The organism is Rhizobium sophorae, from assembly GCF_013087515.1.
Taxonomy (GTDB): Bacteria; Pseudomonadota; Alphaproteobacteria; order Rhizobiales; family Rhizobiaceae; genus Rhizobium; species Rhizobium sophorae.
Genome location: NZ_JABFCN010000016.1, coordinates 57,672 through 113,059 on the forward strand (window position 1 = coordinate 57,672; position 55,388 = coordinate 113,059).

Annotated in this window: 58 protein-coding genes, 1 tRNA gene and 1 pseudogene (2 of these 60 cut by a window edge); 27 read left to right on the plus strand and 33 right to left on the minus strand. The window is 60.9% G+C overall.

The window, feature by feature from the left end; all coding sequences use genetic code 11:
• The 3 genes from G9X64_RS09725 to G9X64_RS09735 all read right to left on the minus strand — a co-directional run.
• On the minus strand, positions 1-672 hold the 5' portion of the coding sequence (locus tag G9X64_RS09725) for a pyridoxal phosphate-dependent aminotransferase (protein ID WP_171376501.1). It extends 444 nt beyond the left edge of the window; 672 of the gene's 1,116 nt are visible here — the first part of the coding sequence; it begins with the start codon at positions 670-672; its stop codon lies off the left edge, out of view.
• 113 nt (positions 673-785) lie between these two features.
• Positions 786-1,187, minus strand: a complete 402-nt coding sequence (locus G9X64_RS09730; protein WP_129418568.1) for a PilZ domain-containing protein — start codon at positions 1,185-1,187, stop codon at positions 786-788.
• A gap of 242 nt (positions 1,188-1,429) precedes the next feature.
• A complete protein-coding gene (locus tag G9X64_RS09735; protein WP_168309731.1) occupies positions 1,430-1,831 on the minus strand; it encodes a DUF2177 family protein in 402 nt (133 codons plus the stop codon).
• 162 nt (positions 1,832-1,993) lie between these two features.
• Between G9X64_RS09735 and G9X64_RS09740 the strand changes: the two genes are divergently transcribed.
• Positions 1,994-2,440 (plus strand): baeRF12 domain-containing protein, encoded by a 447-nt coding sequence (locus G9X64_RS09740; RefSeq protein WP_168316700.1) that lies wholly within the window; start codon positions 1,994-1,996, stop codon positions 2,438-2,440.
• Positions 2,441-2,501: 61 nt separating this feature from the next.
• On the opposite strand, the gene G9X64_RS09745 is transcribed toward G9X64_RS09740, so the two are convergent.
• Positions 2,502-3,368 (minus strand): LysR family transcriptional regulator, encoded by an 867-nt coding sequence (locus G9X64_RS09745; RefSeq protein WP_168309733.1) that lies wholly within the window; start codon positions 3,366-3,368, stop codon positions 2,502-2,504.
• 91 nt (positions 3,369-3,459) lie between these two features.
• On the opposite strand from G9X64_RS09745, the gene G9X64_RS36490 reads away from it, so the two are divergent.
• The gene (locus G9X64_RS36490) at positions 3,460-3,711 is read left to right on the plus strand and encodes a hypothetical protein (RefSeq protein WP_168309734.1); all 252 of its coding nucleotides are present in this window, start codon (positions 3,460-3,462) and stop codon (positions 3,709-3,711) included.
• Here G9X64_RS36490 and G9X64_RS09750 read toward each other — a convergent pair.
• Positions 3,662-3,994 carry a hypothetical protein gene (locus G9X64_RS09750; protein WP_003558042.1) on the minus strand — a complete coding sequence of 111 codons (333 nt, stop codon included), beginning with the start codon at positions 3,992-3,994 and terminating at the stop codon, positions 3,662-3,664. The genes G9X64_RS36490 and G9X64_RS09750 overlap by 50 nt on opposite strands.
• Positions 3,995-4,348: 354 nt before the next feature.
• On the opposite strand from G9X64_RS09750, the gene G9X64_RS09755 reads away from it, so the two are divergent.
• Together G9X64_RS09755 and G9X64_RS09760 are read left to right on the plus strand one after the other, a co-directional pair.
• Entirely contained in the window at positions 4,349-4,789 is a 441-nt protein-coding gene (locus G9X64_RS09755; RefSeq protein WP_168309735.1) for a glyoxalase superfamily protein, read from the plus strand.
• Positions 4,790-4,864: 75 nt separating this feature from the next.
• Positions 4,865-6,232, plus strand: a complete 1,368-nt coding sequence (locus G9X64_RS09760; RefSeq protein ID WP_171376502.1) for an MATE family efflux transporter — start codon at positions 4,865-4,867, stop codon at positions 6,230-6,232.
• A gap of 44 nt (positions 6,233-6,276) precedes the next feature.
• Here G9X64_RS09760 and G9X64_RS09765 read toward each other — a convergent pair whose 3' ends face one another.
• The 8 genes and pseudogenes from G9X64_RS09765 to G9X64_RS09800 all read right to left on the minus strand — a co-directional run bounded on the left by G9X64_RS09765 (position 6,277) and on the right by G9X64_RS09800 (position 14,662).
• Positions 6,277-6,438, minus strand: a complete 162-nt coding sequence (locus G9X64_RS09765; protein WP_168309737.1) for a hypothetical protein — start codon at positions 6,436-6,438, stop codon at positions 6,277-6,279.
• Between the two features lie 101 nt (positions 6,439-6,539).
• Positions 6,540-7,376 carry a helix-turn-helix transcriptional regulator gene (locus G9X64_RS09770; RefSeq protein ID WP_168309738.1) on the minus strand — a complete coding sequence of 279 codons (837 nt, stop codon included), beginning with the start codon at positions 7,374-7,376 and terminating at the stop codon, positions 6,540-6,542.
• Positions 7,377-7,424: 48 nt separating this feature from the next.
• A pseudogene (locus tag G9X64_RS09775) lies at positions 7,425-7,651 on the minus strand (DUF1127 domain-containing protein).
• 89 nt (positions 7,652-7,740) lie between these two features.
• Complete coding sequence (gene iolB, locus G9X64_RS09780) at positions 7,741-8,538, minus strand: 5-deoxy-glucuronate isomerase (RefSeq protein WP_168309740.1); 798 nt, start codon at positions 8,536-8,538, stop codon at positions 7,741-7,743.
• A gap of 200 nt (positions 8,539-8,738) precedes the next feature.
• Entirely contained in the window at positions 8,739-9,656 is a 918-nt protein-coding gene (gene iolE / locus G9X64_RS09785; RefSeq protein WP_026158607.1) for a myo-inosose-2 dehydratase, read from the minus strand.
• A gap of 55 nt (positions 9,657-9,711) precedes the next feature.
• Entirely contained in the window at positions 9,712-11,562 is a 1,851-nt protein-coding gene (gene iolD, locus G9X64_RS09790; RefSeq protein WP_168309882.1) for a 3D-(3,5/4)-trihydroxycyclohexane-1,2-dione acylhydrolase (decyclizing), read from the minus strand.
• A 197-nt stretch (positions 11,563-11,759) separates the two neighbouring features.
• Positions 11,760-13,694: a bifunctional 5-dehydro-2-deoxygluconokinase/5-dehydro-2-deoxyphosphogluconate aldolase gene (locus G9X64_RS09795; RefSeq protein WP_168309741.1), complete on the minus strand. Its 1,935-nt coding sequence runs from the start codon at positions 13,692-13,694 to the stop codon at positions 11,760-11,762.
• A 92-nt stretch (positions 13,695-13,786) separates the two neighbouring features.
• Positions 13,787-14,662: a MurR/RpiR family transcriptional regulator gene (locus G9X64_RS09800; protein ID WP_168309742.1), complete on the minus strand. Its 876-nt coding sequence runs from the start codon at positions 14,660-14,662 to the stop codon at positions 13,787-13,789.
• Positions 14,663-14,871: 209 nt separating this feature from the next.
• Between G9X64_RS09800 and G9X64_RS09805 the strand changes: the two genes are divergently transcribed.
• The 4 genes from G9X64_RS09805 (at position 14,872) to G9X64_RS09820 (ending at position 19,196) form a co-directional block, all read left to right on the plus strand.
• Positions 14,872-15,987 carry a Gfo/Idh/MocA family protein gene (locus G9X64_RS09805; RefSeq protein WP_168309743.1) on the plus strand — a complete coding sequence of 372 codons (1,116 nt, stop codon included), beginning with the start codon at positions 14,872-14,874 and terminating at the stop codon, positions 15,985-15,987.
• A gap of 74 nt (positions 15,988-16,061) precedes the next feature.
• Positions 16,062-17,279, plus strand: coding sequence for an NAD(P)/FAD-dependent oxidoreductase (locus G9X64_RS09810; RefSeq protein ID WP_168309744.1), 1,218 nt, complete (start codon positions 16,062-16,064; stop codon positions 17,277-17,279).
• Between the two features lie 239 nt (positions 17,280-17,518).
• Positions 17,519-17,609: transfer RNA gene (locus G9X64_RS09815), tRNA-Ser, on the plus strand.
• A 564-nt stretch (positions 17,610-18,173) separates the two neighbouring features.
• The gene (locus G9X64_RS09820) at positions 18,174-19,196 is read left to right on the plus strand and encodes a porin (RefSeq protein WP_168309745.1); all 1,023 of its coding nucleotides are present in this window, start codon (positions 18,174-18,176) and stop codon (positions 19,194-19,196) included.
• A 100-nt stretch (positions 19,197-19,296) separates the two neighbouring features.
• On the opposite strand, the gene G9X64_RS09825 is transcribed toward G9X64_RS09820, so the two are convergent.
• Together G9X64_RS09825 and G9X64_RS09830 are read right to left on the minus strand one after the other, a co-directional pair.
• Positions 19,297-20,193 (minus strand): alpha/beta fold hydrolase, encoded by an 897-nt coding sequence (locus G9X64_RS09825; protein WP_171376503.1) that lies wholly within the window; start codon positions 20,191-20,193, stop codon positions 19,297-19,299.
• Between the two features lie 65 nt (positions 20,194-20,258).
• Positions 20,259-22,334, minus strand: coding sequence for a lytic transglycosylase domain-containing protein (locus G9X64_RS09830; RefSeq protein ID WP_168309747.1), 2,076 nt, complete (start codon positions 22,332-22,334; stop codon positions 20,259-20,261).
• A gap of 214 nt (positions 22,335-22,548) precedes the next feature.
• On the opposite strand from G9X64_RS09830, the gene dapA reads away from it, so the two are divergent.
• Both dapA and smpB read left to right on the plus strand, forming a co-directional pair.
• Entirely contained in the window at positions 22,549-23,433 is an 885-nt protein-coding gene (gene dapA / locus G9X64_RS09835; protein WP_168309748.1) for a 4-hydroxy-tetrahydrodipicolinate synthase, read from the plus strand.
• Between the two features lie 101 nt (positions 23,434-23,534).
• Positions 23,535-24,014, plus strand: a complete 480-nt coding sequence (smpB, locus tag G9X64_RS09840) for an SsrA-binding protein SmpB (protein ID WP_003546925.1) — start codon at positions 23,535-23,537, stop codon at positions 24,012-24,014.
• 144 nt (positions 24,015-24,158) lie between these two features.
• Here smpB and G9X64_RS09845 read toward each other — a convergent pair whose 3' ends face one another.
• Positions 24,159-24,740: a LabA-like NYN domain-containing protein gene (locus G9X64_RS09845; RefSeq protein ID WP_003546927.1), complete on the minus strand. Its 582-nt coding sequence runs from the start codon at positions 24,738-24,740 to the stop codon at positions 24,159-24,161.
• Between the two features lie 297 nt (positions 24,741-25,037).
• Here G9X64_RS09845 and rpoZ point away from each other — a divergent pair, with 297 nt between their 5' ends.
• From rpoZ to G9X64_RS09905, 12 genes are all read left to right on the plus strand, one after another.
• Entirely contained in the window at positions 25,038-25,442 is a 405-nt protein-coding gene (rpoZ, locus tag G9X64_RS09850) for a DNA-directed RNA polymerase subunit omega (protein ID WP_168309749.1), read from the plus strand.
• A 182-nt stretch (positions 25,443-25,624) separates the two neighbouring features.
• Positions 25,625-27,859 carry a RelA/SpoT family protein gene (locus G9X64_RS09855; RefSeq protein WP_168309750.1) on the plus strand — a complete coding sequence of 745 codons (2,235 nt, stop codon included), beginning with the start codon at positions 25,625-25,627 and terminating at the stop codon, positions 27,857-27,859.
• Between the two features lie 194 nt (positions 27,860-28,053).
• The gene (locus G9X64_RS09860; protein WP_003558084.1) at positions 28,054-28,203 is read left to right on the plus strand and encodes a DUF3563 family protein; all 150 of its coding nucleotides are present in this window, start codon (positions 28,054-28,056) and stop codon (positions 28,201-28,203) included.
• A gap of 160 nt (positions 28,204-28,363) precedes the next feature.
• On the plus strand, positions 28,364-28,951 hold the full coding sequence (locus G9X64_RS09865; protein WP_168309751.1) for a DUF2062 domain-containing protein: 588 nt from the start codon (positions 28,364-28,366) through the stop codon (positions 28,949-28,951).
• Between the two features lie 38 nt (positions 28,952-28,989).
• The gene (acpS, locus tag G9X64_RS09870) at positions 28,990-29,394 is read left to right on the plus strand and encodes a holo-ACP synthase (protein ID WP_168309752.1); all 405 of its coding nucleotides are present in this window, start codon (positions 28,990-28,992) and stop codon (positions 29,392-29,394) included.
• Positions 29,395-29,644: 250 nt separating this feature from the next.
• The gene (gene lepB / locus G9X64_RS09875) at positions 29,645-30,388 is read left to right on the plus strand and encodes a signal peptidase I (protein WP_017959761.1); all 744 of its coding nucleotides are present in this window, start codon (positions 29,645-29,647) and stop codon (positions 30,386-30,388) included.
• Positions 30,385-31,104 (plus strand): ribonuclease III, encoded by a 720-nt coding sequence (gene rnc / locus G9X64_RS09880; protein ID WP_168309753.1) that lies wholly within the window; start codon positions 30,385-30,387, stop codon positions 31,102-31,104. The genes lepB and rnc overlap by 4 nt, the downstream gene beginning before the upstream one ends.
• A 7-nt stretch (positions 31,105-31,111) precedes the next feature.
• A complete protein-coding gene (era, locus tag G9X64_RS09885) occupies positions 31,112-32,053 on the plus strand; it encodes a GTPase Era (protein ID WP_168309754.1) in 942 nt (313 codons plus the stop codon).
• Between the two features lie 150 nt (positions 32,054-32,203).
• On the plus strand, positions 32,204-32,956 hold the full coding sequence (locus G9X64_RS09890; protein ID WP_168309755.1) for a Crp/Fnr family transcriptional regulator: 753 nt from the start codon (positions 32,204-32,206) through the stop codon (positions 32,954-32,956).
• A 209-nt stretch (positions 32,957-33,165) separates the two neighbouring features.
• The gene (locus tag G9X64_RS09895; protein ID WP_168309756.1) at positions 33,166-33,651 is read left to right on the plus strand and encodes a response regulator; all 486 of its coding nucleotides are present in this window, start codon (positions 33,166-33,168) and stop codon (positions 33,649-33,651) included.
• Positions 33,652-33,772: 121 nt separating this feature from the next.
• Entirely contained in the window at positions 33,773-34,543 is a 771-nt protein-coding gene (gene recO, locus G9X64_RS09900) for a DNA repair protein RecO (RefSeq protein ID WP_168309757.1), read from the plus strand.
• A 101-nt stretch (positions 34,544-34,644) separates the two neighbouring features.
• A complete protein-coding gene (locus G9X64_RS09905; protein WP_168309758.1) occupies positions 34,645-35,640 on the plus strand; it encodes an aldo/keto reductase in 996 nt (331 codons plus the stop codon).
• A gap of 5 nt (positions 35,641-35,645) precedes the next feature.
• Here G9X64_RS09905 and G9X64_RS09910 read toward each other — a convergent pair whose 3' ends face one another.
• From G9X64_RS09910 to G9X64_RS09920, 3 genes are all read right to left on the minus strand, one after another.
• On the minus strand, positions 35,646-36,503 hold the full coding sequence (locus G9X64_RS09910) for an MOSC domain-containing protein (RefSeq protein WP_168309759.1): 858 nt from the start codon (positions 36,501-36,503) through the stop codon (positions 35,646-35,648).
• A gap of 9 nt (positions 36,504-36,512) precedes the next feature.
• A complete protein-coding gene (locus tag G9X64_RS09915; RefSeq protein ID WP_171376504.1) occupies positions 36,513-37,172 on the minus strand; it encodes an HD domain-containing protein in 660 nt (219 codons plus the stop codon).
• 248 nt (positions 37,173-37,420) lie between these two features.
• The gene (locus tag G9X64_RS09920; RefSeq protein WP_168309760.1) at positions 37,421-39,325 is read right to left on the minus strand and encodes a putative bifunctional diguanylate cyclase/phosphodiesterase; all 1,905 of its coding nucleotides are present in this window, start codon (positions 39,323-39,325) and stop codon (positions 37,421-37,423) included.
• A gap of 426 nt (positions 39,326-39,751) precedes the next feature.
• Here G9X64_RS09920 and G9X64_RS09925 point away from each other — a divergent pair, with 426 nt between their 5' ends.
• Both G9X64_RS09925 and G9X64_RS09930 read left to right on the plus strand, forming a co-directional pair.
• Positions 39,752-40,105 carry a hypothetical protein gene (locus G9X64_RS09925; protein WP_171376505.1) on the plus strand — a complete coding sequence of 118 codons (354 nt, stop codon included), beginning with the start codon at positions 39,752-39,754 and terminating at the stop codon, positions 40,103-40,105.
• A gap of 233 nt (positions 40,106-40,338) precedes the next feature.
• Positions 40,339-40,854: a superoxide dismutase family protein gene (locus G9X64_RS09930; protein WP_168309762.1), complete on the plus strand. Its 516-nt coding sequence runs from the start codon at positions 40,339-40,341 to the stop codon at positions 40,852-40,854.
• Between the two features lie 109 nt (positions 40,855-40,963).
• Here G9X64_RS09930 and G9X64_RS09935 read toward each other — a convergent pair whose 3' ends face one another.
• From G9X64_RS09935 to G9X64_RS09970, 8 genes are all read right to left on the minus strand, one after another.
• Complete coding sequence (locus G9X64_RS09935) at positions 40,964-41,848, minus strand: mechanosensitive ion channel family protein (protein ID WP_168309763.1); 885 nt, start codon at positions 41,846-41,848, stop codon at positions 40,964-40,966.
• Between the two features lie 58 nt (positions 41,849-41,906).
• A complete protein-coding gene (locus G9X64_RS09940; protein ID WP_168309764.1) occupies positions 41,907-42,437 on the minus strand; it encodes a tyrosine phosphatase family protein in 531 nt (176 codons plus the stop codon).
• Entirely contained in the window at positions 42,434-43,042 is a 609-nt protein-coding gene (locus G9X64_RS09945; protein WP_168309765.1) for a YfbR-like 5'-deoxynucleotidase, read from the minus strand. Before G9X64_RS09945 ends, G9X64_RS09940 begins: the two co-directional genes overlap by 4 nt.
• A complete protein-coding gene (gene ygfZ, locus G9X64_RS09950) occupies positions 43,039-43,893 on the minus strand; it encodes a CAF17-like 4Fe-4S cluster assembly/insertion protein YgfZ (protein ID WP_168309766.1) in 855 nt (284 codons plus the stop codon). The genes G9X64_RS09945 and ygfZ overlap by 4 nt, the downstream gene beginning before the upstream one ends.
• 98 nt (positions 43,894-43,991) lie before the next feature.
• Positions 43,992-44,744 (minus strand): hypothetical protein, encoded by a 753-nt coding sequence (locus tag G9X64_RS09955; RefSeq protein ID WP_168309767.1) that lies wholly within the window; start codon positions 44,742-44,744, stop codon positions 43,992-43,994.
• Positions 44,745-44,760: 16 nt separating this feature from the next.
• Complete coding sequence (locus G9X64_RS09960; RefSeq protein WP_003546972.1) at positions 44,761-45,018, minus strand: hypothetical protein; 258 nt, start codon at positions 45,016-45,018, stop codon at positions 44,761-44,763.
• Between the two features lie 103 nt (positions 45,019-45,121).
• Positions 45,122-45,565 carry a TIGR02301 family protein gene (locus G9X64_RS09965; protein ID WP_168309768.1) on the minus strand — a complete coding sequence of 148 codons (444 nt, stop codon included), beginning with the start codon at positions 45,563-45,565 and terminating at the stop codon, positions 45,122-45,124.
• A gap of 34 nt (positions 45,566-45,599) precedes the next feature.
• Positions 45,600-46,016, minus strand: a complete 417-nt coding sequence (locus G9X64_RS09970) for an NUDIX hydrolase (RefSeq protein ID WP_168309769.1) — start codon at positions 46,014-46,016, stop codon at positions 45,600-45,602.
• Between the two features lie 72 nt (positions 46,017-46,088).
• On the opposite strand from G9X64_RS09970, the gene G9X64_RS09975 reads away from it, so the two are divergent.
• Both G9X64_RS09975 and G9X64_RS09980 read left to right on the plus strand, forming a co-directional pair.
• Complete coding sequence (locus G9X64_RS09975; protein WP_168309770.1) at positions 46,089-46,409, plus strand: YnfA family protein; 321 nt, start codon at positions 46,089-46,091, stop codon at positions 46,407-46,409.
• Positions 46,410-46,450: 41 nt separating this feature from the next.
• Positions 46,451-47,215 (plus strand): SOS response-associated peptidase, encoded by a 765-nt coding sequence (locus G9X64_RS09980; protein WP_168309771.1) that lies wholly within the window; start codon positions 46,451-46,453, stop codon positions 47,213-47,215.
• A gap of 225 nt (positions 47,216-47,440) precedes the next feature.
• Here the strand turns inward: G9X64_RS09980 and G9X64_RS09985 are convergent, their stop codons facing one another.
• From G9X64_RS09985 to G9X64_RS10005, 5 genes are all read right to left on the minus strand, one after another.
• Positions 47,441-47,587 carry a hypothetical protein gene (locus G9X64_RS09985; RefSeq protein WP_168309772.1) on the minus strand — a complete coding sequence of 49 codons (147 nt, stop codon included), beginning with the start codon at positions 47,585-47,587 and terminating at the stop codon, positions 47,441-47,443.
• Positions 47,588-47,920: 333 nt separating this feature from the next.
• Positions 47,921-48,766 (minus strand): CDP-diacylglycerol--serine O-phosphatidyltransferase, encoded by an 846-nt coding sequence (pssA, locus tag G9X64_RS09990; RefSeq protein ID WP_171376506.1) that lies wholly within the window; start codon positions 48,764-48,766, stop codon positions 47,921-47,923.
• Positions 48,767-48,776: 10 nt separating this feature from the next.
• Entirely contained in the window at positions 48,777-49,583 is an 807-nt protein-coding gene (locus tag G9X64_RS09995) for a phosphatidylserine decarboxylase (RefSeq protein ID WP_312864034.1), read from the minus strand.
• A 26-nt stretch (positions 49,584-49,609) separates the two neighbouring features.
• Entirely contained in the window at positions 49,610-51,487 is a 1,878-nt protein-coding gene (locus G9X64_RS10000) for an ABCB family ABC transporter ATP-binding protein/permease (RefSeq protein WP_168309775.1), read from the minus strand.
• A gap of 212 nt (positions 51,488-51,699) precedes the next feature.
• Positions 51,700-53,727, minus strand: coding sequence for a LysM peptidoglycan-binding domain-containing protein (locus G9X64_RS10005; RefSeq protein WP_171376507.1), 2,028 nt, complete (start codon positions 53,725-53,727; stop codon positions 51,700-51,702).
• A 155-nt stretch (positions 53,728-53,882) separates the two neighbouring features.
• Between G9X64_RS10005 and G9X64_RS10010 the strand changes: the two genes are divergently transcribed.
• Positions 53,883-54,506, plus strand: coding sequence for an LOG family protein (locus tag G9X64_RS10010; RefSeq protein WP_168309777.1), 624 nt, complete (start codon positions 53,883-53,885; stop codon positions 54,504-54,506).
• 30 nt (positions 54,507-54,536) lie between these two features.
• Here G9X64_RS10010 and rarD read toward each other — a convergent pair whose 3' ends face one another.
• Positions 54,537-55,388: the 3' portion of an EamA family transporter RarD gene (gene rarD / locus G9X64_RS10015; protein WP_168309778.1), read on the minus strand. 60 nt of this gene lie beyond the right edge of the window; the window shows 852 of its 912 coding nt (coding positions 61-912); its start codon lies off the right edge, out of view; the stop codon is at positions 54,537-54,539.

Consider the following 55,388-nt stretch of genomic DNA (forward strand, 5'->3'; position numbering starts at 1 on the left):
GAAGGTGCGGGTGCGAACGACGTTCGGCAGCTCGATGAGCGAGGAGATCGACGGCAGCGAACCTGCCGGCCCCGTCTCGCTATAGGCCTCGTCGAGCACCATCAGCGTCGTCTCGGGCAGCGCACGGGCGAAAGCGACGATGCTGTCGGCATCCCACCAGCTTCCCATCGGATTGTCGGGATTGGCGAAATAGACGAGCGGCGCATTCTCGCGTTTCACCGCATCGAGCAGCCCCTTGAGGTCCTCGCGGTCGTTTGCGTAGGGAACGGTCACCAGCCGGCCGCCGAAACCGGCGACATGGAAATTGAAGGTCGGATAGGCGCCGAGCGAGGTAACGACGGGCGCGCCCGGTTCGATCACCAGCCGGACGATCTGGCCGAGCAATTCGTCGATGCCGCTGCCGATGGCGATATTGGCGGCCGAGACGCCGAGATGGGCGGCAAGCGCTTCCCTGAATGCAAAATTCTCCGGATCATTGTATTTCCAGATATTGCCGGCCTCCTCGCGCATCGCTGCAAAGACAGAAGCGGCTGGGCCGAAGCCGTTCTCATTGGCGCCGATGCGCGCCGAAACGGCAAGTCCGCGCTGGCGCTCGATCGCCTCGGGACCGACGAAGGGAACTGTGGAGGGCAGGGCGCTGGCAAGAGGTGTGAAGCGCGAAAAGGCGGACATGCGAAGGCAGTTTCCCGGACATATTGACAATCGGCGCAACAATAGGCCCGGGCACGGCCAACGCAAGCAAGATTATTCCCGCAACGGCAGCGCCGCGCGTGTCGTCGGCCTGTTCACGCGCGGAAGATCGGCGCACGTCGGGCGTCGATTGCTTCCATATTACCGATCATGAAATCGGTGCGGACGACGCGGCGCAGAACCTCGGGGTCCATGATGTTGATGAACCGCACGCCGATGCGTTCTTTATGGCGATAGACCTCGGCGCAGCCGATCCGGTAGGCGAGGCCGAGAATGTTGAGATAATAATGTTTCGGCAGACCGGCGGTGGTCGATACGACGAAGGTGGCGCCGCCCTGCGAGATATCGATGATCTCGGCGCTTCGCATCGAGACGCCTGTGAGGCACGGGCGGACAGCGACGATGCGGGCGGGTCGCTTGACGTTAAACTCTTCCCAGCGCAGGTCGTAGACAGCGGATTTGACCGTGGCAAGGTGTGTAGCGCGGAGCATAGTCATTCACATTCTCCGTCAGACAGGGCACATTTGGGGTCTTGATCACGAGCAAGCTGGTCTTGATCGCGAGCAAGCTGGTCTTGATCTCATTCAAGCAGGGGTCTTGCTCCAACCAAGGTCACATGAATGTTTTGCACATTCGTCAAATATAAAATTACAATTTTAACGAGTTTAAACTTTGTTCCCAAGCGGGACGCCCTGATGTCCATTATCGGGACGCGGGCTTTCATCTCTAGGCTCCCGTTTCAGCCAAAAAATCTGACGGCGAAATATCCGCCGGCGGCAGTCAGCGCCGTCATAGCCGTGCCCCAGGCCATGTCGACCAGGCTCATGGCGAGCGGCCAGTTGCGAAGCGTGGCGAGATTGGTGATGTCATAAGTGCCATAGGCCGCCAGTCCCAGAATGGCACCGTGGAGAAACGCCGTGGCGATCGAGCCCGCCGACAGTGCCGGCAGCACGGCAAGTACAACCACCGCGGCGGCGAAAAACAGGTAGAACAGTGCGCCGACCGCCAGATTGGGCGAGGGCAGCATCAGCGCTCCCAGCTGGTCGCGATAGAAATTGCGGGCGATGAAGCCGAGCCATATCCCGTCGCAGATGAGAAGAGTGAGAAAGGTGCCGGCATAGGCGAGCAGTGATGTCTTCATCGTCAATCTCCCGAGCTTGGCCTTTCTACGCAGCAAAGGCCGACCGGATCGCCGCCCGTTCGATTTCGGTGCAATTTTCCCGAACTCTTTCAATGGCCGAGCGTTGTGTCTTGATCGATGAAGCACGGCGCGCTTCGAATGACGACAGCGAGGAGTTGAAAGATGACCGACGTCAAAATCCCTTGGAAATCATGGGTCGTGGTCTGCAACGGAGCCAAGGCTCTGATCATGCAGAATGCCGGCGATGCTCAGCTGATGAACCTGAAGGTGCTGGAAACTCTGACGCAGCCGAGCGAGCCCGACCGCGAGATCGGCGCCGACAAGCCCGGCCGCAGCCATGCCGCCGATGGCTTCAGCCGCAGTGCTGTCGAGGAGACCAACTGGCAGGATCAGGCCGAAGCTCAATTCCTGAAACAGGTCGCGGAAAGGCTGGGTGAGCTGGCGCAGGAAAAGGATGTCCGCCGCATTGTCCTCGTTGCGCCGCCGAAAGCACTCGGCGCGCTGCGGCCGGCCCTCAGCGCCGATACGCAGGCAGCGATCTCCTTAGAATTGGCGAAGGACTATACCAATATGCCGGTCGACGAGATTGAGCGGCATCTCGCCGCCTGAGCCGGCAAAACCTGTTTATTAGTGAACGCGGGTCGATGGCCCGCGTTTTCATGCCGTTGCGTCAAGCGGACGGTCTCTGCCCGGCAAACAGATCTTCATGGTCGGCAAAGAGCGCCGCCAGGCGGTCGATGACGATCCTGACTTCCGGCCGTTGCCGCTCGTCGTCATGCGCAACGATCCACATCTCATAGGTCAGTTCGTCGATGACAGGCCCGGCGCGGACAAGCCTGCGCTCCTGATCGCCGATGAAACAGGGGAGCACGCCGCGGCCGGCACCGCCGCGGATGAGGTAAAAGAGCATATGCTGCGTGTTCGTCCAACTGGTGATCCAGGAATCCGGCTGTTCGAACGTCCATTTGTCCGCCGGCGTGATGGCGGTATCGGTGCCGAGTGAGATCCAGTTGCAGTTTTTCTCGTCATAGCCGGCCGCCTGATAAGCCGCATGCGCCACCGTGACCGAACGGCGGATCGCGACGTTGCCGCTCTCCGGCCGGCTGTGGCGAATGGCGATATGCGCCTCGCGATAGGTGAAATCGACGCTCGTGTCGCAGGTCTTGTAGCACATGCGGAAGCTGTCCTTCGGCGTCCAGACGCTTGCCAGATGGTCGGCGACGAAACGCGAGGTCCAGCTGTCGGCCGCCGTCGAGACGATCGGCAGCGTCAGCACTTCGCCGCGCCAGTCGGAGATCGCACGCGCCGCATCCTGCATCAGCCGGACGCGATCGAGCAGCTCCTGCCCGTCCTTGGCCAGTAGATAGCCGGTGGGGCCGCGGCTGAACAGCGATCGGCCCGTCACCCGTTCGAGTGCCAGCATGCGCCGGCCGATCGTCGGTGCGCTGAGCCCGGTGCGCTGAGCCGCCGCCGAAAGCCCGCCGCCGGTCGCAACGTGGAAGAAAAGTTGCAGGTCGTCCCAGCTCGCATCTTTCATGGATGAAAACCCCCTTTCTCCAACGCCTCTACATCGGAGGGGCGCGAAGGCTTAGCTCAATGCCTGAGCCAAATAGATGGAGGATGCAGCAATGGATCTCAACTGGGTTGTTCTCTTTAGGGAAATCGAAATCGGCAATCGCCGGATCCGCCATGATCCCTTGAGCGATCCGCTCGATCGTCCGGAATGGCGCGGATTTCTCTGGGCCGTTTCGATCATCGCGCGCCTTGTCGCAAGACGGAGCGGCGAAACAAGGGCGACGTGCCGCGATGGTTCGCGGATCGGAAAAAGCCTCAGGTTTCGAAGTTCAATCGCAACACGTGGTGCAGGAATTCCGGATTGATCAGCATGTTGAAGCTGATCGTCACCAATTCGCCTTCGCGCTTGACCACGGTCGCACCGATCTCGTCATGGATGCCGAGGATTTCGAGAAAGAAATGGCTCGGCATTTCCAGGTTCGGGCTGACTTCGAGCAATGCGCCGGCAAGCGTGATCGTGCGGATCAGGCAGCGCACCTGCGTTCCGGTGCTGAGGTGATGGCCGACGAAGATGATGTTGCCGGGCCTGTCGAGATTGAATTCCCTGTAAGCACGTTCCGGCTTGGGGTGTTCTGTGTCGAGGTGCATCTGAAAGGCCCTTTTAGCCTCCGCTTGTAATACGACAGGATATTAGCTGAAGAATGCTGACATTTGCTGAAGAACACCGTTAAGATTGAATGCTTATGTGAAGCCCGCGGGAAAATCGCATCGATTTCGTGCAGATTTGCCCCAAAGTTGCGCATTCCCGGCGCAGATGCGCCATTCTTGACATGTCGGCGGCGTTCGCGCATACAAGGGCCGGTTCGAGGCACCGGCCGCTCGCGGATGAAAATCCATGGTGAAGTCCTCACGATCATGGTCACGGCCCTTTGTGCATGCTGACTGACGGCAATGCGAGCTCCCATCCGCAGTCGAAGAGCATGCCTTGCGAAGGCTCACGCCATGACGACGACCTATCCTGCTATTGACGAATTGAAGGCCCAGGCCAAGCGCCTGCGCCAGGCGATGAATGATTGCGGCACCAGACTGACCCACAGTGCGGCCCTGGAAATGATTGCCCGCCAGCACGGCGTGCGTGATTGGAATACACTTGCGGCTCTTGCGGCAAAGCCCAATGCCGCTCCAAAGACGCCGCTCTTCGTCGGCGCGCATATTCGCGGCCGTTATCTCAATCAGCCGTTCACCGGCGAAGTCCTGGCGCTTTCGGCCCTGCCGGGCGGCGACCTCCACAGGATCACCATCCATTTCGACGAGCCGGTGGATGTCGTTACCTTCGAGAGCTTTTCCGCCTTTCGCCAGCGTGTGAACGCGCAGATCGATGCCGACGGTGTGTCGCCGCGGAAGACCTCGAACGGCGTGCCGCATCTGGTGCTCGATCTCTAGTTTGCTTTCATTCTTTTGAGGCTGTCCGATACGTAAGCCGGATCGGGCCTCGCTCGCTATCGCACGGATTTCTCCATGACCGATCTTTCTGAAGGCAATGCTTTTCTCACCGGCTGGCTGCCGGGCGTCTTCATCAAAACGGCGGCACCAATCGTCGCGATCACCACCGTCAACGGCCTGTTCACCGTCGTCGACGCCTATTTCCTCGGCGCCTATGTCGGTCCGGACGCACTCTCTGCCGTCAGCCTGATTTTCCCCGGGCTGATGCTGCTGGTCGCCCTGCAATCGCTGGTCTCGAACGGCATGGCGAGCATCCTCGCCCGCCGGCTCGGCGCCGGCGATCGCGAGGGCGCTCGTCGCGTGTTTGCCGGCGCGCATGCGCTGGCACTCGCCGTTACCCTCGTCCTCAATCTGGTCTACTGGACTGTCGGCCGGCAGATCATCGATGCCGGTGCCGCCGGCAATGCTGCCGTGGCCGACAGCGCCATGCTGTTCATGGGCGCGATGATCGCCTGTGCGCCAGTCGGCTTCTTCCTGTCGCTGCATCTCGACGGATTGCGCTGCGAAGGCAAGATCGGTTTCATGATGCTGGTGACGCTGTCGGCCTCGCTGCTCAACATCTTCGCCAACTGGCTGTTCATGGCGGTCATGCATTGGGGCGTGCTCGGTTCGGCAGCCGGCTCCATCGCCTCGCAATTCGCCTGTCTCGCGGCCGTGCTCGCCTATCGCTGGCCTCGGCCGACGGCACTGAGGCCTTCCCCGGGGTTGGCTCTTGCCGAATGGCGCGGCATCGCCGCCTTCGGCGCGCCGATGAGCCTCGGCTTCATCGGCATATCGCTGGCCTCGGCCGCCATTTTGATCAACGTCTCGCTCTGGAGCGTGGCAGACTACGTCGCAACGGTGGCTGCCTACGGCATCATCACCCGGATCATGACTTTCACCTATCTGCCGCTGCTTGGCCTCAGCATCGCGCTGCAGACGGTCGCCGGCAATAATCACGGTGCCGGCCTCGGGCTCCGCGTCGGCCGCAGCCTGCAGATCGCCATGCTCGTAGCACTCGTCTATTGCACCCTGGTGGAGATCGCCGTCGAATTGCTGGCCGGTCGCATTGGCGCCGTCTTCGTCGCCGATCCCGACATTATCGCCGAGGTCAGACGAATTCTGCCCTGGACAATCGGCGCCTATTTTCTCTTTGGGCAGATGCTGATCCTGTCGTCCTATTTCCAGTCGATCGGCGATGCCCCGCGCGCGGCGATCTTCGGCCTGTCGCGGCCCTATCTGTTCACCCTGCCGCTCACCTTCCTGTTGCCCTTCGTCTTCGGCGAACAGGGAATCTGGATGGTGCCGGTCTTTGCCGAGGCAGGCATGTTCATCCTTGCCTTCCTGGTGCTGTCGCGGAACGCAAAGCGCCGCGGTTGGCGCTACGGGCTTTTACCAACCTGAGACGGAAAAGCCGCACTCGCCAGCGCGGCTTTTCCTGCCGTCTTCTATTCCTTGCCGCTCGAAACGGCCGTTGTCGCGGCTTCCGCCTCGTTCAACGCCTCGGCGCATTCCTGGCAGCAGACCTCGACAGTCTTGCCGCCGAGCTTGACGGCAATGGTCTCCGCGCCGAGTTCACAGTCGCAGGCAGCGCATGTGGTCTTCTTCATCTGATGATCCTCCTGACGGTCGTCCCCGGATCGGGACAGGATCATAAGATCATCGAAGACCGCATTGCCGCTGTCGAATTCTTTAGCGATCAATGGAATTTTCACCTGCGCAGCAGTTGCGCCGCCCGTTGGAATTCGGCCGGAGTCTGCCCGAAGGACTGCTTGAAGGAAGCGCTGAAATGGCTGTGGCTGGAAAAGCCGAGATCGAGACCGAGCGCGGTCAGATCCTCATACTGGCCAAGCAGATCGAGAGCACGGGCAAGCCGCAGCCGCAGCTGGTAGCGATAGAGCGGCGTCGCCTCGACCTGTTGGAAGACCTGGGTCAGATAAACGGGCGAGACGCCCACTTCGGTGGCGATTTCCGAAAGTGTCCAGCGCCGCGCGAGATCGGAGGACAGCACCAGCTTTGCCCGGTCGACGAGTTTCTGCCGACCGGCGCTGCCGCCCGCCGCATGCGATGTGCGCTCGCCGAGCGAACGGCGCACGAGCGTCAGCGCCAATATTTCCGCTTCCAGCGTTTCGGCGACGCTGCGGCGTAAACCATGACGCAGGAGCGCAACCAGCGCCTGCGCGCGCGGATCGATCCGCCGGCGCTGGCGGCGGAAGGAAAAGGGCGGGCCGGGCTGCGCCTGTTCCTTCGGCGTCAGCTCTTCGAGCATGGATTCGGCGATCGCCAGATCGATGCAGGCGTCGCCACCCTCGATAGGGTGGCTGATCCGATATCCCTGACCGGCATTGAAGAACAAGACCTGATTGGCTTCGGCCACCGTATCATTGCGGCCGACATGGCGCATGAAGACGCCGCGATAGGGATAGACGAGGCTCGTCCTGTGGGCGCATTCCTCGTCGCTCTTATGACGGCACTCGCCATTGCAGACAATGTCACGAATAGTGACCATCTTCGTTTTCAGAAGCGGTGCCTTTGAGAACTGCGACATTGCATATTCCGTATCAGACAGGCCAGAACCGACGGTACTTATATCAGTTTAGTAACGGCTGTAGACATGAACATCGCTTTCTGTCTGCCCCCTGGAAGGCCGATATCCTTCAGCTGTTCGTCGGAAAGCTCCATCAACGCGTTCCGGTTGCGTCGTTCGTTTATTTTGCGGGCCAGCCAGCGCGCCGCCGTGATTGCGGCAAGGAACAGGCCGGGTCGCGTACGGCGTGAAGAGCGAATATTTCGGGCCGGTATCGTGACATTCGAGCTGTGCATGGTGATCCTCCATCCGTATTTGGATGGAGGCAGTGAACCATCAGCGGCGATTTCGCGCTGTCAGATTATTTAGCGATCGAACGCGACGCCTACGCCTTCAGCAGCCACTCGTGTTCGGCGGCATTGTGGAATTTCCAGATGCGCTGCGGCCCGGCCATTACGTTGAGGTAGTAGAGGTCGTAGCCATGGCAGGCGGCGCAGGGGTGATAGCCCTTCGGCACAAGCGTCACATCGCCGTCCTCGAGCGCCATTGCCTCGTCAAGCGAGCGATCGTCGGTGTAGACGCGCTGGAAAGCGAAGCCCTGCGGCGGGTTGAGGCGATGGTAATAAGTCTCTTCCAGGAAGCTCTCGTTCGGCAGGTCGTCCTGATCGTGCTTGTGCGGCGGATAGGAGGAGGTGTGGCCGCCCGGTGTAATCACCTCGACGACCAGCAGCGAATGCGCCGAGCTGTCGTCTTCAGGCATGATATTGTTGACGTAGCGCACGTTTGTGCCCCTGCCGCGAGTCACCTGTGGATGCGTGCCGGGCGGGATTGCCTTTGCCTGATAGGTTCCGCCGCCGGGCGCCGAGCAGACCGCGAGCTCCAGATCGGTCTCCGCGGTCACCGACCACGTCGATTCCATCGGGATGTAGAGCGCATGCGGCGCGCCTTCGAATGGGTTCATCCGGCGGCCGAGCGTGCCGAAATCCTTGGTGCCGGCAGACGCCTTGCCCTTGCCGGTCACCCAGACGAGGCAGACTTCCCGATCGCCCGTCTCTCCCGAAACGGTCTCGCCCGGCTTCATCCGATGCAGATCGAAGCCGACATAGGTCCAGCCGGCATTTTCCGGGGTGACATGCGTGACGCGGCCATGCGTGCCGGACGGTTTCACCTTGAGATTTGGCATTGGTGTTTTTCCTCGTAAGTTGGCGGGTGCGGCCCCCCTCATCCGGCTGCCGCCACCTTCTCCCCGAGGGGAGAAGGGACATGTTGCGCCGTATTTTTTCCCTCTCCCCACCGGGGAGAAGGTGCCCGGAGGGCGGATGAGGGGCTTCTTGCTCCTGCGCTCCCGGTCTGCCCCTTGTGGGGAGGGGTCTTTTGCTCCCGCTATCCCTTGGGGAAGCCTTCCGTTTCCACGGTATAGCCGGCAGCCGTCATGACACGCATCAATTCGGCGTGGCCGATCTCGGCCATTTTCTGCGGCGGGGCCTTGCGCGGATCCTGTTCGGCCTCGACGACGAACCAGCCTTCATAGCCGTGATCGGCCAGCCGCTGGACAATGGCGCCGAAATCGAGCGAGCCGTCGCCCGGCACCGTGAAGGCGCCAAGTGCCACCGCATCGAGGAAGGACTGCCGGCTACGGTCCAGCCCATCCACCACGGGCTTGCGGATATCCTTGACGTGAACATGGTTGATTCGGGCGTGGTGGTTCCCGATGGCGCGCAGCACGTCGCCGCCGGCAAAGGCCAAATGCCCGGCATCGAGCAGCAGCGGAATGCCTTCGCCCGAATGGCGCATGAAAGCGTCGAGTTCCGGCTCGGTTTCAACCACGGCGGCCATGTGATGGTGGTAGGAAAGCGGCATGCCCTGCTCGGCGCACCATTCCCCGAATTCCGTGACGCGACGCGCATAGGCCTTCATCTCGTCATCGGAGAGGCGCGGCTTAGTCGCGAGCGGCTTGGAGCGGTCGCCCTGGATCGAGCGACCGACTTCGCCATAAACGATGCAAGGTGCATTGACCGCCTTGAACAGCGCGATCATCGGCGCGATGCGGTCCTTGTTGGCGGCAAGCTCCTCATTGACCAGCGTACCGGAGAACCAGCCACCGCACAGCGTCACGTCGGCGGCGCGCAGGATCGGGAGCATCTCTTCCGGATTGCTAGGAAAACGGCGGCCTTGCTCCATGCCGGTGAAACCGGCACTGCGTGATTGCCGCAGGCATTCCTCCAGGGACACGTCATCGCTGAGCTCAGGAAGATCGTCGTTCCACCAGGCGATGGGCGACATGCCAAGTTTGGCCTTCATCAACATTCTCCTTAAAACATTACGGAGAGCCGGGACGCTCTTCCGAGAAATCATATTAGCCGATGCGCTGGGCGGCACGTGCTTCGACATAGCCCTTGCGCGCCTCGTTGACCTGTTCGCGGGGGCTGACCTCAGGCACCGCGACATCCCACCAGTGCCCGCCGGCCTCCGTGGTAACAAGCGGATCGGTGTCGATGACGAAGACCGAGGTGCGGTCGTTCTTCTTCGAGTCGGTGATCGCCTGCTCCAGCTCGGCGATCGAGGCGACCTTGACGGCGACGGCGCCCATGCTTTCGGCATGCGCCCGGAAATCGATTTCCGGCATCACCTCGTGGTAGGAGTCCTTCAGCAGATTGTTAAAGTTGGCGCCGCCGGTTCCCATCTGCAATCGGTTGATGCACCCGTAACCGCGATTGTCGAGCACGACGATGTTGAGCTTGAGGCCGAGCATGACCGAGGTGGCGAGCTCGGAATTCATCATCATGTAGGAACCGTCGCCGACCATGACGACGACATCCCGTTCCGGATGCGCCATCTTGGCGCCGAGCCCGCCGGCGATCTCATAGCCCATGCAGGAAAAGCCGTATTCCATGTGATAGCTGCCCGGCGCCGTCGCCGGCCAGAGCTTGTGCAATTCGCCGGGAAGGCCGCCCGCAGCGCAAAGCACCGTCGTATTCTCGCCGCCGAGCGTGCGCGCCACTGCGCCGATCACTTGAGCATCGGAGGGCAGGGCGGCATTGGTCGTCGCCATTGCCTTGGCCGCGGCCCCCGTCCAGACCTTCTTCTCCGCAGCCGCCTTCTCGGCGAGTGCTGCCGGCGCCTTCCAGCCCGAAAGCCCTGCCGACAGCGCCTTCAACCCTTCGCGGGCGTCAGTGACCAGCGGATGGCTGTCGTGCTTCACTGCGTCATAGGCGGCGATGTTGAGGCCGATCATCTTCAGGCCGTCATTCTTGAACAGCGCCCAGGAGCCGGTGGTGAAATCCTGGCAGCGTGTGCCGACGGCGATGACGAGATCCGAATCTTCGGCGATCGCATTGGCCGCCGACGTGCCGGTGACGCCGACCGAGCCGAGCGCCAGCGGATGGGTCTCGTTGATCGCAGACTTGCCGGCCTGGGTGACGACGACGGGAAGGCCGTGGGCCTCGGCAAAGGCGGCAAGCTCCTTCGTCGCCTGCGAATAAAGCACGCCGCCGCCGGCAACGATGACCGGCTTCTGCGACGCCTTGATCAGCGCAACGGCATTCGCCAGCTCGTCCGCATCCGGCTGCGGCCGGCGTGTCGCCCAGACTTTTTCAGCAAACAGGCTTTCCGGATAATCATAGGCTTCGGCCTGGACATCCTGGCAGAGCGACAATGTCACCGGACCGCAATCGAGCGGGTCGGTCAGGACCTGCATGGCGCGCTTCAGCGCCGTGATGATCTGCTCGGGCCGGGTGATGCGGTCGAAATAGCGGGAAACCGGACGGAAGGCATCATTGGCCGAAACCGTGCCGTCGCCGAAATCCTCGATCTGCTGCAGCACCGGATCGGGCGCACGGTTGGCGAAGACGTCGCCCGGCAGGAAGAGAACGGGAATACGATTGACATGCGCCACGCCGGCGGCCGTCACCATGTTCAGCGCGCCCGGACCGATCGAGCTCGTGCAGGCCATGAAACGTGTGCGGAAATTCGCCTTGGCATAGGCGATCGCCGCATGCGCCATGCCCTGTTCGTTGTGGGCGCGATAGGTCGTCAATTCCTCGCGCACCTGATAGAGCGCCTCGCCGATGCCGGCGACGTTCCCGTGACCGAAGATCGCCCAGACGCCGCCGAAGATCGGCACTTTTTTGCCGTCGACGATCGTCATCTGTACTTTCAGGAAATGCGCGACAGCCTGCGCCATCGTCAACCGTATCGTCTTGCCCATCGGGTCCTCCCGCAATCTTTCTTTTCGCATTTTCCCCTCCCCAACCCTCCTCACAAGGGGGAGGGACTTAACTTGGGGCACCGCCTCACACCATGAGCCAGCGTCCTTTTGGACGAGACGCTGCGGTGAGAATGCAGAGAGCCCGGCAGGTTAACCCCTCTCCCTTGTGGGGAGGGGTTGGGGAGGGGTCTTAATTCTCAGTGGAGGTCGCGGGTTTTCAGCCACGCCTCTGTCAGTTGCCGGAAGCGGCCGGCCATATCGGCGATCGCTTCCTCGTCGTTCATTCCGCCCGAAAGCCAGGCGCGCGCCGCATCGGCAAAGATCGTCCGACCGACGGCGAAGCCCTTCACGGAGGGAGCTGCCAGCGTCGCCTCGAAGCAGGAGATCAGCTCGTCGGCGGGCGCCTCGAGCCCGAGGAGCACGATACCGCGGCACCATGGATCATTTTTGGCGATCACCGCATCAATCTTCTTCCAGGCTTCACTGGATGCCTGCGGCTCCAGCTTCCACCAGTCCGGCTTGATGCCGAGCGCATAGAGTTCCTCCAGTGCGTTCGCGACGGTGTCGTCGGTCAGCGGCCCGTTCTTGCCAGCGATGATCTCCACCAGCAGCTCGCGGCCGACCTTGCGGGCGGCCTCGAACAGCGTCCGCAGCTTCTCCTGCTGCTCCGTCTTCAATCCAGCCGGATCATCAGGATGATAGAAGCACAGGCACTTGATGCAATGGCCGAGCGGCCATTCGACCAGTTGCGAGCCGATATCCTGACTGAATTCGAAGCGTAGCGGCTTCGAGCCCGGCAATTCCACCGGCCGGCCGATCCACGAGAAATTCTTCGTCGCCGCATCGAAGAAGGCGTCGCGGCCGAAGCGCTCGTCGATCAGCATGCCGTAGCCGTCGCGGCCATTCGAAACCCGCGCCGCTGCCGCGACCGCCAGCCGCTTGAAGGCGACGATCTTCTCATGGCCGACGCCGAGCTCATCGGCGACGCTGACGAGCTGCGAACGGTGGTCGATCGCCAGCGCCATCAAGAGCGGGATTTCGCCGCGCCGGGTCGATGCCCAGTGAATATGGTTGATCGCCTCGTCCTTGCGCAGCGCCCGGTGTTTGCTGCCGGTCGTCAGAAAGAAGTCGAGTTCCGCCCAGGTCGGATATTCCGGCGAGCAGAGCAGGCGGGAGACGGCGAAGGCGCCGCAGGCATTGGCCCATGTGGCGCAGGTCTTCAGCGGCTCGTCGCGCAGGAAGCCGCGCAGAAAACCGGACATGAAGGCATCGCCGGCGCCCAGCACGTTGAAGACTTCGATCGGGAAACCCTGGCCGATGATGCCGGCTTCGAGATCGTCGGCGATTGGCCCGTCATAGACGATGCAGCCCATGGCGCCGCGCTTGAGCACGATCGTCGCCGGCGACAGGCGGCGGATTTCCTTCAGCGCACCGAGCACGTCATCGGCGCCGGAAGCGATCAGGATTTCCTCTTCGGTGCCGACGATGAGATCGCAGTCCGGCAGCGTCTCTTTCATCTTCGAGGAGACCCGGTCGGATTTCACGTAGCGTTCGAAGCCTTCCGCGTGGCCGGCAAGGCCCCAGAGGTTCGGTCGGTAATCGATGTCGAAGATCACCTTGCGGCCGTTCGCCTTGGCGATGCGGATCGCCTTGCGCTGCGCGGCCTCGGTATTCGGCCGCGAGAAATGCGTGCCGGAAACGAGAACGGCGCGCGACGATCTGATGAAATCCTCGTCGATATCGCCTTCATCGAGCGCCATGTCGGCGCAGTCCGACCGATAGAAGATCATCGGTGACACGCCCTCGGCCTCGACCGCAAGCAGCACCAGCGCCGTCAGCCGTTCCTTGTCGGTGACGATGCCATTTGTCGCAACACCTTCGCGCGCCGACTGCTCGCGGATGAAGCGTCCCATCTGTTCGTCGCCAACGCGGGTGATAAGGCCGGATTTGAGGCCGAGCCGCGCCGTGCCGATGGCGATATTGGCCGGGCAGCCGCCGACGGACTTGGCGAAGGAGGCGATATCCTCCAGCCGTGAACCGATCTGCTGGCCGTAAAGATCGACCGAGGAACGGCCGATGGTGATCACATCAAGCGCCGGCTCCGGCTGTGAACCCGGATTCGATTGTACCATGATGTCCTCCCGCTAGATTTTGCGCGGCTTCCAGTGCCTGCGAATTTTCAATAATGAAACATTGGTTCCGATATTTTGTCAATTCGGAATGTTTATTCCATTTTGCCTTTTACAGGTTTTGACTGTTGACGCTTGCGGCGCCGCTCGGCGATGGCGACCGGCAGTGCCATGGTGAGTGCCATCGAGGCCGAAAGCGACCGGAAGCCGGCGAAATCGGCCTCCGCCACCTCGAACCAATGCGTGGCGCAGGCGGCAAGCGGCGAGAAGGCCGAATCGGTGATCGCGATGACCGGGACGCCACGGTCGGCAAGCTCCTGGCTCTGGTTGAGGCTGTCGGCCGCATAAGGCGAGAAGCTCGCCGCGATCGCTGCGTCCTTCGGCGTTGCGAACTGCACCATTTCAGGGTCGACGCCGTTTGGCGAGGCGACGATCTGGTGGCGGATGTTGAGCTTGGAAAAAGCGTAGGTCATGTGCGCCGTCAGCGGGTAGGAGCGCCGTTTGGCGATCAGATAGATTGTCTCGGCGCTGGCAAGGATATTCACCGCTTTGGTGAAGGTATCGCTCTGCACCGTCGCCGCCAGCCGGTTGACAGACTGGTTTGCCGCAGCGATGAAGCCGGAGAGCAGATTGGCGTCCTCATCGTCGCCGCTCGATTTCTCCAGCGTAACGAGGCGCTCTTCGTAGCTCAGCGTCCGGTCCCGCAATCTTTCGCGAAAGATGCTCTGCAGGTCGGAAAACCCTCCATAACCCAGATGATGCGCCAGGCGCACCAGCGTCGATGGCTGGACGTCGGAGGCGGCCGCGATGCTCGCCGTCGTTCCGAAGGCGATTTCGTCGGGATTGCCGAGCGCGAAGGCGGCGACCTGCGCCAGCCGCTTCGGCATGCTCGCCTTGCGCTCGATGATTGTGCTGCGCAGGCTTTCGAAATCGCGCGGCACGCGTGCGTGCCTCTGGGGACCGTTATCCATGCTTGCGGCTCACGAGATGAAACAAATATTCCATATTATCGAGCATAAACGATTTCAAACGGCACGCCTAATTGTTTTTAATCCTCTGTAATTGAAGGATTTTAGACAATTTTTCCAGGGAAAAGGCGCAGAAATGCCTGTGAGCAGGTCCCTTGTCAAAATGATCCAAATATTCCAAAAATCCGCGCGCAGCTCTGGAGGAGACGGAAATGAAGCCACTCGGCATCGGTTTGATCGGCACTGGCTATATGGGCAAGTGTCATGCGCTGGCGTGGAATGCGGTGAAGACGGTGTTCGGCGATGTCGAGCGTCCGCGTCTCGTGCATCTGGCCGAAGCCAATGCCGGACTTGCTAAGGCTCGTGCCGGTGAATTCGGCTTCGAGAAGGCAACGGCCGATTGGCGGGCGCTGATCGCCGACCCCGAGGTCGACGTCGTCTCCGTCACCACGCCTAATCAGTTCCACCCCGAGATGGCGATTGCAGCTCTTGAGGCCGGCAAGCATGTCTGGTGCGAAAAGCCGATGGCGCCGGCCTATGCCGATGCCGAGCGCATGCTGGAAACGGCGAAGCGATCCGGCAAGGTTGCCGCCCTTGGTTATAATTACATCCAGAATCCTGTCATGCGGCATATCAGGACGCTGATTGGCGAGGGCGCTATCGGCACGGTGAACCACATCCGCGTCGAGATGGACGAGGATTTCATGGCCGATCCCGATGTCTTCTTTTATTGGAAGAGCGAGCTTTCCGCCGGCTACGGCGCGCTTGACGATTTCGCAGTGCACCCGCTGTCGCTGCTCTGGTACCTCTTCGGCCATGTCGAGGCCGTCATAACGGATATGGTCAAACCCTATGCCGACCGCCCGCTGAGCGAGGGGGGGCGCCGTGCCGTCGAAAACCACGATGGCGCCAATGTGCTGATGCGGCTTGGCGGAGGCATCTCTGCCGTTTTGATGGCGAATCGCGCCGCCTGGGGTCGCAAGGGCCGCATCGCCCTGCAGATTTTCGGTTTGAAAGGCTCGATCGTCTACGACCAGGAGCGCATGAACGAATTCGAACTCTATCAGGCCGACGGCCGTGGCTCCGAACAGGGTTTCCGCAAGATACTGGCGGCACCCGCCCATCGGCCTTATGATCGATTTATCCCGGCGCCAGGCCATGGCCTCGGCTTCAACGATCTGAAGATCATTGAATGCCGTGAGCTGATCCGGGCAATATCAGGCGAGCCGTCGTCGATCGTGACATTCGAAGACGGTCTCAGGATAGAAAAGTCGGTGCATGCCATGGCACAGTCCTTCCACGAGCGTCGCTGGATCGAGATCGGCTGAATGTAAGAGGCCGCTTTCCGTTGACGGGAATAGGCCTTGGCGTGGTTGTCGGGCGCAGCTTCAGGAGTGAGATCGTGACGGATAGACTGGTGATCATCGGCGCGGGACAGGCCGGTTTCGCATTGGCGGCCAAGCTGCGTGCGTTGAAGGATACGCGCCCGATCACCTTGATCGGTGCGGAGGATGTCGCCCCCTATCAGCGGCCGCCGCTGTCGAAGAAATACCTGCTTGGCGAAATGACCTTCGACCGCCTGCTGTTCCGCGCCGAGCACTGGTATGCCGACAATGACGTCGATCTTCGCCTTTCGACCTGGGCCGAGCAGATCAAACCGGACAGCAAGCAGGTTCTGCTGCAGGACGGCTCCGTTCTCGATTACGGCACGCTGGCGCTGGCCACCGGCTCGACGCCGCGCCGGCTGCCGGCCGCGATCGGCGGCGATCTCGACGGCGTCTATGTCGCCCGCGACAAGCGCGATGCCGACCTGCTCGCCGAAGAAATGCGCCCCGGTCGCCGCGTCCTCATCATCGGCGGCGGTTACATCGGCCTTGAGGCGGCAGCCGTTGCCCGGCACCGCGGCCTTGAGGTCACCGTCATCGAGATGGCCGACCGTATCCTCCAGCGCGTCGCGGCGAAGGAAACCGCCGACATCATGCGCGGGATCCATGAAAGCCATGACGTGGTGATCCGCGAAAAGACCGGGCTCAAGCATCTGGTTGGCAAGGATGGCCGTGTTACCGGCGCCGCGCTTTCCGACGGATCGGTCATCGACATCGATTTCGCCGTCGTCGGCATCGGCGTCGCGCCGAACGATCAGCTTGCCAAGGAAGCCGGTCTCGAAGTCACCAACGGCATTGTCGTCGACGAATTCGCCCGCACCTCCGATCCGGCGATCTTTGCGGCTGGCGATTGCGCCGCACTTCCCTGGCAGGGCGGCCGCATCAGGCTCGAATCGGTGCAGAACGCCGTCGACCAGGCCGAAGCGGCGGCAGCCGTCATCGCCGGCGGCAGCGAGCCTTATGACCCGAAGCCGTGGTTCTGGTCCGACCAGTATGATGTCAAGCTGCAGATCGCCGGCTTCAATCTCGGTTATGACGAGACGCTGCTGCGTCCCGGCGCCCGCGAAGGCGCCCATTCGGTCTGGTACTTCAGGGAAGGCCGGCTGATCGCCGTCGATGCGATCAACGACGCCAAGGCCTATGTGACCGGCAAAAAACTGCTGGAATCCGGGACCAATCCCGACAAATCGATTCTCGCCAACCCTTCTGCTGACCTCAAGAGCCTGCTCGGCTGAGATCAGGACCGATCGTGGCAAGGGAACGCCGTCCCCAGCGCGCCATCCTACCGGACGCCGGGCGGCAAAAGCTCGCCTTCCTTGTCGAAGAGAACGAAGCGCGATCAAATTCGGCGGATCTTGGCAGGAGTGAGGTCTGTTTTCGCAACTAGCCGAAATGCTGTCTCGCTGCATTTCTTCTGGTGAAAACTCAAAAAACCCTTGCATTCACAGACCGGTCACCATAGTTAGGCCGCACCGGAGAGGTGGCCGAGTGGTCGAAGGCGCTCCCCTGCTAAGGGAGTATACGTCAAAAGCGTATCGTGGGTTCGAATCCCATCTTCTCCGCCATCCCGATTTACCTGAGCACGCGTCCGTCGATCGTTAGTATCTGGCAGGGAATCATGTTCGTTTAGTCGGCTAGGCCGGGCGACGAAGCGATCGCTCTGCCTCAAGCGAGAGAATCGCCTGCGGGAATCACCTCCCGCGCTGAAGCCACCAGCAGGGGGCGAAAGCGGATCGGTGCACGTCGGGTTACGCTTCCGGCAATCATGAAATCCCCTGCAAGAGCGCATTTTGACGAAAAAGCGTCACGAATGTGTCGCAAAGCGCATGTCCAATTCTTTGCTGGTCTCCCCTAAGCCTCCGCAAAATCAGGGTTTTCTTAACAAAGCATAAAGGAAATCGAGGCCGGTTGCCCGACTTGTGTCCTTTCAGCAACAGAATGTCGGGAAGGCTCCCTCAAATCACCCATCCGAGTAAGTTGGTGATTGCGTGACGGCTTCCGTCTTGTATTTTCAATGTCGGAAGCAAGGGCGACTGATCGTCCACTTCTTGAAACACGGGGATGGGGCAGGGAACGCTGCTCAGCGAAAGATCCCAAACCCGATCGAAACTTTGAATTGGAGGTCATTTATGAACATCAAGAGCCTTCTTCTCGGCTCCGCTGCTGCTCTCGCAGTAGTTTCCGGTGCTCAGGCTGCCGACGCTATCGTTGCTGCCGAGCCGGAACCGGTTGAATATGTTCGCGTCTGCGACGCTTACGGCACCGGCTACTTCTACATCCCGGGCACCGAAACCTGCCTCAAGATCGAAGGCTACATCCGTTTCCAGGTTGATATTGGCGATCAGCCGCTCAACCTTTCGGAAGACAACGACTCCGATTGGGATGCAAGAACTCGCGGCCAGGTTCAGTTCACGGCCAAGAGCGATACCGAGTATGGTCCGCTGACCGGCGTCATCGTCATGCAGTTCAATGCTGACAACTCCTCTGAGCAGGAAGCCATCCTCGACTCCGCTTACCTCGACATCGCCGGCTTCCGCGCCGGTCTGTTCTACAGCTGGTGGGACGATGGCCTCTCTGGCGAAACCGACGACATCGGCTCGCCGGTCACGCTGCATAACTCCATCCGTTATCAGTACGAAACCGACGCCTTCTACGCTGGCATCAGCGTCGATGAACTCGAAGACGGCTTCTACAAGGCTGGCGAAGAACCCAACAACGTTGGTGTTGCAGTCGGTCTCGGCGGCAAGGCTGGTGCGTTCAGCTACCAGATCACTGCTGGCTACGACGTCGACAACGAAGAAGGCGCTGTCCGTGCAATGGGTACGGTTGACATCGGTCCCGGTACGCTCGGCCTCGCTGCCGTATACGCTACCGGCCCGAGCTCCTACTACACCGCAGCTGAGTGGGCTGTCGCTGCTGAATACGCCATCAAGGCAACCGACAAGCTCAAGATCACCCCTGGTGTTCAGTACTACAGCAACTACGGCATTGACGGCGACGACTTTGCTGATGGCGATGCTTGGAAGGCCGGTCTGACGGTCGACTACCAGATCGTCGACAACTTCTACGCCAAGGCTTCGGTTCAGTACCTCGATCCGGAAGATGACGACGACAGCACTTCGGGCTATTTCCGCCTGCAGCGCTCGTTCTAATCTGATCTGACTTCGGTCAATCAGGAAAGCCCGGCTCTCGAGCCGGGCTTTTTGTATTTGGACGAATGGCCGATTGTGCCAGCTGACCAATTTCGTGAGGTTATCGGCAGGTGTCGAGAAAAGCTCGAATTGTCGTAGGGATATCGCCGAGATGCAGGAGCGGGGCGTGTCCTTGTCCTTCGGCAGCATGAAGGATCAGCCGCGGATGCCGCCGTGCCATTTCGCCGGCGGTTTCCTGTGACAGCAGCGACGTATTTTCACCGCGGATCAGCATGAGCGGCAACCGGCTCAGGCTTTCGAATTGCTCCCAGAGATCAGGCAACGGCTGGCTGAAATCGATCGATTTCAGTGCCTCTACGATCGCCGGGTCGAAGTCGGCGACCGGCCTTCCATTAATATCGCGATAAAGGGCAAGCGCCATCTCGCGCCAGTCTTGTTCTGCAAGCACGGCAAACGACGCGCCATGATTTTCCTTCAATATATCGGCCGCCTCGTTCCAGTCCGCCGGCTTCCTGCCGCCATTGAGGTAGTCGCGGATCAGCATTAGCCCCTCAGCCTCGAGCACGGGTCCGATATCGTTGAGGATGACGGCTTCGAGAAGATCCGGCCGTGTCGCTGCGATCAGATGCAGGATCAGCCCGCCGCGTGACGTGCCGATGAAAATTGCCCGCTCGATGCCGAACGCCGCGCAGGCGCCAATAACGTCGCCGGCCTCGACGGCGAGATTGTAGTTCGCCTTGTTCTCATCCCATGCTGAGTTTCCCCGTCCGCGCGAATCAAGCGCAATCACCCTGCGAGGCATTGTTGTGTCCCGGGAGAGAAGCAGCGCAAGCGGATGAAAATCCCGTGTATTGCGGGTCAGGCCGGGCAGGCAGATCACCGGCAGCCGTCCGGTGGTTGCCGCCTGGTCGGGTTGGTAGTCGCGGGCATAAAGCCTCAACCCATCAGAGGAAGTGTAAAATCGTTCCTGGAAACCGCCTGCATCCGTATCCGGCATCGCATCCCTCAAGACCTGTTTGATCCCGAAGATGTAGCTTGCTTTTCAAGCGGCGCCAAATGGCTTCACGAGGCGCTGCGTCCGCCGATCAGATCGCGCTCGATATCGGTGGGCTGGCCGAGACGGGCTTTATAAACCTCGTAATTCTCCATCACCCGCTGCACATAGTTGCGCGTTTCGGGGAAGGGGATGCGCTCGATCCAGTCGACGATCTCGTCGATCGGCCTGCCGCGGGGATCGCCGTAGCGGCCGATCCATTCCGGCACTCGCTTCGGTCCGGCATTATAGGCAATGAAGGTGAGGATATAGGAACCGCCGAAGGCATCGATCTGCTCGCCGAGATAATGGGCGCCGAGTGTCGCGTTATAGCCGGCATCGGCCGTCAGCTTGTCCTTGGAAAAGGCGATGTTGTGGCGCTTGGCCACCGCCTGGGCTGTCCCCGGCAGAAGCTGCAGCAGGCCGCGCGCGTTCGCCGCCGATACCGCGGCCGGGTTGAAGGCGCTTTCCTGCCGCGCGATGGCATAGGCAAGCGCCTTGCCGGAGCCTGTTATATTGGCGTTCGCCGGGATTACACCGACCGGAAAGGCAAGCGCTGCGACATCGATGCCGCGTCCATAGGCGATCTTGCCGATCTGCAGCGAGAGATGATGATCGCCGGATTGCTCGGCCCGTGCCGCAAGAACAGCCAATTCACCGGGGCTTTGCAGCTGATCGGCGAGAGCGAGATAAAGAATGGAGGCCCGCCATCCATGGCCGGCGGCCTCCAGCCGGGCGATCGCCTGCACGGCTTCGCGTGCCTGGAAGCGCTGCCGGTCGGCGGTGCTCGGTGCGGGATAGGTGACATTAAGCGTCTTTCGCCCCAGCCTTTCGGCCGCGAGCTGTCCATAGAAGGTGCCGGGAAAATTCGCGGCCTTCGAATAGAATTCGCTGGATTTGCCGGGGCCTCCAGCTTCCGCTGCCCGTCCCAGCCAATACCAGGCGCGTGAAACCGAGATCGGTCCGTTTGATGTCTGGAGGATCTTGCGGAAATGTCTTTCCGCCGTTGCCGGGTCCTGCAGGCCGCGAAGCGCGTACCATCCGGCATGGAATTCAGCCTCGACGATATCTGTCGGGCTCGTTGCGGCGTAGTTTGCGACGATGCGATAGGCAGGCTTGAACTGTCCCTGGTCGACGAGACCACGGCTGATGATGCGCTGCTCGTTCCACCATTCGCCGGAATTGATGAGTTCGCTACGCTCGGGCGGCATCTGCTCCAGAAGTGCTGCCGCCTCGGCATATTTGTCCTGCTTGCGCAGATATTCGATCCGCGCAAACAGTAGACCGGCATCGCCGCGCCATTTCGCATCGACGGCGTTGAGCAGCGCGCCGGCATTACCGGCTTTGGCGTCGACGGCAGCCCAGGCCGTGTAGAGCGACTGCGCCTGGCCCATGTCTCCGAAACGCTTGGCCTGCGCCACCCGGCCGCGATACATCAGATAGTCCATCCGTGCCTTATGGTCGGCAGGCGTCAACAGCGCGGAAAATTCGATGAGGATCTTGTCCTCGGTCGCCTTGTCGAGAGCCTCTCCGCGCCAGACCTTGCGGATATATTTTGCCGCCTGCGGCTGCTTGCCTGACGCTACCAGCGCCCGGCCGAGAATGACGGCGCCCTGCATCGTCTCAGGCGCGGTATCGCCGAACGCGGCGAGGACGGCGGGAGGGGCGGGATTTTCGTCATAGATCGCACGTTCGGAATAGGCGCGCAGCCGCGAAAGACCCGGCCAGCCCTTGAGCTCTTGCGCGGCGCTGGCGATTTCATAAGAAGGAACACCCTTCAATCCGGAAACGGCGATCGCCCAGGTGAGGATATGACGGTCGAGCGTCCCGTCGCGCATGCCGTTGCGGATCGAAAGTGCCAGCTGCGGGTCCTTATCGGAAAGCGCGTCGAGGCCGGCTTTCAGGTCGCCGTTGACGGGCGCGATGGCCGGATTGCGCGGAATGGCGCCTGTCGTGATCGATTCCGGTATGGCTGTCTCAGGAATGAAGCCGAGCGGCTTGGCGGCAGGCGTGGCAGTGCTCTCGCCGGGAAGCGGCGACGCAACACTGCTCCACGCGGCGGCAATGAAGCCGAAGGCGGACAGAATCAAGACAGCTTTCTTCATCCGGGATCTCGCAACGAAAACACGCCCTGCCATTTGGCTAGAGGCATCTTAACGAAACCTTACCGTACCAGGTAAAATTCATTCACATCTGCTATCGGAATTTGCCCCAAACCGAACTCTGCGCGCTTGTCGCGATGATTTCGGCGCTTTATGGTGCGCAACTCATATTCATGGAATGCGGCCGAAGCAAGGATTTGGTCGTGAGGAGCTTTGCATGTTCAATGGGTCCATTCCCGCCCTCGTCACCCCCTTCACGGATGCCGGACTGATCGACGAAGACAGCTTCGCCACTCATGTCGACTGGCAGATCAAGGAAGGCAGCGGCGGTCTCGTTCCAGTCGGCACGACCGGCGAATCCCCGACGCTGTCACATGCCGAGCATAAGCGGGTGGTGGAACTCTGCATCGAAGTTGCCGCAAAACGCGTTCCCGTCATGGCCGGCGCCGGTTCGAACAATACGCGTGAGGCGATCGAGCTTGCCCAGCACGCCGAAAAGGTCGGTGCGAACGCCGTGCTGGTCGTCACCCCCTATTACAACAAGCCGACGCAGAAGGGCTTGATCGCGCATTTTTCGGCGATCGCCGAGGCCGTCGATCTGCCGATCTATATCTATAACATTCCCGGCCGCTCGGTCGTCGACATGACACCGGAAACGATGGGTGCGCTCGCCAAGGCGCATAGGAATATCGTCGGCGTCAAGGATGCGACGGGCAAGATCGAGCGCGTCTCCGAACAGCGCATCAGCTGCGGCGCCAATTTCAGGCAATTGTCCGGCGAGGATGCGACGGCGCTCGGCTTCAACGCCCATGGCGGCGTCGGCTGTATTTCGGTAACGGCCAATGTCGCCCCGCGCCTTTGCGCCGACTTCCAGGCGGCAACGCTGGCAGGCGACTATGCCCGCGCCCTGGAATATCAGGATCGGCTGATGCCGCTGCACAAGGCAATCTTCCTTGAGCCGGGTCTTTGCGGCGCCAAATACGGTCTCTCCAGACTTGGCCGGATGAGCCGCAACGTTCGTTCGCCGCTGCTTTCGACGCTGGAGCCGGCAACGGAATCGGCGATCGACGCCGCCATGCGCCATGCAGGCCTGCTGAACTGACGAGACAGGCCTTCTTCACAAGACGGGGTCTCTCCCTTACATAAAGGGCAAGAAATGAGGGCGCGGCTTTTCGCGCCCCAAAAAGAAATTGGAATGTCGTCATGGCCCCCAAAGGCAGCCAACGCGTGGTGAACAAGGTCGTGGCCGAAAACCGCAAGGCCCGCTTCAACTACGAGATCATCGATACTTACGAGGCCGGCATCGTGCTGATGGGCACGGAGGTCAAGTCGCTGCGTGAAGGCAAGGCCAACATCGCCGAATCCTACGCCTCGGATGAGGGCGGCGAGATCTGGCTGATCAATTCCTACCTGCCGGAATATTTGCAGGCCAACCGCTTCAATCACGAACCGCGCCGGCGCCGCAAGCTGCTGTTGTCGGGCCGTGAAATCCATCGCCTGCGCTCTGCCATCAACCGCGAAGGCATGACGCTGATCCCGCTGAAGATCTATTTCAACGATCGCGGTCGGGCAAAGATGGAACTGGCGCTCGCCAAGGGTAAGAAATTGCACGACAAGCGTGAATCCGAGAAGGAGCGCGATTGGAACCGGCAGAAGAGCCGCCTGCTGAAGGCTCATGGTTGACCACGCTGGGGCCGATCACATTGCAATCGGCCGCTGTCGCGTATCCTCCATGTAAAGGCATGGCCGCGCGAGGGGTTCGCCGCCGCGCCCCTGTATAATTCAAAGTGCAGCCTCGTGGCCGCTACGTTCGGGATGATGGAGAGATCAGTCCTCGAAATCGCTGGCCGGGGCGACTTCGGCCGGGCGCGGCGCGCGCTCGGAGGGGTCACGACCGATTTCAGCCTTCAGAGACAAAAGATCGATGAAATGATCGGCCTGCCGGCGCAGGTCGTCGGCGATCATCGGCGGCTGGGTCGCCATGGTCGAGATTACCGAGACCTTGCGGCCCCTGCGCTGCAACGCCTCGACCAGGTTCGTGAAATCGCCGTCGCCCGAGAAGATGACGAGATGATCGACCGTTTCGGACTGTTCCATGGCGTCGATGGCAAGCTCGATGTCCATGTTGCCTTTGATCTTTCGGCGGCCCATGGAATCTGTGAATTCCTTGGCGGGCTTAGTGACGACTTTGTAGCCGTTGTAGTCGAGCCAGTCGATCAGCGGCCGGATCGACGAATATTCCTGATCCTCGATCAGAGCGGTATAATAATATGCGCGCAGCAGATATCCGCGTTTCTGGAATGCTTTCAACAGCTTGCGGTAATCAATGTCAAAGCCGAGGCTCTTGGATGCAGCGTAGAGGTTGGCGCCGTCAATGAAGAGTGCAATTTTTTCGCGTGGGTCAAACATCGCTTACCAATCCAATGAGAGCAATCGAAATCCGCATGGGTCAAACTTCAATAAAAACAATAACTTGTGTTTCGATTTCGATCTGATCCTTACTTTATGAATTATTCATATATGAAAGATTTAGGGCACGATTCGACATATTCCAAGCAACCTTCGGTGGAATTATGACATTCTCCATGGAAATCTAGCTCAGCCGCGGATAAAGACGAGGGGAGCCGGAATGAAAAACTTGTATTTGCCCGGTTTTAATTGTATCGGGCGTGTTAATCCCGAAATGACGACCGTAAAGGACAGGCAATGGCCCGTGTCACAGTTGAAGATTGCATCGACAAGGTGGAGAACCGCTTCGAGCTGGTTCTGCTCGCCAGCCACCGCGCCCGGCTGATTTCCCAGGGTGCCTCGATCACCATCGATCGCGACAATGACAAGAATCCTGTGGTGGCGCTCCGCGAAATTGCCGATGAGACGCTTTCGCCCGATGACCTCAAGGAAGATCTGATCCATTCGCTGCAGAAGCATGTCGAAGTCGACGAGCCCGAGCCCGATCCGGCAAGCATGATCGCCGCCGGCAGTGTCGCCGCAGCCGACAGCGAAGAGCAGGACGACGTGCCGGAGACGATCACTTTCGACCAGATGTCGGAAGAAGAGCTGCTTGCCGGCATCGAAGGCCTCGTGCCGCCGGAAAAGAGCGACGACTACTAAGCGCGCTGGCCGGATCCCCTGTCGCATCGGTCAGATGCGATCCGGAAAAACCTGCATGCGATGCAAAAGAGCGACGATTACCAATCGTCAATCTTGCACCTTTATTGCTTAGGCATATTATTGCCCATGTGTGCGCCAATCGTTGATTGGCGCGCTTTTATTTTTATCGGAGTGGCTTTGGAATGATGCGGCAGTACGAGCTCGTGGAGCGGGTTCAGCAATACAAGCCCGATGCCAATGAAGCACTGCTGAACAAAGCCTATGTCTACGCCATGCAGAAGCATGGCCAGCAAAAGCGCGCGAGCGGCGATCCCTATATTTCCCATCCGCTCGAGGTTGCCGCCATTCTCACCGACATGCACCTCGATGAATCGACGATCGCGGTTGCCCTTCTGCACGATACGATCGAGGATACCACGGCGACACGCGCCGAGATCGACGAACTGTTCGGCGAGGATATCGGCCGCCTGGTCGAGGGTCTGACCAAGATCAAGAAGCTCGACCTCGTCACCAAGAAGGCCAAGCAGGCGGAAAACCTGCGCAAGCTGCTGTTGGCCATTTCCGACGATGTGCGCGTGCTGCTCGTCAAGCTTGCCGATCGCCTGCACAATATGCGCACCCTCGATCACATGTCGGCCGACAAGCGTGCCCGCATTTCCGAGGAGACGATGGAAATCTATGCGCCGCTCGCCGGCCGCATGGGCATGCAGGACATGCGCGAGGAACTAGAGGAACTCTCCTTCCGGCATATGAACCCGGAAGCCTACGAGACCGTCACCAAAAGGCTGGAAGAGCTTTCGAAGCGCAATGAGGGCATCGTCAAGAAGATCGAGGCCGAACTGCGCGATCTTTTGGTCGCAAGCGGCCTGACGAGCGCCTACGTCAAGGGCCGGCAGAAGAAGCCCTATTCGGTCTTCCGCAAGATGCAGTCGAAGTCGCTTTCCTTCGAGCAGCTTTCCGATGTCTACGGCTTCCGCCTGATCGTCGAGGACATCCCCTCCTGTTACAGGGCGCTCGGCATCGTCCACACGCGCTGGCGCGTCGTGCCCGGTCGCTTCAAGGACTATATCTCGACGCCGAAGCAGAACGATTACCGTTCGCTGCACACCACCATCGTCGGCCCCTCCAGCCAGCGCATCGAACTGCAGATCCGCACCAAGCGCATGCACGAAATCGCCGAATTCGGCATCGCCGCCCACACGCTCTATAAGGACGGCGCCACCAATGCCGATGGCGACATCCTTTCTCGCGAATCCAATGCCTATTCCTGGCTGCGTCATACGATCGAGGCGCTCGCCGAGGGCGACAGCCCGGAAGAATTCCTCGAACACACCAAGCTCGAGCTCTTCCAGGACCAGGTCTTCTGCTTCACGCCGAAGGGCAAGCTGATCGCCCTGCCGCGCGGCGCCACCCCGATCGATTTCGCCTATGCGGTGCACACCAATATCGGCGACACCACGGTGGGCGCCAAGATCAACGGCCGCATCATGCCGCTGGTGACGCGGCTTGCAAATGGCGACGAGGTCGAGATCATCCGCTCCGGCGTGCAGGTTCCGCCCGCCGCCTGGGAGGAGATCGTCGTGACCGGCAAGGCGCGCGCCGCCATCCGCCGCGCCACCCGCATGGCGATCCGCAAGCAATATGCCGGTCTCGGCCACCGCATTCTCGAGCGCACCTTCAACAGGGCCGGCAAGATCTTCTCGCGCGAAGCGATGAAGCCGGCGCTGCACCGTCTCGGCCAGAAGGATGTCGAGGATGCGATCGCCGCCGTCGGCCGCGGCGAGATGTCCTCGCTCGACGTGCTGCGCGCCGTCTATCCCGATCATCAGGACGAGCGGGTCACCGTGAAGCCTTCCGGCGATGACGGTTGGTTCAACGTCCGCAGCGCCGCCGGCATGATCTTCAAGATCCCGGGCAAGACCAAGGCAGGGCACGAGGGAGGCCATTCGGAAATCGACACTGAGGCCGATATCGGCCCGATCCGCGGCCTGTCCGGCAATGTCGACGTCAAGTTCGCGCCGACCGGCGCCGTGCCCGGCGATCGTATCGTCGGCATCATGGACCAGGGCAACGGCATCACCATCTATCCGATCCAGTCGCCGAGCCTGCAGCGCTTCGACGATCAGCCCGATCGTTGGATCGACGTGCGCTGGGATCTCGACGAAGCCAACAAGTCGCGTTTCATGGCGCGTATCATGGTGAATGGGTTGAATGAACCCGGCACGCTCGCCAAGGTCGCCCAGACGGTCGCAGGCCTCGACGTCAATATTCGCTTGCTGAACACGGTGCGGGTCGCGGCCGATTTCACCGAAATGATGCTCGAGGTCGAGGTTTGGGACCTGCGTCAGCTCAACCAGCTGCTCGCCCAGATGAAGGAACTGGATTGCATCGCTACGATCCGACGCCTCTACGAGTAAGCTTTTGTTAAGCCGCTCAGGAATTCGAGCGAGAGATTGCACATTTTATGATCGTTTTAGGATCGAACCGGCGCATTAAAAGGGCGAGCGATGCGTTGAGCGCATGGCTGTATCCATGTTGCGGCGGTGGTAATTGACCTTTGCAAGGCCTATCTTCTGGTCATCGAAACATAAACAGAAGATGAGACAAGGTAATGTTTGACCCTATCAAGAAATTCGCTCGCGCCTTTCGCGCTCCGACCACGCAGGAACGTGAAATGGCATATTTGAATGGCTCGCTCGATCGTATCGATCTCGAGTTTCGTCAGCGCCAGGTCGACCGCGGTCTGTTCCGCAATCGCTGATACTGGACTTTATACTTGAGGTAAGTGAGGGACGTTATGCATAACGGACGCCCCTCGGCATGACGACGCTCCTCGTCGCACAGAGGACTGAGGAGCTGTTTTTCGGCGGTATCATTTGCCGCTCTTGTCATGGTGGTGTGCGCTGCACTAAATACCGGCCATGTTGTTTCGCCGTCGCAAGCCTGCGGGATTCAAGGAAAAGATGCGGGAGCTTTTGTGGCCTCGCAAAGGTTTCCTTCGCCCGATCCGTTACCTGACAATGCGCGTCCTGCGCCTGAGCGCTTCGCCGCATGCGGTTGCCGCCGGCGTCGCTGCAGGTGTCTTCGTTTCGTGGACGCCTTTCATCGGCGTGCATTTCGTCATGGCGTTCGTCATCACCTATTTCCTTTCCGGCAGCATGGTGGCCGCCGCCCTCGGCTGCGCGGCTTTCGGCAATCCGCTGACCTATCCCTTCATCTGGGGCATCACCTGGGAGATCGGCCATCTGCTGTTGAGCCGCGAGGATCATCTGGCCGGTCAGTCGGTGGATCTCGCCGCCCTTTTTCACAAGCTGAACTTCGCTGAGCTGTGGAAGCCGGTGCTGGAGCCGATGCTGGTCGGCGCCATTCCGCCGGCGGTCGTCACCTCCGTTGCGCTCTACGCGCTGACGTTCTACACCGTCAGAGGTTTTCAGACGCGCCGCCATATACGGCTGATGGAGCGGGCCCGCCTGCGTGCCGTTCCGGCCGGGGACATGCCGAGCATATGAACCCGATCAAGAATTCTTAAGCGACGGAAGGTTCCGGCATGATCATCGGCATTGGCAGCGATCTGATCGACATTCGCCGTGTCGAGAAATCCATCGATCGTTTCGGCGAGCGCTTCACCCATCGCTGCTTCACCGAGATCGAGCGCGCGCGTTCCGACAAGCGCGCAAACCGTGCCGCATCCTATGCCAAGCGTTTCGCCGCCAAGGAGGCCTGTTCCAAGGCGCTCGGCACCGGCATAGCGCAGGGCGTCTTCTGGAAGGACATGGGCGTCGTCAACCTGCCGAGCGGCAAGCCGACCATGCTTTTATCAGGCAGCGCCGCCCTGATCCTCGAATCGCTGCTGCCTGCGGGCCACAGGCCCGCCATTCATTTGACAATAACGGATGATTATCCCTTGGCGCAGGCCTTCGTCATTATCGAGGCGTTGCCCTTGAGCCTCTGATCGCGCGACATCAGGAGCTGTTGATCGCGACCTCTCGTCGCTTTTGATGTTGTCGCCATTGCCGCAACCGGCCGAAGCCGATAGAACAGGATGATTTCAGGCCGACCCGGCCTAAAATCTGAATCCTGTTCTAGATTAAGATTTAGAGCATGATGTCGTCCGAAAACCGCTCACACTTTTCGGCATCATGCTCTAGAGAGAACGACAGAAAGAATTGCGCCGCCGCGGCGTCTTGAAGGAATAAGACTGCGTGTCCGAAAAAGTCGAAGCCAAGCCGAATGCCCTCTGGGAAAATATCAAAGTCATCATCCAGGCGCTGATTTTGGCGATGGTGATCCGAACGGTGCTGTTCCAGCCCTTTACCATTCCGTCCGGTTCGATGATGCCGACCCTGCTGGTCGGCGACTACATCTTCGTCAACAAGTTCGCTTACGGCTATTCGAAATATTCGCTGCCCTTCTCGCCGGATGTCTTCAGCGGCCGCCTGTTCGGCGCCGATCCGAAGCGTGGCGACATCGTCGTCTTCCGTTTCCCGCCGAACCCCGACATCGATTATATCAAGCGCTGCATCGGCCTGCCGGGTGACCGCATCCAGGTTACCGACGGCGTGCTCTACGTCAACGGCAAGCCGGTTCCGAAGGTGGCGGACGGTGCGTTCACTTCGGATTACAAGCTCGACCCGGGCGAGGACGTGCCGGTATTCCGCGAAACGCTCGACGACGGCAAGTCCTACGACACGCTCGATCAGTCTCCGGTGTCGCGTGGCGATAACACCCGCGAATTCATAGTGCCGGAAGGCCATTATTTCATGATGGGCGACAATCGCGACAACTCGCTCGACAGCCGCTTTGACGTCGGCTTCGTGCCCGCCGAAAATCTTGTCGGCCGTGCCAGCGTCATCTTCTTCTCGCTCGGCAACGACACCTCCTTCCGCGAGATCTGGAAGTGGCCGACAAACATGCGTTGGGACCGCCTCTTCAAGGTTGTTGAATGAGTAAGGCGCAGACGCTTTCTGCGACGGACCGCGCAAAGCTTGAAAGCCTGATCGGTCATGACTTTGCTGAAAAGGAACGCCTGGATCGCGCGCTGACCCATGCCAGCGCCCGCACCGAAAAGGGCGGAAATTACGAACGGCTGGAGTTCCTCGGCGACAGGGTTCTCGGGCTCTGCATCGCCGAGCTTCTGTTCCGCACCTTCGGCGCGGCGGCTGAAGGAGAACTTTCGGTTCGCCTCAACCAGCTCGTCAGCGCCGAAACCTGTGCTGCGGTCGCCGACGAACTCAATCTTCACCTCTATATCCGCACCGGCGCCGATGTGAAGAAACTGACCGGCAAGCGCATGATGAATGTGCGCGCTGATGTCGTCGAAAGCCTGATCGCCGCGATTTATCTCGACGGCGGCCTCGAAGTCGCCCGCCGGTTCATTCTGCGTTACTGGCAAGGCAGGGCCGTGCGGGCCGATGGCGCCAAGCGCGACGCCAAGACCGAGCTGCAGGAATGGTCGCATGCGAAATTCGGCGTCACGCCGATCTACCGGGTTGATGAACGCAGCGGACCGGATCATGATCCGCGCTTCAAGGTGACGGTGGAAGTTGCTGGCATTAAGCCTGAAACCGGCGTAGAGCGGTCGAAGCGTGCCGCCGAACAGGTGGCGGCAACGAAGATGCTTGAGCGCGAAGGCATTTGGCAGCAATCGTCTGCCGGAAACTGACGGGACAATGACACAAGAAGAAGAGATCGCGGCCGAAGCTGCCGCAGAAACCAATGGTCCGACGCATTCTGGCTTTGTCGCGCTGATCGGGCCGACCAATGCCGGCAAGTCGACGCTGGTGAACCGCCTCGTCGGCGCCAAGGTCTCGATCGTCAGCCATAAGGTGCAGACGACGCGGGCTATCGTCCGCGGCATCGCGATCCACGACAATGCCCAGATCGTCTTCATGGATACGCCGGGTATCTTCAAGCCGCGCCGCCGGCTTGACCGCGCCATGGTGACCTCGGCCTGGGGCGGTGCGAGGGATGCCGATCTGATCGTGCTGCTGATCGACAGCGAGCGCGGCCTGCGCGGCGATGCCGAAGCCATCCTCGAAGGTCTCAAGGAAGTCCGGCAGCCGAAGATCCTGCTGCTCAACAAGATCGACCGCGTCAACCGTGAGGATCTGCTGGCGCTGGCCGCGAGCGCCAACGAGAAGATCGCCTTCGACCGCACCTTCATGATCTCCGCCGAAAACGGCTCCGGTTGCGACGACCTCATGGACTATCTGGCGAAAACGCTCCCGGAGGGGCCGTGGTACTATCCGGAAGACCAGATCTCCGATCTGCCGATGCGCCAGCTCGCCGCCGAGATTACCCGTGAAAAGCTGTTTCTGCGCCTGCACCAGGAGCTTCCCTATGCATCGCATGTCGAAACGGAGAAGTGGGAAGAGCGCAAGGACGGCTCGGTGCGAATCGAGCAGGTGATCTATCTCGAGCGCGACAGCCAAAAGAAGATCGCGCTCGGCAAGGGCGGTGAAACCATCAAGGCGATCTCGACTGCTTCCCGTAAGGAATTGTCGGAGATCCTCGAACAGCCGGTCCATCTCTTCCTGTTCGTCAAGGTTCGCGAGAATTGGGGTGATGATCCCGAGCGGTTCCGCGAGATGGGTCTCGATTTCCCGAAATAAGCATGGCAAGGATTTCATAGGGCTGGCGCCAGCCCTTTGTTTTCGCATAAAAAACTCGCATCGCTCACGGAACAAATCCGTGGCTCGCGCATTCATTGATGAACGGCGCGCCAACGTTGGCGCGCCGATTTTGCGACGGCAAGGGCAAGTATGGCGACGTCGAGATCCATCAATTCTTTCAAGACCCCTTGCGAGCAATGTCCTTTGCGGCCCTTGCCGCATTTCAGGGAATTCAGTCGTGACGAGCTGGAATTCGTCTCGAGCTTCAAGAGGGGTGAGCTTGCCGTCGATGCCGGCTCCACCATCCTCGTCGAGGGCGCACACAGCGCTCATCTCTTCACGGTGCTTGCCGGCTGGGGCTTCCGCTACAAGATGCTGGAGGACGGACGCCGCCAGATTCTGAATTATATCATGCCGGGCGACCTGGTCGGACTGCAGGGAACGATTGCCGGTGAGATGCAACATTCCGTCGAAGCGCTTTCGCCCGTGTCCCTTTGTGTCTTCGAGCGTGACAGGCTGATGACGCTCTACAACAAGCACGCCTCGCTCGCCTTCGACATCACTTGGATCGCCGCGCGCGAGGAGCGCATCCTGGATGAGCATCTCTTGAGCATAGGCCGCCGCACGGCGCTGGAAAGAGCAGCCTACCTGATCGCTTTCCTGTTCGAGCGCGGTCGGAAGCTCAGTATCTTCAACGGCCGCAAATTCATCCCCATCACCCAGCAGCACATCGCCGACACGCTCGGTCTTTCCATCGTTCACACCAACAAGACGTTGAAAAAGCTCAGCGAACGCGGGTTGATCCGCTGGCAGGAGCGCGGCTGCGAGGTGCTGAATGGCGAGGAATTGATGGCGATATCAGGCTGGGAAGGGCTCGGAGAGGGCAAACGCCCGTTCATCTAAAGCGCCTCGCGATCTTTCAGATTCACTCCTCGCGCTTTGGGTGTTTGTTCTACGCATGTCGTTAGCGCAAAACCACTGCGCACTTTTGCGCGACATGCTTTAGCCAAGCAGCTTCGTTATGTCTTTTTTAAATGCAGATTAGCAGCAAGGAAAATAAGGTCGGCCGTCATCCTTCCTCCGATTTTGATTCTTATCGACCGGGCAGAAAAATGGTTTATTCAGAAAAGGTGGCGGAATTCACCGATAGCGTGCCATGCGGGGCACCGGAGGGCAATGATGTTGGCGAAACGGCCGGGGCGCTGCGACAGGCGCCCGACGAGAGGCATCGAATCATGAGCGCAATCCGTGTTCTGGTTCTTGAAGACAGTCTGATCATCGCGATGGAGGCGGAGGATATTCTCCGCCTGGCCGGCGTCGGGAGCATCGATATTGTCGGCAGCGTCGAACAGGCGAGGGCTGCCATTGCTGCGGAGACATATGATTTCGCCCTTCTCGACGTCAATCTCGGCGAGGGCATGAGCTTCGGATTTGCCCGCCATCTTCTCGATATCGGCATTCCCTTCGGCTTCGTCAGCGGCTATTCCGATACCGGCGATTTCCCGCCCGATCTGCAGAACATACCGCTTCTGGTGAAGCCTTTCGACGAAACGGCGATGCGGGAGTTCCTGCAGAGGCTTTTCCCGGCTGTCGCCTGACGCGGTCCATGACAGAATCCAGACCTTGCATTGGAGCGCGTCTTTTCAGACGCGCAAAGGACGCTGTAACGCATTGAATTATGCAGTAGAATGGATTCGTCAGCCGTAAGGACTTCTTTCGATGCAGTGGCAGGACCATGCGATCATCCTGGGCGTCAAGCGCCACGGCGAGACGAGCGTCATCGCTGAGGTAATGACGCGTGATCGCGGCCGCCATCTCGGCCTGGTGCGCTCCGGCCGCTCGCGCGCCATGCAGCCGGTGCTGCAGGCGGGCAATGCCGTGGAGGTCATCTGGCGTGCCCGGCTTGACGAGCATCTGGGCGAATTCCGCGTCGAGCCGGTGACGCTGCGCGCTGCCCGGCTGATGGAAACGGCAACCGCCGTCTACGGTGTCCAGGCGATGGGCGCGCTGCTGCGGCTGCTGCCGGAGCGTGACCCGCATCCGCACCTCTTCGATGCGCTGGAGGTCATCCTCGATCACCTGCACAATCCGGCCGATGCCGGCGAACTCTTCGTGCGCTTCGAGCTTGCGGTGCTGAACGACCTCGGCTTCGGCCTCGATCTTGCCGAATGCGCCGCCACCGGCGCCCGTTCCGATCTCGTCTATGTCTCGCCGAAATCCGGCCGCGCGGTCAGCCGCGCCGCTGGTGCCCCCTGGGCGGACAAGATGCTGCTCCTGCCACCGTTCCTCAGCATCGAGGGCAATCACGCGGCCGACTTCGATAGTCTCGCAGCCGCATTCCGTCTGACAGGGTTCTTTCTGCATCGTCATGTCTACGAGCCGCGCGGCATCGAGGCGGCAACTGCCCGCGAGGGCTTCGTTCAGGCGGCGCTCAAGGCGCTTAATCCAGCCTTGCGGACGCTTTCCGGCCCGAATGGTATTTCCGCCTGATCGCGTTTTTTACGGGTGCAAAACATCCTCCGGATTTGACGGTTTACCCGCCGATGAGCGCTTCCTATGTCTCCAGAGGATTGCCAATCAAGGAGGACCTCATGCTGACCAAGACCGCATCACCGACGACGATCACGCTCTGGACCGGCCGCGAAATTCTGCGCCTCGGTATGGGATGCTGGGCGATTGGCGGTCCCTTCTTCGCCGGCGACACGCCGCTCGGCTGGGGCGATGTCGACGACGATGAATCCGTGCGGGCGATCAACTGCGCCATCGATCTCGGCATCCGCTTCTTCGACACGGCCTCGAATTACGGCGCCGGCCACTCGGAGGAGGTGCTTGGCCGGGCGATCGGCAATCGCGACGATATCGTCGTCGCCACCAAGTTCGGCTTCGCCACCGATTCGCAAACCAAGCAGGCAACCGGCGCCTTTGCCGATGAGGCCTTCATCCGCCGTTCGGTCGAGACTTCGCTGCGCCGTCTCAAGCGCGATCGCCTCGATCTCCTGCAGTTCCATCTCAATGATTTTCCGCTGGAACAGTCGGATGCCGTCTTCGATATGCTGGAAGCGCTGCGCGCCGAAGGCAAGATCGATGCGTTCGGCTGGAGCACCGATTTTCCCGATCGTGCCGCCCGTCATGTCGGCCGCCAGGGCTACGTCTCGATCCAGCATACGATGAACGTTTTCGAACCGGTGCCGGAGATGATTGCGATGATCGAGGGGAAGGGGCTGATCTCCATCAATCGTGGTCCGCTGGCCATGGGGCTGCTGACCGGCAAGTTCACCGCCGACAAGGCGGTGGGCGCCAAGGATGTCCGTGGGACGGCCCTTGACTGGATGGTCTATTTCAAGGACGGGCGCATGGCCCCGGAATTCGCCGCACGGCTCGATGCCGTCCGCGATCTCCTGACATCAGGCGGCCGCACGCTGACGCAGGGCGCGCTTGCCTGGCTCTGGGCACGCTCGCCGCGCACCCTTCCCATTCCGGGGTTCCGCACCGTTGCCCAGGTGGAGGAAAATGCCGGTGCGCTGGAGAAGGGACCACTGCCGGCCGATGTCATGGCGGAGATCGATGCCGCACTTGATCGCGTCTGAAAAGGCTACGCTGCGGCGCGACGCTTGAGCGCCCAGCCTTCCGGCCTCTCTTCAACGATGCGAACGATGTCACCGATCGTGATGCTGCCGCTGCCGCGCGGCGTGACGTTCCAGCCGAAGAGCGGGCCGGGCACACGCCGGTCGGCCGACATGCGGATGCGGCCCATGGCCGGCATCGGGTTTGGTCCCTCGCGGGACCCGGTCAGTTGGTCCTGCGTCGTCATGATGCAGCGGGAGCAGGGTTTGACGAGATCGAAGCGGATGCCGGCGATCTCGATCGCCGCCCAGCGGTCCTCCGCCCAGGCCTCGTCTGTATCGATGACGATGTTCGGACGGAAGCGTTCCATGCCGACGCTGCCCTCGCCATGGGCGGCGAGATCGGCATTCAATGCTTTCAGCGAGCCGGTCGTCGTCACCAGGATCTGGTAGCCGTCGGTAAAGGTCACGGGCGTGGCTTCGCCGGCCCATTCGGCATTCGCCGTCCGCCGCGCCTGCCCGTCGAAGAACACTAGGCCGACCTCGCGGCCAAGCCATTCCGAAAGCTGCCGGTTGCTCTCCGGATCGGCGATGGCGGCGCTGACGGCAGATTTCCACACGATCACATCCATGCGGGCTTCAGGCTGAGGCGATGGTACCGATATGTCCGTTTTCCCCTGCATCAGCAGCCGAAAGGCACTCGCTTCCGGCCGCACCTCGATGCGTGCGAGGTCGGGCAGCTCGCGCTGGGTGATGAAGTGCCCCTGCGCATCGGTGACCATCGCCCGCCGGTCGCCGGGAAGCCCGTAGGCGTCGATGTCGGCGGTCGGCAGCGCAATGCCGCGTGCGCTTTTGAGCGGGTAGATGAAGAGGTCGCTGACACGCATGCCGTTCTCCTAGATTTCGTCCATGAATTCCGAGAGAAAATCGCGCAGGCTTTTGTCACGCGCGGCCGCCAGCCTGCGGCCGGTCTCGGTCTGGAATCCGTCCGCCAGTTTGAACAGCTTCGTCTGGAAATGGTCAATGGCATAACGCTTGTCATCGAGCGGGCGGTCTGCCGCCGCCGGGTCGAACGGATCATAGAGCCCGGATCCCAGTCGCCCGGCGATATAGAAGCATCGTGCGGCGCCGATCATGCCGATCGCGTCCAGCCGGTCGGCATCCTGCAGGATCTTCGCCTCCAGCGTCTGCGGCGCCACCCCGGCCGAGAAGCTGTGCGCGGTGATTGCGTGGGCCGCGGCTTCGATATCCGCGCCGCTCCAGCCGAGTTCTGCCAGGATCGCCGATGCTTTCTCCGCCGCCAAAGCCGACGCTTTTGCCCGCAGCGGCGAATTCTTCTCGACGACGACGCAGTCGTGCAGCAGTACGGAAGCGGCAAGAACCTGCCCGTCGCCGCCTTCTCTCGCATGGATGCGCATGGCATTCCTGAAGACGCGCAGGATATGGGCAAGGTCGTGCGAGCCGTCGTCGCCGTCGGCCGCATGCGCAATCAGCGCCGCGGCAAGCGTTTCGTGTGGGGAGAAGGCTTCAGCCGCAAACATAGCGCCACCTGTCATGAGGAAGATCGTTTTCCGCCGATAGAGCATCGGCGCGGAAGTGGATGCGGACGGTAAGAGAATGCGACAGCCAGATCTCGCAATCGCAGCCGATTTTCTAGAGCATGATGCCGAAAAGTGTGAGCGGTTTTCGGGCGACATCATGCTCTAACTATATATTGTAGAACAGGATTCAGATTTTAGGCCGACCTGGCCTAAAATCATCCTGTTCTAACGGCTTGCCGTGCGAGTCGCAATCGAGGGTGATCTCAGCGCTTGGCTTTGGGAAGACGCCTCACGCCGCCGTTCTTCGGCGGCAGGGAGAGAAGATGGGGCACGTCACACACCGGTCTCGGCGGACTGATGTGATAGCCCTGGATCTCATCGCATTCCTCGCATTCGAGCAACGCCAGCTGCGCGGCCGTCTCGACGCCTTCGACGGTGACACGCATGCCGAGCGCATCGCCGAGCAGGATGATCGCGCGCATGATCGCGTGTGCTTCCTTGTTGTCGACAATGTCGTTGACGAAGGATTTGTCGATTTTGATCTTGTCGAAGGGAAAGCTCGAGAGGTAGCTCAACGAGGAATAGCCGGTTCCGAAATCGTCCATCGAGATGCGGATGCCGCGCTCCTTCAGCGCATGCAGGATTGGCAAGACTTCGCTCAGATTTTCCATCAGCACGCTCTCGGTGATTTCGAGTTCGAGCCGCGACGGCGATAGCGCGGCGGCGGCGAGCGCCTCGTTGACATCGCGCGTCAGCTCGCTGCTGCTGAACTGGATCGCCGAGACGTTGACGGCGATCTTGATGCCCTCCGGCCATAACGCTGCATCGTTGCAGGCCCGGCGCAAAACCCAGCGGCCGATATCGACGACGAGGCCGACCTCTTCGGCAAGCGGAATGAAATCCATCGGTGGAACGCGGCCTCGGACCGGATGGTTCCAGCGGATCAACGCTTCGAAACCGCAGATCCGCCGCTCAGAAAGATCGTAGAGCGGCTGGTAATGCAGCTCGAATTCCTCGTTCTCGACTGCGGCCCGCAGATCTGCCTCCAGCGCATGGCGCAACTGCATCTGCGCTTCCATCTCACCGGTGAAGAAGCGCTCGCGCTTGCGCCCATCCGCCTTGGCATGCGACAGCGCCACGCCGGCATTTTTCAAAAGGATATCGGTTTCTTCGCCATCCTCAGGGGCGACAGCGATCCCCATAGAGACGCTGAGTTCCACCTGTTTCTCGCCGTGGAAGAATGGTCCGGAAAGCTCACGGCGGATCTGCTCGGCAAGTGCCGTCACGTTCCACGGCTGCTGTCTGCCCGTCTGCAGGATGGCGAATTCGTCAGAGCCGAGTCGCGCCAGGCTGTTCTCCGAACCGGCCGAGGCTCGGATGCGCTCTGCGACTTGCTGCAGGATCTTGTCGCCGACTGACACGCCCATCGTGTTGTTGATCGATTTGAAGCGGTCGAGATTGAGATGGACGAGGGCGATCTGCTCATCGGGCTTGCGTTCTGTGAGCGTCGCATCGACCTGCTCGCGAAAATGGATGCGGTTCGGAAGGCCGGTCAGCGGGTCGTGGTGGGCGAGATAGGTGATGCGCTCGGCCGCCCTTCGATCCTCGGTGATATCGGCATGAATGGAAATGTTGCTGCCGTCGGAAAGGATAGTCACCATGCTCTGGATGATGCGGCCATCATCCATCAACCATTCGCGCCGACGGATACCACTGCTTCTTGCGTTTGCGGAGGAATGTCGCCCGGTCCGCCGGCCGGGCTTGGCGCTGGCGCTCTCCGTGCCGCGCATTTTGGCCGTGAGATCGGCGATTGTCGCGCCAGCAATGACATCTTCATCCGTTAGGTCGAAGAGCTGACGGAAGCGGATGTTGGAAAGCGTCAGCCGCTGGTCGGAGTCGAAGACGCTGAGACCGAGCGGCAGGTTGTTGAGGATGATTTCGAAGAGTTTTTTCTGTCCGTCGAACGCCTGGCTGAGGGTTGAAATATTCCCTCTCAGCCTATGGTTCTCCCTCAACAACGTTTCAGCGCTTCGCTCGATTTCGCCATAGTCGCTTTCATGGACGCGGTAGGTCGCGATCACCAGCTCCATCAGACGCTGCGCATCGACCGATCCATCGGCCGTGACGGCCTGGCTGCATTGCTGCCAGAAGAGCGCTTCAGCTTTCATGTGGGCGCGTCCGGTGGGAGGGCTGCGACGGCAATGATCGTCTTCAACTGATGAACGTACCTCATCGCTTCGGAAAACCTTTCTAAAGTGAACATAAAATTGATTTTTTATAAGCCGAACGTCAAGGTGGTGCCTTGCAACGCCCATTGTGGATGGGCCGGATTAATATTCGGTTGCAGTGCAGCAGCGATGGCAGTTTGTTAGACGTTTGTTTTATATGTGAAAAATCGCTGAAATGCCGGTGGGCGCCCGTTGTCTGACGCAGACGGAAGTTTGGCCTCGGCGCATTCCGTTAACTGCTGTCAATCATCGTTAATGAGAAGTTAACAACTTATTGACGCACTGCGCAAATCAGTTTAACCACCGAGTCAACACTGATTTTCCACGTTCGTATTGCGTACAAACACCACCGGCAAAAGGCGGTGAATGGAGGTTTGTATGACCAGCACCACATCCGTTTCAGACACCTCATATGCATATCTGGCGACGCTTTCGCGTCTCGATGCCAATGGCGATGGCGTCCTCAGCCGCGGCGAACGTGCCGCCGATGAGAAACCCGGCATCATCAAGGAACTCCTGGAAGACGACACGGCCAGCGACACGCAGCCGAAATTTTCCGGCAGCCTGATCGCGCTGATGATGGACACGCGCAACAGTGGCACGGCAAGCAGCATCGCGGTTTCCTATCCGTTGCAGCAGACCGCGCCGGCGACCGGCGATCAGTCCGACGATCTCTACCGCAACACTTACGGCCAGTTCGACTTCAACGCTGTCGCCTGACGACCGGCGTCTCAATTCGGGCGATCTGCAAGCCGGCCGTTTGGCCGGCTTTTCTCGTTCGATATACCCTGCAGATAACCCCGAAAATCGGAATGATTTTCGGAGAGGATTATGCGCCAATTTAAAGTCGTAGAGCGTCCTTAGCGCGTCCTGTCGGACACGCGGCGCTCTGCATCAGGAACACCTTCCGGTTTGACACGTTCAGAAGGACAACCGGACGAAAGGAGATCTCCATGAAAGCCATGCGCATTATCGTCGCCCTGAGCCTGCTTGCGGTTGCATTGCCGGCCGGCGCTCAGGACAAGCAGACGGCGGTCGCCAATTTCGTCGGCAAGGACGGCAAGGAAGACGGTCGCGCGCAGCTGACGGCTGCCGCCACTGGCGGCGTCCTGATCGAAGTCGAGATATCGGGACTGCCGGCGAACAAATGGGTGGCCTTCCATGTTCATGAGACCGGGCGCTGCGACGCCGCGACCCATCACGAATCGGCGGGCGGTCATTTCAATCCTGAGAAGGCAGAGCACGGCATTCTTGCCGCCAAGGGTCCGCACGCCGGCGACATGCCCAACCAATATGTCGGGCAGGACGGCGTGTTGCGGGCACAGATTTTCGACAGCATGGTCACGCTCGACGGCAAGACCGACGGTATTCGCGGCCGCGCATTGATGGTGCACGCCAATTCGGATGATTATCGCAGCCAGCCTTCTGGTGATGCCGGCGAAAGACTTTCCTGCGGCGTCATCCAATAGCTACGGCACAATTCCTTAAATGGGAATCGATTGAAGGACAAAGCTACGCAGCAATTTCAAAGTGCGCACAGCCTCGCTGGTCTTAAAACGTCCACGGCGCTGCAATGTCTTACTGCCGCGTCTGCGTCGGTCTTTCGGCGGTTGCCCCGCCATTGGACCTTTTTGACGGCGCGGCATCTGAAGCATCCGCCACAGCGGCAGGATTCTCGTCGAAGGCGAGTTTCACGCGCTTCACCATGTCACGGCTGACAAGCCACCAATCGCCGGTCTTTGTCCAATAGCGCAGCGTTACGGAGATCGCACTGTCACCGAGGCTATCGATGAAGACGCTGGGTGCCGGTGACGTCAGCACTCTGGAATCACCTTTGGCAAGGCCCATCAGCCTCTCCATCGCCAGATCGATGTCATCCTCAGGGGCGACGCTGATTTTCAGCTCGTCCCGCCGCGTAGGCTCGCGGCTGAAATTGGTAATGGGCGTGTTCCAGAGCGTCGAATTCGGCGCCAACCGGTAGAGCCCGTCACCAGTTCTGAGTTCGGTCGCAAACAATCCGATTTCGCGCACCGTGCCGGCCACGCTGCTGGTCTCGATATATTCGCCGACGCGGAACGGCCTGAGGATCAGCAGCATGATACCGGCGGCGATATTCTGCAGCGTCCCTTGCAGCGCCAGTCCGATCGCTAGGCCCGCCGCGCCGAGGGCGGCGATGATCGAGGCGGTCTGGACGCCGAATTGACCGAGCACTGTGATGAACACCAGGATGAGCAGCGCATAGCGCAGCACATTGGTGAAGAATCGCGCCAGTGTCTCGTCGATACCATGAACGCGCGACAGGCCTTCATAAGCCCAGCGGCTGGCAAAACCGGCGAGCGTCCAGCCGAGGACGAGCAGGATCACAGCTCCGAGGACGGAGAAGGAATATTGCACGGCAAGTGCGCTTGCCTGGCTGAGTGCCGTTCGCGTGGCGAGGAGGACATCGGCTGCCTGTTGTTCCATGATCTGGCCCTGTCGGTTGTTCGTGGTCGGGGGCTAGATGGAGCGCCTGGCGGCAGCGTCAACCGCAGGCGGCGTCTCGGATCGCAAGCACGAAGGGCGCATTGCCGTCGGCATCGGCACCGCGTCCGATTGCCCGCACCGCCGCGACAAGCCGGCCGCTGCGGTTAAGCAGCGCGTCACCGATCTCGATCAGTCGGGAATTCGGCGTCGCGAAAGGCGAGGCGGCCCGCAGCCGCCGGGCAAGCGTTTCCTCGCTCTGATCGGGTGCCAGCGACAGCGCGGCAATGAGCGCTGCGGCTGGCGATCGCGACACGCCCATCCAGCAATGGATAAGCAGCGGCGTCTCCTGCCGCCACGAGGCGGCAAAGTCGATAATCCCGCGTACATGCGTCTCGTCAGGCGCCACGAGATCGCCGGTGCCCTTGAAGACGATATCGTTCATACCAAGTGTCAGATGGCGCTCGGCCGCGATCACGCCCGGCCGGTGAAAGGCTTGCTCCTTGGCGATCAGACTGATCATGTCACGCGCCTTGTGGCGCACAGCCATTTCTGCGATGCGCGACAGCGGCGACACGACGATGAAGGTCACGATACCACCTCCCGTTCGACCTCGATCGCCGCGAAGCGCTCGCAGAACAAACGCTGCGCTTCGATCGCGGGCAGGGGCTCGATCATCAGCATGTCCTTGCTGATGCCGCGCGGCTGGCCGAAGAATTTCTGTGCCTCGGCGGGTGTGAAACCGGCAAGCACGGTCGCTTCGAAATAGGCGGCGATCGTGTCGGCTTTTTTGATCCGGTCCTTGAGATCGCGCGAGGGATGCGGCGGCAGGCCGAAGCGCAGGTGCACGGCGGCTTCCAGCCGCTTTTCCACCGTCTTGTAGCCGCCGCCGACCACCGATTTGAACGGCGAGATCATGTCGCCGATCACATATTCGGGTGCATCGTGCAGCAGCGCCATTAGGCACTCCTGCGGCCGCGCGTCGTTGACGCGGCGGAAGATATCCTCGACGACGAGACTGTGCTGGGCCACCGAAAAAGCATGATCGCCGGAAGTCTGGCCGTTCCAGCGGGCCACGCGCGCAAGCCCATGGGCGATGTCGATCAGTTCGACATCGAGCGGCGAGGGGTCGAGCAGGTCGAGCCTGCGCCCGGACAGCATGCGTTGCCAGGCACGCGGAGCTTTCGTCGTTGTCACGCGCTGGCCTCGTCGCCGCTTGTGGGAAAGACGAGACCGGACCATGCCGGCAGGACGAGGGAAACGGGCGTTTCGCCGGCGAGCAGAGGCGTGCCTGCCGCCATTGCGGCGCCGGCGCGGTCGATGCGCACAATCGCAAGTCCATTGCCGCCGTCGACCGAACCGAGCGTACCGACCGGCTTGCCCGCGGCGGTGATCTCCGTCCCGGTCCCCGGCAGATCCGTTGCGGCGGACACCGTCACGACGCGCCGGCGCGCAGTGCCTCGGTGTTGCATGCGCGAGACGACCTCCTGGCCGACATAGCAGCCTTTCCGGAAGGAGAGGCCGCCGTTGAAATCCATCAGCACATCATGCGGGAAGGCGTCCTGCAGGGCGAAGTCAGATCCTGATGTGACGACGCCGTGGCTGATGCGCAGCGCGTCGTAGAGCGCTTCTGCACCATCGCCGTGTCTTCCTGCCCGACGAGTCAGCGTGACGCCCGCCTTGGCGAAGCGGCTGTCTCGGGCGCCCTGGCTGCCCCGGGCGCCCTCGGCGTCCTCACCCCAGAAAACGGTGACACCCTCTTCGGTGCTTGGCGCAACTGTGACGGCGGCGCGCAGCTTGTACATCGTCAGCCGCTTCAGCAGGCCGTCGCGCTGGCCGGCATCGGTCTCGATCATGTAACCTTCGCCATCCTGCCAGATCATGAAGTCGAACAGGATCTTGCCCTGCGGCGTCAGCAATGCCCCGGGCCGCGCCTCGTCGGTGTCGAGCGCGGCGATATCGGTGGTGATCAGGTTCTGCAGGAAGGATTGGGCTTCCGCGCCGCTGACGAAGAGCAAGGAGCGGTCTTTCAGGAATACGGCTGGCATGGCGGAACCTGTCGCGTTGGTTATCGCTCAGAGGTATGTCTTCATGAGGTGGATCGCAAGCGCCATGCGAAACGTGAAAAGCGCAGGCGAGACGGGCATCAATCGCCCGCTGTGAAGAATTTCCATTTACCCTCAGGCGTAATGCCGAGGCGATAGAAATTATATCCGCCGAATTCCTGCATGTCGGAGAGATCGCCGGCCGTGACGATGCGCAGCAGCTCGACGCGCTCCGGCGGTGTCAGCGACTTCAGGTCCTTCTCGGCAAAATAGGGCCAGACATACATGTCGTCGGGCGTGCCCTGGCCGACATGCACGAAGCCGGTCGAGATGATGTCGAGCATGATGGCAAGGATCTCGTCGCCATCGGGATCACCCGACAAATCCTTCAGCGTGCCGATCGGATCGTCGGTCGGTTCGCCCACAGTCACCTGCGTCTGGTCGGCGCCGGCGCCCATCAGCGGTCGCAGCCGCTCGAGATCGCCGGAGGCAGCCGCTTCGACGATCTGCTCGCGCATCTTGCGAACCGGCTCTGGCACCTTGCTGATGTCGTAGATCACCTCGGCGGGCTTGGAATTGTCCTGAGCGCCCGGCGTCTTGTCGACACCCTGATTGTCCTGGCTGTTGACCAGCGGATCGGCCATGGGAACGCCGGGAGTGGCCCCGCCCTGCGGCTGGCTCTGTCCCTGAGCGCTTCCCTGTGCAGGTGTCTCGTTGGCCGCCTGGCCAGGGATCTTGTGCAGTTCGGAAAGCGCGTGGGCTGCCGGCGCAAGGAAATTGCCGGCGGCGAGGCTGAACGCAAGCAGCACCGGCGCGAGCGAAATTCGCGAAACTTTGTCTTTACCGGTGTGCATCAAACTCTCTGATAAATTATTGCAGGGTGCGGTTCGCGGAGAATTCGCCGGCAAGCATGCGCTCCCGCAGCGAATCGAGCAGGGCTTCGGCGCTCTTTTCCCCATGCAATCTGATCGTCTCGCGCAGCGCATGTGCAATGGCAGCATCAGCGATGATTTCAGGCTCGATCCCGTCGGCCATGCCGTCGGCCCAAGCCTCGTTCTGGTACTCCAGAGCTGCCTGCATCTTTTCGTGGACGATCATGTCGTCGATGTCGTTGAGGCTTGCTTCCATTGTCTTTTCCTCAGAACTTCTCATGTCTTACTGCACAGTTAACAACACTAACAGCCTTTTCCCAAAACGACACGTCCGCTTGCGAAAACAGGTTAATTAAACGTCAATTTCCAAAGCGCGAGGTAATTTCTGTGGCGAGTGTTGCACCTTCGTTACGGTAGCGCTCTTCTGCCACGATGGCCGCCGGGGTGCAATCCGTATAGACCGAGGCGAAGGCGCGATAGCCGCGATTGAAGGCCGCCGTCAGCTTTTCCTTGCGCTGCGGCTCGTTGCCGGTCTCCGAATCGAGCAGCTGCTGCATGCCGTTTCGCCACTCGTCGCCACCCGCCGCCTTGCAGAGCGTTCTCAGGTAATGCACCGAACCCAGCACCTCGGCAAACCGCGCCAGCTTGTCGTCATAGGGCACGTTCACGATCGGCGGTGCAATCTCCTCCTCCTGTGGAGGCGGCGTGTTCTTGCCCTGCGCCATCGTGGGGCCGGCGAGCATGAGCAGGGACAGAAAAACGCGTCGGACGGGAATCATGCTCACAGTTGATACGCTCAGCATGACGGCAACAAGGCGTGCTTTAAAATTTCCACGTCTATTCGCCGCCCGAAAGCCGCTCCGCGCATTCGAGCACGCTCTGCGGCACGGGCAATTGCCGGATTTCCTCCACCGTGTACCAGCCGAGGGCGGCCGCATCGTCGGCGGCTTCCGCAACGGCATCCCGATCCGCATCGACGCGAAAGACCGACAGCAGGAAATGGCTCTTGACGCTGCCGTCGGCCGCATGCGTCTTCAGGTCATAGGTCGAAAACAGCCGCGGATTGCGTGCCGAAATGCCGGTCTCTTCATGGAGTTCGCGCAATGCCGTTTGCTCCGGCGTTTCGCCGGGCTCGGCCCGCCCGCCGGGAAAGGCGTACATGTCGGCGGAAGGCGGATTGCGCCGCAACACGAGGAGGAATCGTCCGTCGCGTTCGAGAATGGCGGAGGAAGCGGCTTTGGCGGTGGAGATCATCGGAGGCTGCTCTTGCTGTGATGGCTGATCTTATCGGAGGAATAGCGCGACGGGGATTCGAAAGGTGCTTCCGTGACCTACATCATCTTTGCGTTTGCTGCCCTCTTCGAGATCGCCGGCTGCTTTGCCTTCTGGGCATGGCTGAAGCTCGAAAAGCCCGTCTGGTGGCTGGCGCCGGGCATGGTCTCGCTGGCGCTTTTCGCCTGGCTTCTGACGCTGGTGCCGAGCGAGGCTGCCGGCCGTACCTTCGCGGCCTACGGCGGCATTTATATCCTCGCCTCGCTGCTCTGGCTGTGGCTGATCGAGAGCCGCGTGCCTGATCGTTACGATATCGGCGGCGCGCTGATCTGCCTTGCCGGCGCCAGCCTTATCCTCTTCGCGCCGAGAGGCTGAGGCGTCTTGACCGGATACGAGCCGGGTGCAAAGACAGACCGATGTGTGGACGTTTCGCCCTGACAGTCTCCAGCGTCGAGCTGAGCGATTTTTTCTCCGGTCTCGATCTCAACGATTTTCCGGCGCGCTACAACATAGCGCCGACGCAGCCGATCCTCGTCGTCATATCGGGCGAGGGTAGGGAGCAGGGCAGCAACTTGGCCGACCGGCGTGCCGTACTCGTGCGCTGGGGCCTTACGCCGGGCTGGGTCAAGGATCCGAGAGATTTCCCGCTGCTGATCAACGCGCGCTCCGAAACCGCGATTGGCAAGGCCTCTTTCCGCGCCGCCATGCGTCACCGCCGCGTGCTCATTCCAGCCTCCGGTTTCTATGAATGGCATAGGCCGTCGAAAGAAAGCGGGGAGAAGCCGCAGGCCTACTGGATCAGGCCGCGGCAGGGCGGGGTGATCGCCTTTGCCGGGTTGATGGAGACATGGTCCTCGGCCGACGGCTCCGAGGTCGATACCGGTGCGATCCTGACGACGTCAGCCAATTCGGGCATTTCAGCGATCCATGATCGCATGCCTGTCGTCATCAAGCCCGAAGATTTTTCGCGCTGGCTCGATTGCAAGACGCAGGAACCGCGCGAGGTGGTCGACCTGATGCAGCCGGTTCAGGATGATTTCTTCGAGGCCGTACCGGTCTCCGACAAGGTCAACAAGGTTGCCAATATGGGTCCCGACCTGCAGGAGCCGGTCGTCATCGAAAAGCCGTTGAAGGCGCCCGACAAGCACAAGCCTGACGACGGCCAGCTCAGCTTCTTCTAAACACTATCCGCTATAGCTGCAGGCCCGTCGGCGACCGATCGGCGCCGACGTCTCAGATGAGCGTCGGCGATGCGTCGCTTCGTCCATCAGGTTTTTCGGGTTGTGCTTATGTCGCCAGAGTGTTGTCGGGAGACCTCCGGCGATCGCCTCGTCATTCACTTCGTCAGCGGTGCCTAACACATGTAACCCGAAAGCACGCATGATTCCAATTTGAAGCCTTCCGCCTCAAGCGGATTTTTTGACGCTGGTCGGCTTATGCTTCGCCATCAGCGACGCTGCGGCAACAGCCTTCAGGCCGACGGGGCGATAGTTGGCGGCGAGATCTGGCTTGGCCGTCTGCTGTTCGCCGGTACTGCTCTTCTTCGAAGTCACGATACTCTCCTTACGTGGTTCTTCCCTGGGTAATTTATAGTTTGATGTTTCGTCACGAATAGCGACAAAACGGGGGCGCTGCTTATCAGGATTTGTAAACGCCCACCATAATTCGCGAGGCTTAACTGAAGCCTATGTTGGTTAATACTTACTGAAGAGAGCAGTTCCAATAAAAGTCCGACAGCGGTTTTCTGGGGAAAAGCACGGAATAGTTTTCACTCGGACAAGCGCAGAGTTTTCTCCGGGGAAAGCGCATGCTTTTCCCGGGGATACGTCTCAACGAAGGGAGAGAAGCATTTCCGTCATTCGGTGAAATCCGGAAATGTTCGGAGATCAGATATGCCGGCCGATATCGTCGTCGCCGATGCCGGGTTCCTCGATCGTCAGCGTCCCGTATTTCCGCCGCCATTTTCGTGCGCCGAAGGGGAGCGATATGAGGTAGGCGGCAACGGTGAAGACCATCACCTCCCAGGTGTAGCTCATCAGCAGAGCCACATAGAGCACGACGCCGAGCATCATCGGCAGCACGAGATCGCGCCGCAAGCGATTGCCTTCCGATTTTCCCGACCAGACCGGCAGCCGGCTGATCAGCAGGAAGGCGATGACCACCGTGTAGATCGACGAGAGATAGGCGAAGGTGCGGTCCGTCGCCAGCCCGAGGAAGCCGAGATAGACCGGCAAGAGCACCAGCATGGCGCCGGCCGGCGCCGGCACGCCGACGAAATATTCCGATTGCCAGCTCGCCTTGTTCTCGCGTTCGGCCATGACATTGAAGCGGGCGAGGCGAAGCCCGGCGGCGATCGCATAGATCAGGGCGGCAATCCAGCCGAGCGAACGCGCCTGGTCGAGAGCGAAGACATAGACGACGAGGGCGGGTGCGACACCGAAATTGACGATGTCGGCAAGCGAATCCATCTGCGCCCCGAACTTCGAGGTCGCCTTCATCAGCCGCGCCACTCGCCCGTCGATGCCGTCGAGGAAGGCGGCGAGCAGCACCATGGCGACGGCGAGTTCATAACGGTTCTCGAAAGCCAGCCGGATGCCGGTCAGCCCGGCGCAGATCGCCAGAATGGTGATCAGGTTCGGAAAGACGAGCCGGAGCGGGATTTCGCGCAGACGCGGGCCGCGGGCGGAATCATCAGGTCCATTGGGCTCGAAGGGCGGAAAGGGCGTTTCCATATCGACGTTCCTAGCTGCGGCGGCTGATGACGGGACCCTTGGCGGAGGCGAATTCGGCGATCACGGTTTCTCCCGCAACCGCCGTCTGGCCAAGCGCGACGCGTGGCGCAGCACCGGCGGGCAGGAACACATCGAGCCGCGAGCCGAAACGGATCAGCCCGAAGCGCTCGCCGGCATCCACCGGCTCGTTGGGGTTCGCCCAGCAAAGGATGCGCCGCGCCACCAGGCCGGCGATCTGCACCACGCCGATCTGGCCGTGGCCGGTTTCGATCACCAGCCCGTTGCGCTCATTGTCTTCGCTCGCCTTGTCGAGCTCGGCGTTGACGAAGCTCCCGGAGCGGTAGTTGATGCTGACGATGCGCCCGCGCATCGGCGCTCGGTTCACGTGGCAATTGAAGACGTTCATGAAGACGGAGATGCGCAGCATCGGCTCGGAGCCGAGGTTGAGCTCGGCCGGCGGGGTCACCATCTGGATCGCCGAAACCTTGCCGTCGGCGGGAGAGATCACCAGATCGTCGTCCTGCGGGGTCATGCGTTCGGGATCACGGAAGAAATAGGCGCACCAGAGCGTGAAGATCATGCCGATCCAGAAGAGCGGCTTGAAGATCCAGCCCAGGACCAGCGACGCGACGAAAAAGGCGGCAACGAAGGGATAACCTTCCTTGTGCACGGGGACGATCGTGTTACGAACCGTGTTGAACAGGCTCATGGCTGCCGGTCTCCTTGCGTTTTCATTTTTGCTGGTTAGCGAAAAACCGTCTCTGGGGCAATGCTGTGGCCTCGGCCCTGGTTCCCGCGCCGGGGTTCTGAACAACAAAAGCCGGCCGGCGTCGGTTTACCCTGTCAGCTTGCCGGAGCAAGCCGCGTTATCACGCCGAGGTCGTCGCTTTCGCGCACCTGCTTCAGATGTTCCTCCGCCTGTGTGGCCTCGCGCTGGCGGTTCCACATCGAAGCATAAAGGCCGTTCCTTTCGAGGAGGGCGGCATGTGTTCCGCGCTCGGCGATCTCGCCGCTTTTGAGCACGATGATTTCATCGGCGCCGATCACCGTCGAAAGCCGGTGGGCGATGACCAGTGTCGTGCGGTTCTTCGAAACCAGGTCGAGTGCCTCCTGGATCTCCCGTTCCGTCGTCGTGTCAAGCGCCGACGTGGCCTCGTCGAGGATCAGGATCGGTGGCGCCTTGAGAATGGTGCGGGCGATCGCCACCCGTTGTTTCTCGCCGCCCGAAAGCTTCAGCCCGCGCTCGCCGACCTTGGTTTCGAAACCCTCAGGCAGCGTTTCGATGAAATGCGCGATCTGCGCCACCTCGGCGGCGGCAAAGACCTCGCCGTCGCTGGCCGATGTGCGGCCGTAGCGGATGTTGTAGGCGACTGTGTCGTTAAAGAGCACGGTATCCTGCGGCACCATGCCGATCACCGAGCGCAGGCTCTTCTGCGTCACCGTGCGGATATCCTGACCGTCGACGGTGATTGCGCCGCTCTGGATATCGTAGAAACGATAGAGCAGGCGCGACAGCGTCGATTTGCCCGCGCCCGACGGGCCGACGACGGCGACCGTCTTGCCGGCCGGCACTTCGAAGGAAATGCCCTTCAGTATCGGACGGGCAGCATCATAGGCGAAGTGCACGTCCTTGAAGGAAATCGCGCCCTGGCCGATCCGCAGTTCGGTCGCATCGGGCGCGTCTTTGACTTCGGTCTGCACCTCAAGCAAATCGAACATCTGCTCGATGTCGGTCAGTCCCTGGCGGATTTCGCGGTAGACGAAGCCGATGAAGTTGAGCGGTACGGAAAGCTGCAGCAACATCGAATTGACGAAGACGAAATCGCCGACCGTCTGCTCGCCGCGCTGCACGGCCAGCGCCGACAGCACCAGCATGATCGTCGTGCCGATGCCGAAGATGACGCCCTGGCCGAAATTCAGCCAGCCGAGCGAGGTCCAGACATCGGTCGCCGCCTTCTCGTAGCGTTCCATCGATTTGTCGAAACGCTTTGCCTCCATCTCCTCATTGCCAAAATATTTGACGGTCTCGAAATTGAGGAGAGAGTCGATCGCCTTGGTGTTGGCGTCGGTATCGCTGTCGTTCATCGACCGGCGGATGGCGATGCGCCAATCGGATGCGCGGATCGTGAACCAGATATAGGCCCAGACGGTGAAGGCGGTAACGGCGAGATAGGAGAAGCCGTAGCCCCACCAGAAGATCGCTGCCGTCAGCAGGAATTCGATGACGGTCGGGACCGAATTGAGGATCGTGAAGCGCACGATCGTCTCGATACCCTTGGTGCCGCGCTCGATAATGCGCGACAGCCCGCCGGTCTTGCGCTCTAGATGGAAGCGCAGCGACAGCTCGTGCATGTGCACGAAGGTCCTGTAGGCGAGCTGGCGCACGGCATGTTGTCCGACACTGGCAAAGAGCGCGTCGCGCAGCTGGTTGAGGCCGAGCTGGATCAGCCGGGTGATGTTATAGGCGATCACCAGCGCGATGGCGCCGGCCAGCAGCGGCGGCACTGAGCCGGCAAGATCCATCCTGCCGTTCAGCGCATCGGTCGACCATTTGAAGAAATAGGGAACGAGCAGCAGGACGAATTTGGAGATCAGCAGATAGACCGAGGCCCAGACGACGCGCATTTTCAAGTCGGGCCGGCCGGCCGGCCACATATAGGGCCAGAGGTTGAGAAGCGTCTGCGCCAGGTTGGATTCCGAGACTGTCTTGCCGTTTGCCATGCTTGTCTCCAGCCCGGATGGGCTTGCCGCGATTGCGGCGCTTCGATGCCGGCAAGAGCGCGGAACCGGGACGTGCCTGAAAGCGCTTCCCACAACCCGCAGCCGCCACCGCCAGATAGGGTGCCGGGCGGACGAATACAACAATTGTTGGGGCAAGGAAACGACGCGGCCGGGCGCTTATCCCGCCCGGCCTTGTCGTGTTGTTTTGCAGCTTAGAGATGCTGGCCGGACATACGCTTGCGGTGCAGCTCTTCGGCATTCGGCAATACATCCTTCGGCAGGCCGAAGATCTGACCGGGGCGAATGCGATCGGGATTCATGATCTTGTCCTCGTTGGCGATGTAGATCGTCGTATAACGAACGCCGAGGCCATAGGTGCGGCGCGAGATCTGCCACAGCGTGTCGCCGCGGCGAATGATGACCGCTGCGTTGTTTGCCGTCAGCGGCGCCTGTTCGATCGTCTTCGGCTGGTTGCTTCCGACATCGTTTGCAGATGGCGTTGCCGGCGCGGGTGCAGCGGTGAGTTCGGCGATCATCCCGCCCAGCTTGTCGAGTGCGGCGCCGACGGACTTCGCATCCCCAGGCAAGCCTTGCAGCAGCTTCAGCGCATTGCCGGCGATCTGCGAGGAGGAGCCGGACGTTTGCTTGAAGACATCTGGCGCATCGGCGGCCGGACGGAAGTCGGCGACGGAGCGCAGCGCGAATTCCGTTGCCGAGCGCGCCGCCGCAAGCTGTTCGGCCCCGGGCAGCTTGCCATCGGCAAATAGCCCCTTCAGCAGCCCGAAGGCCTTGCCGACTTCTGCTTTGAGTTTGCCGAGCTCGCCTTCGTCGAGCGGCACCATCGAGGAAGCACCGTTCGCGTCGGCGGGCGCCGATTGCGCGGCAACCCTCACCTGATCGCCGGCCGGGCGATTGAAATTCACCGCCGCACGCACGATCACCTTGCCTGCGGGATCGACGACATCAACGCGGATTTTGTGGTCGCCGACCGAGAGCGCCACCACGCCGTCGATGACGAAATGGCCGTCGGAGCCGGCTGTGTCCTGGCCGACGAGGCTGTCGTCGGCATAACCGATGACCTTGGCATTGGAGCGCGTCGTGCCGGCAATGAAGATCTTGTTGCCTTCGATCTCGACGGCATTGACCATCACGTCGGGTACATTATCCGATGCTGCGGTGCCGGGAATGGCCGGCGCCGTATCAGGGCCGCCGGAGGGGGTGTCGGTGAGGTTCGGCGTCTGCAAAGCCAGCTCGCCGGTTGCTGCAGCAGTCGAGCTTTCGCCGGTTGCCGGCTTGTCAGCAGGCGGCACCGTCGGATTGGAGGCATCGGCAACTTCGGTTCCGGCCTTCGGCGCGGTGATGATGCGGCTCGCCGCGCCGGGTTTGGAAACCATGGCGAGCAGATTGGCGCCATTACCGTCTTTCGGCACGGAAATGGTCGCGACTTCTTCAGAAAGCGTGCTCTTGCCGTCCTTGCCCGTGAACTTCAGCACGAGCTGGTGGTCGCCGGCCGGAAGCGGATCGTCGAGAACGGCAGCAAAATCGCCGCTCGCATCGACATTGGCCGTCGTCACCACCTTCTCGCCGTCGAGCACCTCGAGCTTGCCGTTCGGTTCGGCGGAACCGGCAATCACCGTCGAGCCGTCGGGCTCGACGCGCAATACGTCGAAGGCCGGAAGCTTCGGGCCGGTATTTTCCGCTGCCGTATTCGCCCCAGGGGCGGTGTTCGGCGCACCGGTCAGCGCAACCTCGGCCTTGGCGATCGCGGCAAGCGCATCGGCGATGTTCTCTGGCAGCGACCGGACGATGGCGAGCGCCTTCGCGCCACCGTCCTTGGCCTTGGCGGCAAGGGTCTGGGTCGCGGGATCGAGGCCCTCGGGAATGGTGAATTCGGCAAGCGCGGTCAGCGCGTTGACGGCCTTGGTCTTGGCGGCAGTGAAGACATCGATGGCCGGGCCTTTGCCGTCGGCAAACAGCGCCTTGAGCTCACTGAGCGATACGCCGGCATCGGCCGAAAGGCGACCCACCTGGTCGGCGACTGCAGCCGCGTCGCCCACGGCGGAGCGCGATGTCTTTGCCGCCTCGTTAACCGTGTTCTTGACCTCCGTGCTCGCCTGGTTGATGGCGTCGCCGACCTTGGTTGCATCGCTGCCGATGCGCGGCATGACGACAAACACCATCAGTAGGATTGCGATTGCGAGGACTGCAAGAGCCAGCAAGCCGGCACGGTTCTTCATCATTATGTCTCCCAAGGCGGCAATTTGCCGTAATACCCAAAATTGCTAGCGATTCCCGTTGCTTTCCACAAGCATTCAAAGCAATTAGGCAAGCTAGGCACGCTGCTTTTCAGTCAATTTTCTTGACTGCATTGAAATGGAATAGTTGTTTTGCCCTCATGACCGAACAATCTGTATCGATTCGATCCATTTGCGTTTACTGCGGCTCCAGGCCGGGACGCGATCCTTCCCACATGGCGGCCGGGCGTGCTCTCGGAAAAGAGATCGCCGAATACGGCCTGCGCCTCGTCTATGGCGGGGGTACCAAAGGCATCATGGGCGCGGTTGCCAGCGGCGTGCTTTCAGGCGGCGGTCAGGTCACGGGCATCATTCCCGAATTCCTGATCGATATGGAAGCGACTCGCCACTCGCTCGGTCAGCTCAACGAACTCATTGTAACCCCTGACATGCATGCGCGCAAACACACCATGTTCGAGCGCTCCGACGCTTTCGTGGCACTCCCCGGCGGCATCGGCACGCTGGAGGAGATCGTCGAGATCATGACCTGGGCGCAGCTCGGCCGCCACGAGAAGCCGATGGTCTTTGCCAACGTCAACGGTTTCTGGGATCCGATGATGGAACTGATGCGCCATATGACCGAAGAGGGCTTCCTGCACACCGCCCACCGGGTGCAGCCCCTCGTCGTCGACGAGATCTCCGGCATTATTCCGGCGATCATGGCCCAGGCAGCCCAGCTCGCCGCCGATCGCGACGGCGAGGACGAGGTGATTTCGAAGATGTAGGTGCGCGCGGCGTCGGAGATGCTCGCGGCTTCAGCGCGCTCGGCTTCCCTTCAGCATCGACCAGCTATAGAGGAACAGCCCCGCCCAGATCAGCGGGAAGGCGATCATGCGCGCCGTGCCGAATGGCTCGCGGAAGACAAAGACCGCGATCAGGAAGATCATCGTCGGCGCGATATACTGCATGATGCCGATCGTCGAGAGCTTCAGGAGCTTGGCGCCGTTCGCATAGATCATCAGCGGCACGGCGGTGATCACGCCGCAGCCGAGCAGCAGGGTCGTATCTGCAAGACCGGTGCGATAGAGGTGGCCCTGGCCGCCGAATTCGAGATAGAGGATGTAGAGGAGGGCCGGCCCGCTGAGGATCAGCACTTCCAGGAAGAAGCCCTGATTCGGCCCGAGCGGCAGCGTTTTGCGCAACAGGGCGTAGAAACCCCAGCTAACCGCCAGCGTCAGCGCCACCCACGGGATGCCGCCGCTGTCCAGTGCGAGAATGGCGACGGCAAGCGCCGCAAGCACGATAGCGGCGATCTGCAGCGGCTGCAGCTTTTCCTTGAGGAACACTGCGCCGAGGAAGATGCTGAACAGCGGATTGATGAAATAACCGAGTGCTGCATCGAGCGAATGGCCGGCGCCGATCGCCCAGACATAGGTGCCCCAGTTGACGGTGATCAGCGACGCCGTCAGCGCCGCCATCCCCAGCATGCGTGGCGAGCCGAGTGCTGCGCGGATGTCCTGCGTGCGCCCGAGCACGATCAGCACGATGCCCGCCAGCGGCAGCGACCAGACGATGCGATGAGCGATCACCTCGGCCGGCGAGATATGCGCCACCGCCTTCATGTAGATCGGCAGGAAGCCCCAGAGCAGGTAGGCCGTCAGCGCGAA

Bases quoted from the DNA above. Each gene is read 5' to 3' on its own strand.
- G9X64_RS09825 (WP_171376503.1), bottom strand. From the start codon at position 20,193: ATGCCGGATACGGATGCAGGCGGTTTCCAGGAACGATTTTACACTTCC.
- G9X64_RS09765 (WP_168309737.1), bottom strand. From the start codon at position 6,438: ATGAAGAAGACCACATGCGCTGCCTGCGACTGTGAACTCGGCGCGGAG.
- G9X64_RS09770 (WP_168309738.1), bottom strand. From the start codon at position 7,376: ATGTCGCAGTTCTCAAAGGCACCGCTTCTGAAAACGAAGATGGTCACT.
- recO (WP_168309757.1), top strand. From the start codon at position 33,773: ATGCAGTGGCAGGACCATGCGATCATCCTGGGCGTCAAGCGCCACGGC.
- G9X64_RS09980 (WP_168309771.1), top strand. From the start codon at position 46,451: ATGTGTGGACGTTTCGCCCTGACAGTCTCCAGCGTCGAGCTGAGCGAT.
- G9X64_RS09755 (WP_168309735.1), top strand. From the start codon at position 4,349: ATGACGACGACCTATCCTGCTATTGACGAATTGAAGGCCCAGGCCAAG.
- ygfZ (WP_168309766.1), bottom strand. From the start codon at position 43,893: ATGCCAGCCGTATTCCTGAAAGACCGCTCCTTGCTCTTCGTCAGCGGC.
- G9X64_RS09960 (WP_003546972.1), bottom strand. From the start codon at position 45,018: ATGGAAGCAAGCCTCAACGACATCGACGACATGATCGTCCACGAAAAG.
- rpoZ (WP_168309749.1), top strand. From the start codon at position 25,038: ATGGCCCGTGTCACAGTTGAAGATTGCATCGACAAGGTGGAGAACCGC.
- G9X64_RS09930 (WP_168309762.1), top strand. From the start codon at position 40,339: ATGAAAGCCATGCGCATTATCGTCGCCCTGAGCCTGCTTGCGGTTGCA.
- G9X64_RS09830 (WP_168309747.1), bottom strand. From the start codon at position 22,334: ATGAAGAAAGCTGTCTTGATTCTGTCCGCCTTCGGCTTCATTGCCGCC.
- G9X64_RS09865 (WP_168309751.1), top strand. From the start codon at position 28,364: ATGTTGTTTCGCCGTCGCAAGCCTGCGGGATTCAAGGAAAAGATGCGG.
- G9X64_RS09760 (WP_171376502.1), top strand. From the start codon at position 4,865: ATGACCGATCTTTCTGAAGGCAATGCTTTTCTCACCGGCTGGCTGCCG.
- G9X64_RS09730 (WP_129418568.1), bottom strand. From the start codon at position 1,187: ATGACTATGCTCCGCGCTACACACCTTGCCACGGTCAAATCCGCTGTC.
- iolB (WP_168309740.1), bottom strand. From the start codon at position 8,538: ATGCCAAATCTCAAGGTGAAACCGTCCGGCACGCATGGCCGCGTCACG.
- G9X64_RS09845 (WP_003546927.1), bottom strand. From the start codon at position 24,740: ATGTTTGACCCACGCGAAAAAATTGCACTCTTCATTGACGGCGCCAAC.
- dapA (WP_168309748.1), top strand. From the start codon at position 22,549: ATGTTCAATGGGTCCATTCCCGCCCTCGTCACCCCCTTCACGGATGCC.
- G9X64_RS09965 (WP_168309768.1), bottom strand. From the start codon at position 45,565: ATGCTGAGCGTATCAACTGTGAGCATGATTCCCGTCCGACGCGTTTTT.
- G9X64_RS09970 (WP_168309769.1), bottom strand. From the start codon at position 46,016: ATGATCTCCACCGCCAAAGCCGCTTCCTCCGCCATTCTCGAACGCGAC.
- G9X64_RS09935 (WP_168309763.1), bottom strand. From the start codon at position 41,848: ATGGAACAACAGGCAGCCGATGTCCTCCTCGCCACGCGAACGGCACTC.
- G9X64_RS09925 (WP_171376505.1), top strand. From the start codon at position 39,752: ATGGAGGTTTGTATGACCAGCACCACATCCGTTTCAGACACCTCATAT.
- smpB (WP_003546925.1), top strand. From the start codon at position 23,535: ATGGCCCCCAAAGGCAGCCAACGCGTGGTGAACAAGGTCGTGGCCGAA.
- iolE (WP_026158607.1), bottom strand. From the start codon at position 9,656: ATGAAGGCCAAACTTGGCATGTCGCCCATCGCCTGGTGGAACGACGAT.
- G9X64_RS09890 (WP_168309755.1), top strand. From the start codon at position 32,204: ATGGCGACGTCGAGATCCATCAATTCTTTCAAGACCCCTTGCGAGCAA.
- acpS (WP_168309752.1), top strand. From the start codon at position 28,990: ATGATCATCGGCATTGGCAGCGATCTGATCGACATTCGCCGTGTCGAG.
- G9X64_RS09805 (WP_168309743.1), top strand. From the start codon at position 14,872: ATGAAGCCACTCGGCATCGGTTTGATCGGCACTGGCTATATGGGCAAG.
- G9X64_RS09745 (WP_168309733.1), bottom strand. From the start codon at position 3,368: ATGAAAGATGCGAGCTGGGACGACCTGCAACTTTTCTTCCACGTTGCG.
- G9X64_RS09855 (WP_168309750.1), top strand. From the start codon at position 25,625: ATGATGCGGCAGTACGAGCTCGTGGAGCGGGTTCAGCAATACAAGCCC.
- G9X64_RS09915 (WP_171376504.1), bottom strand. From the start codon at position 37,172: ATGACAGGTGGCGCTATGTTTGCGGCTGAAGCCTTCTCCCCACACGAA.
- G9X64_RS09905 (WP_168309758.1), top strand. From the start codon at position 34,645: ATGCTGACCAAGACCGCATCACCGACGACGATCACGCTCTGGACCGGC.
- G9X64_RS36490 (WP_168309734.1), top strand. From the start codon at position 3,460: ATGGATCTCAACTGGGTTGTTCTCTTTAGGGAAATCGAAATCGGCAAT.
- pssA (WP_171376506.1), bottom strand. From the start codon at position 48,766: ATGGAAACGCCCTTTCCGCCCTTCGAGCCCAATGGACCTGATGATTCC.
- G9X64_RS09860 (WP_003558084.1), top strand. From the start codon at position 28,054: ATGTTTGACCCTATCAAGAAATTCGCTCGCGCCTTTCGCGCTCCGACC.
- G9X64_RS09800 (WP_168309742.1), bottom strand. From the start codon at position 14,662: ATGGATAACGGTCCCCAGAGGCACGCACGCGTGCCGCGCGATTTCGAA.
- G9X64_RS10005 (WP_171376507.1), bottom strand. From the start codon at position 53,727: ATGATGAAGAACCGTGCCGGCTTGCTGGCTCTTGCAGTCCTCGCAATC.
- G9X64_RS09740 (WP_168316700.1), top strand. From the start codon at position 1,994: ATGACCGACGTCAAAATCCCTTGGAAATCATGGGTCGTGGTCTGCAAC.
- era (WP_168309754.1), top strand. From the start codon at position 31,112: ATGACACAAGAAGAAGAGATCGCGGCCGAAGCTGCCGCAGAAACCAAT.
- G9X64_RS09795 (WP_168309741.1), bottom strand. From the start codon at position 13,694: ATGGTACAATCGAATCCGGGTTCACAGCCGGAGCCGGCGCTTGATGTG.
- G9X64_RS09920 (WP_168309760.1), bottom strand. From the start codon at position 39,325: ATGAAAGCTGAAGCGCTCTTCTGGCAGCAATGCAGCCAGGCCGTCACG.
- G9X64_RS09955 (WP_168309767.1), bottom strand. From the start codon at position 44,744: ATGCACACCGGTAAAGACAAAGTTTCGCGAATTTCGCTCGCGCCGGTG.
- G9X64_RS09750 (WP_003558042.1), bottom strand. From the start codon at position 3,994: ATGCACCTCGACACAGAACACCCCAAGCCGGAACGTGCTTACAGGGAA.
- G9X64_RS10010 (WP_168309777.1), top strand. From the start codon at position 53,883: ATGACCGAACAATCTGTATCGATTCGATCCATTTGCGTTTACTGCGGC.
- G9X64_RS09820 (WP_168309745.1), top strand. From the start codon at position 18,174: ATGAACATCAAGAGCCTTCTTCTCGGCTCCGCTGCTGCTCTCGCAGTA.
- rnc (WP_168309753.1), top strand. From the start codon at position 30,385: ATGAGTAAGGCGCAGACGCTTTCTGCGACGGACCGCGCAAAGCTTGAA.
- G9X64_RS10000 (WP_168309775.1), bottom strand. From the start codon at position 51,487: ATGGCAAACGGCAAGACAGTCTCGGAATCCAACCTGGCGCAGACGCTT.
- iolD (WP_168309882.1), bottom strand. From the start codon at position 11,562: ATGGGCAAGACGATACGGTTGACGATGGCGCAGGCTGTCGCGCATTTC.
- G9X64_RS09895 (WP_168309756.1), top strand. From the start codon at position 33,166: ATGGTTTATTCAGAAAAGGTGGCGGAATTCACCGATAGCGTGCCATGC.
- G9X64_RS09910 (WP_168309759.1), bottom strand. From the start codon at position 36,503: ATGCGTGTCAGCGACCTCTTCATCTACCCGCTCAAAAGCGCACGCGGC.
- G9X64_RS09735 (WP_168309731.1), bottom strand. From the start codon at position 1,831: ATGAAGACATCACTGCTCGCCTATGCCGGCACCTTTCTCACTCTTCTC.